Raw genomic sequence first — 56,209 nt, 5'->3', positions numbered from 1 at the left:
CCCGACGAGCATCGAGCCGAACGGGCCGACCTCCATCGGGTCCATGGCGATCGTGCCACCGCTCGCCTTGACCTTGTCGGCGGTGGCCTCCAGATCGGGCGAGGCGAGGTAGAGGCTCCACATCGGCGGCTGGCCCTCCATGCCCGGCATGACCGGGACGACGGCGGCCACGGCCTTGCCGTCGACGAGTGCCTGGGTGTAGCCGCCGTACTCCTCGGACCCCTCGGCGAAGCTCCAGCCGAGGAGCTCGCCGTAGAAGGACTTGGCGGCATCGAGATCGGGGAACATCGCGTCGGCCCAGCACGGCGCGCCCAGCGGATAAGCGGGCATGGTCAAGCCTCCTGCTCGGGGATCTGCTCGGTGGGGGTGCGGCCCCGCCTCGCGGCCGGGGACCGCACTTGCCACGTTATGCGCCGGTACGGGGGATGGCGCGGCGAACCCGCAGGGGCGGGCGAACGCGCGGTGGCCCGGTCCTGAACGGTCAGGACCGGGCCACTTCACGTCATCACCGGATCAGACTCCGGCAGGATCCGACGCTCGCGGGATCACACGCCCGCGGGCTCGGGCTCGCGCTGCTCCTGGGCGGGCGCCTGGGTGTCGCCGAGCTGCTTGTGCAGCTTCTCGCCCTCGACGTCGACGTTGGGCAGGACGCGGTCCAGCCACTTGGGCAGCCACCAGGCCTTCTTGCCGAGCAGGGCGAGGACCGCGGGCACGATCGCCATACGGACCACGAACGCGTCGAACAGGACGGCGACGGCCAGGCCGAAGCCCATCATCTTGACCATGTCGTCGTTCTCCAGGATGAAGCCGGAGAAGACGCTGATCATGATCACCGCGGCCGCGGCGACCACCCGGCCGCCCAGCGTGAAGCCCTTGGTGATGGCCTCGGCGGGCGACGAGCCGTGCACGTACGCCTCCCGCATCCGGGTCACGAGGAACACCTCGTAGTCCATGGCGAGACCGAAGACCACACCGATCATGAAGATCGGCATCATCGACATGATCGGGCCCGGCTGCTCGACGCCGAAGATGTCGGCGAGCCAGCCCCACTGGAAGACCGCGACCACGGCGCCGAGCGCGGCCATGACCGACAGCAGGAAGCCGAGGGCCGCCTTCAGCGGGACAAGGACCGAGCGGAACACCAGCATCAGGAGGATGAACGCCAGGCCGACGATGATGCCGAGATACGGCAGCAGCGCGTCGTTGAGCGTCTGCGAGAAGTCGATCGTCATCGCGGTCATGCCGGTGACGAGGACGGTGGCGCCGGTCTCGGCCTTGAGGTCACCGGCCAGGTCGCGCAGGTCGTGGACCAGCGTCTCGGTGGCCGGGTCGCTCGGACCGGTCTTGGGCACGACGGTCATCGTGGCGGTGTCGCCGGCCTTGTTGAACACGGCCGGGGTGACGGCCGCGGCATCGCCCTGGTCGGTGATCCTCTTTCCGACCTCGTCCGCGGCGGCCTGCGGGTTGTCGATGCCCTTGGCGTCCACGACGACGTTCAGCGGACCGTTGAATCCGGCACCGAAGGAGTCCGACAGGATGTCGTACGCCTTGCGCTGCGTGGAGTCGGGCGCGGCGGTGCCTTCGTCAGGCAGACCGAGTTCGAGGCTGGAGGCCGGCAGGGCGATGACGCCCAGGCCGAGCACCGCGGTGATCAGCACGGCGACCGGGCGCTTCAGTACGAAGTGGGCCCAGCGGGTGCCGAGCTTGGGCTTGCCGGCGTTGTTCGGCTCGGTGCCGGCCTTCAGGGCCTTGCGGTCCTTGCGGCTCAATGCGCGCTTGCCGGCGAAGGCGAGCAGCGCCGGGGTGAGCGTGAGCGCGATGAGGACGGCGATGGCAACGGTGCCGGCGGCGGCCAGACCCATCTTGGTGAGGATCGGGATGTTGACGATCGAGAGGCCGGCGAGGGCGACGATCACGGTGAGACCGGCGAACACCACGGCGGAACCGGCGGTGCCGACGGAACGTCCGGCGGCTTCCTCGTAGGACCGCCCCTCGGCGACCTCGGCCCGGTAGCGGGCGATGATGAACAGCGCGTAGTCGATGGCGACGGCGAGGCCGATCATCGTCGCGAGCATGCCGGTGGTGGCGGACAGGCCGAGCGCGGCACCGAGCGCGCCGATCGCGGAGACGCCGATGCCGACGCCGACGATGGCGGAGAGCAGCGGCATTCCGGCCGCGACCAGCGAACCGAAGGTCAGGACCAGGACGACGAGCGCGACACCCATGCCGATCAGCTCGGCGGTACCGCCCATCTCGGGCTCGGCCATCACGGCGTCGCCGCCGGTCTCGATGGTGTAGCCGTCGCTGCGGGCGTCGTCGGTGGCCTTGGTGAGCGCGTCACGGGCCTTGTCGGTCAGCTCCTGGGCGTTGACCTTGTACGACACGGAGGCGTACGCGGTCGAACCGTCCTTGCTGACGGCCTGCGCCTCGAAGGGGTTCGCAACCTGCTTGACCTGCGGGTTGTCCGCGAGGTCGGCGATGAGCTTGTCGACGTGCGCCTTGCCTGCGGGGTCGGTGAGCTTCTCGCCCTCGGGTGCCTTGATCACCACTCGGGCCGTGGCACCGTCGGAGGCCTGGCCCGGGAAACGCTCGCCGAGAAGGTCGAAGGCCTTCTGGGACTCGGTGCCGGGCATGGAGAAGGAGTCTTCGGGCGCGGCCGGCGCGACCGATGAGGCGCCGCCGATGCCCACGAGTATGGCCACCCAGAGAAGGGCGACCAGACCGCGGCGTCGGAACGCGCCTCGGCCGAGTCGATAAAGGAACGTAGCCACCTGAGACCAAGCTTCCGTCGGATACGGGCAGGACGAAGACCGGGCAGACGGGAGAAAGCGGGAACTTCTGTCCGGTGTACCCATCCATCGTCAACGGCGGAATCCGTGATTCGCTCAGACCCTGGGGCTGGACCGGTGTACTGCGTTGGGTGTAGAGAACGATCCCGTTCCCTCCACCTGGTGTAGATCCCCAGGCGATAGATGTACGCCGCACATGCCTGCGGAAGCATGCCCGTGACCGGGGACACAGGCCTCGAGGGACAATGGCGGGCATGTCACGACGCCCTAAGCGCCGCGCTCAGGCGGCTCCTGCCCAGCGCACTCCCGCCGCCGCGGCCACCTCCGGATCACCCTGCCCCTGCGGGCGTGGCAACCCTTACGGGGCGTGCTGCGAGCGCCTGCACACGGGCGCGGTGCGGGCCGCGACGCCCGAGGACCTGATGCGGTCACGGTACGCGGCTTTTGTCGTACGGGACGAGGCGTACCTCCTCAGGACCTGGCACCCGGACACCCGGCCGCCGGCCGTCGAGTTCGACCCGGGGACGCGGTGGGCGGGGCTGTCGGTCGAGGGCACGAGCGAGGGCACGGCCTTCCACTCCGCGGGGACCGTGACCTTCCGCGCGCGCTACTCCGACGACGGTGTGCCGGGCGAACTGCATGAGCGCAGCAGGTTCGTGCGGATCGACGGGGCGTGGGTGTACGTGGACGGGGACTTCCTCGGCGCCGGGGAGGGCTGAGCCCTGCCCCGGGCGGCCCGCGCCGCGCGGTGATCGCTAAGGTGTGCGGCTGCGTGCCGGTCCGCTCCGGGTCGGCCGGGCAAGGGGGGATGTCCGATGGGGCGGCGTGCGTCGCGTCTCGTCCTGTGCACAGCCGTGGCCGTCGCCGCGTACGCCGGTCCGACCCAGGGAGACCGCAACCCACAACAGGTGGAGCAGCGGACGGCCGCGCAGTGCGCCGAGCAGATCGAGGTCCTGAACGAGGCCCGGTTCGAGGCCTCGGCGGACGCGGTCGCTGCCCGGCGCGCAGGCAGGATGGTCGATACGACGTTCGCCGTGGACGCCTCGTGCTCCGACGCGATCGACGCGGACACCGAACGGTGCCGGCGCGAGGCTGACGAGGTGATGGCCGGGCTGCCGCCCGACAAGCGCCCCAGGAATCCCGGAACCTACCCGCCGCCGGGCGACGAACCGGCGGACGACTTCGATGCCTACGAACTGCTCTCGACCGTGGACGGCTTCCCGGCCGAGTGCGACTGGGCGGTCCTCGACGCGCTCACCGGCCGGTGGGTGACCGGCATGGCACGTCCGTGACGCACCGCCCGTGACGCACCGCCCGTGACGCACCGCCCGTGACGCACCGCCCGTGACTCACGGCCTCCACAAAGGGTGCTCGCGCTGCGCCCACACGCGGTCCACCGAGCCGGTGCGCAGGCCGCGCCGCGACTCGGGATCCGCGACCGCCTTCGCGATGTGCCCGGCCAGCACGATGCCGATGGCGAGCGCCAGCCAGTCGTGGACGAAGGTCGCGCCCGTGCGCCAGGTCAGGGGTGCCAGGCCGGTGAACCACATCAGCAGGCCCGTGCCGAGCATCACCAGCGTCGCCCCCGCGATCCACGCCGCGTAGGACTTCTGCCCGGCGTTGAACTTCCCGGCCGGACGCGGGCCCTTGTCCCGGCGCAGCGCCAGCCGCCACCACTCCCTGTCGTGGGCGGCGAAGCGGTTGAGGCGGCGCAGGTCGGCGCGGAAGGCGCGCGAGGCCAGCCCCGCGAGGAAGGGAGCGGGCAGCAGGAGCCCCGACCACTCGTGGACGGTCACCACCAGGTAGCGGCGGCCGACCAGTTGGGCAAGGGACGGCAGATAGAGGCAGGCCGCGGAGAACACGCAGACGGCCATCAGGGCCGCTGTCGTGCGGTGGATCCAGCGCTCGGCGCCGTTGAACCGGCGTACGCGGGCGGATGGTTCAGACCGTGGGGCTGTCGTCGCGGCCGTTGGACCGGCCGACCCAGGCGTCGACGGCATAACCTCGCTCCTCCCAGTAGCCGGGGATGACCTTGTCGGTGACGGTGATCCGGGAGAGCCACTTCGCGGACTTGTAGAAGTACATCGGCGCGACGTAGAGCCGCACCGGTCCGCCGTGGGCGTGCGAGAGGTCCTTGTCCTGCATCCGGTGGGCGACCAGGACGTCCGGGCGGCGGGCCTGGCGCAGCGTGAGGCTCTCGCTGTACGCACCGTCGAAGCACTCGAAGCGGACGGCCCGGCCCTCGGGGCGCACCCCGGCGGCGTCCAGGAGCGCGGAGAGCACGACGCCTTGGAAGGGCGTGTCCGGTACGCGCCAGCCGGTGACGCACTGGACGTCCCGCACGATCCGCTTCTGCGGGAGTTCACGCAGTTCGTCGAGGGTGTACGTCGCCTTGTGGTCGACGAGACCGTCGACGGTGAGCCGGTAGGTGTCCTCGTTCTTGCGCGGTACGGAGGAGACCACCGAGTAGTAGCGGAAGCCGCCGCCCGCGGGCAGTACGTCCGTGAGCCCGGTGGGGTCCTTGGCGGCCACCGCCTCGACGCCGCGCTGCAGCACGGGCGCGGCCGCGACCCCGGCGACGCCGAGGCCGAGCATGCCGAGGACGACACGGCGCCCGACGGGGCTGCCGCGGCCGTCGGCCGGATCGTCATGAGGTGCTGGGGAGTTCACGCTTCGATTCGAGCACTCGGGATGCGCGGAGTGAAGGGGCCGCGGCCCGGCGTCAGCGTTTCGTCATCTTCTGCGGCCGGGTCCCCCGTTTCCGCTCCGCCTTACGCTGCCTTCATGCCTGACGCCGAGAACGTGCCGTACTCCCTGGACCTGAAGACCTTCGAGTTCGCCTTCCCCGGGCCGCTGCGCGACCAGCTGGTCGCCGCGGTGCTGGACGGTGCGAAGACCTCGACGACCGGACTCGTCGTGGACTACGAGCACTGGGGCGACCCGCTGCCCCGGGTCGGGGAGCTGGGCGCGGTGCTCGACTCGGACGAACGCGTCGTCGCCGTCATCGAGATGACCGAGGTACGGGTGCTGCCGCTGGCCGACGTCGATCTGCGGCACGCGCTCGACGAGGGTGAGGGGTATACGACCGTCGCCGCCTGGCGGGAGGTGCACGAGAGGTTTTGGCACAGCGACGAGATGCGCGAGGCGCTGGAGGATCCCGCGTTCACGGTCGATGACGCGACACCGGTGGTGGCGCAGCGTTTCCGCGTCGTGGAACGGGTCGACCCGCCCGGGCCGAAGCCGACGGGCGGGTCGCTGTGACGCGCGTGCTTTGACCGGCGGCTAGCTCACGGCCTTCGCGGCCGCGCGTCCCGCCGCGCGGCCCGAGAAGATGCAGCCGCCCAGGAACGTCCCCTCCAGGGACCGGTAGCCGTGGACGCCGCCGCCGCCGAAGCCGGCCGCCTCGCCCGCCGCGTACACGCCGGGCAGCGGTGCGCCGTCCTCGGTGAGGACCTGCGAGGACAGGTCGGTCTCCAGACCGCCGAGCGACTTGCGGGTCAGGATGTTGAGCCGGACGGCGACCAGCGGGCCCGCCTTCGGGTCGAGGATGCGGTGCGGGGCGACCGTGCGGATCAGCTTGTCGCCCAGGAAGTTGCGGGAGCCGCGGATCGCGGTGATCTGCAGGTCCTTGGTGAACGGATTGACGATCTCGCGGTCGCGCGCGGTGATCTCGCGGCGCAGTTCCGCCTCGTCGATGAGGTCGTCCTTCGTGAGGGCGTTCATGCCGCGTACGAGGGCGGAGAGATCGTCCTCGATGATGAAGTCGACGCCGTGGTCCATGAAGGCCTTGACCGGTCCCGGCACGTCCGCGCGCGCCCGGTCGATGACGCCGCGCACCGACTTGCCGGTGAGGTCCGGGTTCTGCTCGGAGCCGGAGAGCGTGAACTCCTTGCCGATGATGCGCTGGTTGAGCACGAACCAGGTGTAGTCGTGGCCGCTGTGCATGATGTGCTCGAGCGTGCCGAGGGTGTCGAAGCCCGGGAAGAGCGGTACGGGCAGCCGCTTGCCGCGGGCGTCGAGCCAGAGCGAGGACGGGCCCGGCAGGATCCGGATACCGTGCTTGCGCCAGATCGGGTTCCAGTTCTCGATGCCCTCGGTGTAGTGCCACATGCGGTCGCCGTTGATGAGGCGGCCGCCCGCCTGTTCCGTGATGCCGAGCATCAGGCCGTCCACGTGGGCGGGGACTCCGGAGAGCAGCTTCTCGGGGGCCTTGCCGAGGCGGGCGGGCCAGGCCTTGCGGACGAGGTCGTGATTGCCGCCGATGCCGCCCGAAGTGACGATCACCGCCTGGGCCTTGAGCTCGAACGCGCCGGTGACGTCGCGGCTCGACTCCTGGCCGCGCTCGATCGTGGACGGCGCGAGGACCTCGCCTGTGACGGTGTCGACCGCCCCGGCGCTGCGGGACAGGCCGGTGACCCGGTGACGGAACCGGAACTCGACAAGCCCCCGCGCCACACCCTCGCGCACCCGCCGCTCGAAGGGCTCGACAAGCCCAGGACCCGTACCCCAGGTGATGTGGAAGCGCGGCACCGAGTTGCCGTGACCGGTGGCGTCGTAGCCGCCGCGCTCGGCCCAGCCGACCACCGGGAAGAAGCGGACGCCCTGGGCGTGCAGCCAGGAGCGCTTCTCACCGGCCGCGAAGTCCACGTACGCCTCGGCCCACTTGCGCGGCCAGTGGTCCTCCTCGCGGTCGAAGCCCGCGGTGCCCATCCAGTCCTGCAGTGCGAGATCGCGGTTGTCCTTGATCCTCAGACGGCGCTGCTCGGGCGAGTCCACGAAGAAGAGACCGCCGAACGACCAGTGCGCCTGACCGCCGATCGACTGCTCCGGCTCCTGGTCGAGCAGGATCACCTTGCGGCCGGCGTCGACGAGCTCGGCGGTGGCCACCAGACCGGCCAGGCCCGCTCCGATCACGATCACATCTGCGTCGTACGCCATCGTCGCCGTCCGTTTCTGTCAGGTCCGGTGCTGCCAGGGCCGCAAAACTACTGGTCGGTCAGATCCTCGGTTCGCGGCGGGCGTCCGTCAACCGTGTGCGACGTCCCACAGACGGCCCGCACGGGAGGCGATCAAGGGACGGGTCCCGCTATGGTCGCCCAAGTCCCCCACGTACGACCGCTCTTGAGGTCCCTTTCGTGACGCTCCCCGTCCTGCTTCTCGCGCTCGGTGCCGCCTGCTGTCTGGGTTTCGGCTTCGTCCTGCAGCAGAGTGCCGCGCGGAGCGCACCGCTCGGCGACTTCCTCTCGCCGCGGCTGCTGCTCGATCTCGTCCGGATGCCCCGCTGGCTCGCCGGGATCGCCCTGATGTCCGGCGGCACCGCACTCGGCGCCGTGGCCCTCGCGCAGGGCGAGATGTCGCTGGTCGAACCGCTGCTCGCCACGCATCTGCTGTTCGCGATGGCGCTGGTGCGGATCCTCACCGGGCACCGCCTCGGACGCCAGGGCTGGAGCGGTCTGCTGCTGCTCGCGGGCGGCGTGGGCGCCTTCCTGACCGCGGGCCACCCGCAGGGCTCCGGCGCCACCGTCAGCCCGCTGCGGCACTGGCTGGTGGTGGGCGGGGTGCTCGGCGCGGCCCTGGTCCTCACCCTGGTCGCCCGGCGCTTCCGGCTGGGCGTCGGTCCGGCGCTGCTCGGCGCGGCGGGCGGTCTCCTGTACGGGCTGCAGGACGCGCTCACCCGGATCAGCGGTCAGCTGGTCTCCGCCGAGCAAGGCGTGCTCGGACTGCTCACGGCCTGGCAGCCGTACGGCGTCCTGGTACTCGGGCTCGCGGGGCTGCTCCTGGTGCAGAGCGCGTTCGAGATGGCACCGCTGCGCAGCTCCCTGCCCGCGCTGACCGCCGCACAGCCGCTCGCCGGGATCGTCTGCGGGATCGGTTTCCTCGGCGACCGGCTGCGGACCGACGCGGCGGCCCTGGTGTGGCAGGCGGCGGGGCTGACCGCGATCGTGGCCGGGATCGTGCTCCTGTGCCGCCACCCGTCGATGCCGAAGGGCGCGGGCGCGACCACACGGGAGCGGGTGCCGGCGGGGGCGGCGAACGTCCCGTAGCCGTGCTGCGGTTGGATGTCGGGTATGAGCGGCGACGAGATCATCGACATCGTGGACGACCAGGACCGGGTCGTCGGGCAGTCCCCGCGCTCGGTCGCGTATCGCGAGCGCCTCTGGCACCGCTGTGTGTTCATCCTCGCCCGCGACGCCGAGGACCGGATTTTCGTGCACCGCAGGACCGAGAAGCAGCTCTACCCCTCGCTGTACGACGTGTTCGTCGGCGGTGTCGTCGGCGCCGGCGAGTCCTACGACGAGGCGGCGCTGCGCGAGGCCGAGGAGGAGCTGGGCGTCACGGGCCTGCCGCAGCCGTCCCCGCTGTTCAAGTTCCTGTTCATGGAGGACGGCCAGGGCTGGTGGTCCTCCGTCTACGAGGTCCGCTGCGAACTGCCCGTAGCGCCGCAGGAGTCCGAGATCGCCTGGCACGCCTTCCTCACGGAGGACGAGCTCCGGCCGCGCCTCACCGAGTGGGAGTGGACGCCGGACGGCCTGGAGGCGTACCGGCGCCTGCAGGAGTTGCGGGCATAGCGGCGCCGGCCAGGTGATCGTCCGGGGATAGGGTGCGGGGCGTGAACGGGTTCCTTTCGTCTGTGCGTCTGTGGCTCGCGCCCGCCCGGGTACGGGACGAGGGCGAGACCCCCGACTACCGCTTCTCGCTCGCCAACGAGCGCACGTTCCTCGCCTGGGTGCGGACCGCGCTCGCCCTGATCGGCGGCGGATTCGCGGTCGATCAGTTCCTGCCGGACCTGCGCTGGGCCTGGCGGATCGGCCTCTCCCTGACCCTGCTCGCGGTGGGCGCGCTGTGCTCCCTGCGGGCCGTGAACCACTGGGTGCGCTGCGAGCTGGCGATGCGGCGCGGCGAGGATCTGCCGGCGAGCCGCTTCCCGGCGCTGCTCAGTCTCGCGGTCGGCGTCGTCGCGCTGATCATGGTCGTGGTGGTGCTGTTCGGCTGGGCGGATCAGTGACGTCCGCGGCCTCGGAAGCACGGGACCCCGGGCTGCAGCCCGAGCGGACCCGCCTCGCGTGGCGCCGTACCACCCTGTCGTGCACGGTCGCCGCGGTCCTCGCGGGCAAGCAGGCGCTGCAGGGCGGGCCCACCGCGCTCGGCCTGCTGGCGGTCGCGGCCTCGCTCTGCGTCTGGCTGGCGTTCCTGACGGTGGCGCACCGGCGGATGCAGGAGCTCAGCGTGCCGCGTCCCGCGCTGATGACCTCGCGGACCGCGTGGGGCGCGGTGGTCTGCGCGCTGGTGTTCACGGCGTTCGCGGTGACCATCGTCCGCTGACTCAGTTCGTGCTCAGGCCGCCGGCCGGGCCTCTCAGCCCCTCAACGCCGTCGCGACCGCCCGCACCTCCCGCTGGGCGAAGCCCGGATCGCGGGCCATCAGGCGGACCAGGCGGGCGCGGGTCTCGCGGGTGCGGCCGGCGGCGACGAGCGCCTGGGCGCGGGTGAGGGCGGGGGCCAGGTTCTTGTGCCGGGCGACGCCTGTCAGTCCCTCCTCCTCCAGCCAGCGCCAGGGCGGGAACCAACGGGTCACTTTCGGTTCGTGGTCCGCGAGCTCGTGCCACAGCCTGCCGTCGAGCGAGACGTTCACGACGTGGCCCGACGGCAGGGTGGTCACCCAGTCCCGGTGCTGTTGCCAGCTCTCGTGCTTGGGGCTCGACTTGCCGCGCGGTGTGACCCCCACGTACCGGAGCTTGCGGCGGATCACCGGCCACGGCTCACGGCTCTCCTCGATCCAGGCGGCGAGCTGCCCGTGCACGACGCTGAAGCTGCTGCCGCCGGACACCACGTCCACCAGGGCGAGCGGCCGCTTGCGTCGTGCCAGGTCGTACGGGGCGTAGCCGGCGGCCCCCAGATGCGCGCGGAAGCGGCGCTGCTGGGCCGGGGTCCAGGACGCGTCGCTGCCGCAGGACAGCGGGAGGCGCCCCAGCGTCCCCTCCCATCCGCCGCCCTCGAACGCCCCCGTCAGCAGGTCGTACATCCCGTCGAGCGACCGTCCGAGGAAGACGAGATCCGCACCGCCCGCCCGGGCCAGCACCTTCGCGGTGCACGCGACGAGCGCGTCGAGGTACCAGGCGGCGACCGTCCCGTCGCCCGCGTGGCGCGGTGGTGCGGGCAGCTCGCCGATCCGGTCCGGGTGCCCGCCCGCGTACGACGAGAGGGCCCAGCGGTACGGCTGGGGCGGCGCGGGCTCGGGAGGGGTCGGCATGGCGACAAGGAGACCATCCGCGCCACGCCCGGGGCATCCGGTTTTCGGCCCGCGGGCGCCTGCCGGACCTCCTCGGCCGGACTCCCAACTGGCAGGATCACACTGACCAGTTGAGACCACAGCAGACCGCTCGTGACAGAACCGGACCAGCGAAGACCGGCCACCGAAGACCGGCCACCGAAGACCAGCCACCGAAGACCGTACGACCGCACCGACCCACCACGGGGGACCCACCATGTCCGCACAGCAGCCCTACGCCGAACACCTCGCACCCGGCGTCAGCGCCTACATCCAGCCCGACGGCGGCTGGTGCCTCAACAACGCGGGGTGGGTGACCGACGGCGAGTCCACGCTGCTCGTGGACACCGCGGCCACCGAGCGGCGGGCGCGCGACCTGCGCGAGGCCCTGCTCGCCGACGGGGCGCCGCCGCCGTCGCATGTCGTCAACACCCACCACCACGGCGACCACACCTACGGCAACGCGGTGTTCACCCCCGAGGCCGAGATCGTGGCGCACGAGCGGTGCCGCGCCGAGGTGCTCGCGAACGGCCACCAGCTCCATCTGCTGTGGCCGCAGACGGACTTCGGCCGGATCGCGATCACCCCGGCCTCGCTCACGTACAGCCGGCGCATGACGCTGCACACGGCCGGCTGCGAGGTGGAGCTGATCCATCCCGGGGTCGCGCACACGACGGGAGACTCGATCGTGTGGCTGCCGCGGCAGCGGATCGTCTTCACCGGGGACCTGATCTTCGAGGGCGGCACGCCGTTCCTGCCGATGGGCTCCCTCAGCGGTTCGCTGCGCTCCCTGGACGTGCTGCGGAAGCTGGGCGCCGAGACGGTGGTGCCGGGCCACGGCCCGGTCACGGACCCGTCCGCGTACGACCGCGCCGAGCGCTACTTCCGCTTCCTTGCCGAGACGGCCCAGGACGCGTACGCCGCCGGCCGGACGCCCCTCGAAGCCGCGCGGTCCGTGGATCTCGGCGAGTTCGGCGCGTGGCCGGAGAGCGAGCGGTTCGTGGCGAACCTGCACCGGGCGTACGACGAGCTGGCCGGGCGGCCCGAGGGCTCGCCCCTGGACGCGGCCACCGTGTTCGGTGACATGGCGATCATGAACGGCGGGCAGATGGTGACCTGTCACGCGTGAACCGCCACCGACCCCGCACCAAACGGGGCACTTCGGGCGCGTGACCAGGAGAAACCGATCACTTCCACGCTACGCACTGGACGACATACCGACTGGTCGGCATCATTCATTCCAGTCCATCACGAGGAGCGACGCATGAGCTCAGACCAGCTGCCGGGTCTCGATCTGGACCGGCTGCGCGGCCGACTCGACCAGGAGGTCCCCGGTCTCGTCACAGGTCCGCTGCGAGGGCGGCATATCGAGGGCGGCCGGTCGAACCTCACGTACGACGTCACCGACGGCACGTCGCGCTGGGTCGTACGGCGGCCGCCGCTCGGCCATGTGCTCGCCACCGCGCACGACATGAAGCGCGAGCACCGCGTGATCGACGCACTCCACCCGACGACCGTGCCCGTGCCCAGGCCGGTCCTCCTGTGCGAGGACGACGACGTCATCGGGGCGCCGTTCTACGTGATGGAGTTCGTGGCCGGCACCCCGTACCGCACCGCCGAGCAGCTCGCCCCGCTCGGGGTCGAGCGGACCCGCGCCGCACTGTTCTCGCTGGTCGACACGCTCGTCGAGCTGCACGGCGTGGATCCCGCGGCCGTCGGCCTCGACGACTTCGGGCGGCCCGACGGCTTCCTCGACCGCCAGCTGCGCCGCTGGGGCAAGCAGCTCGACGCCTCCCGCAACCGCGATCTCGCCGGGATCGACGAACTGCACGCCGCGCTCGGACGGGCCATGCCGCAGTCCCCCGCACCGACCGTGGTGCACGGCGACTACCGGCTCGACAACGTGCTGCTCGGGCCCGACGACAAGATCAACGCGGTGCTCGATTGGGAGATGTCGACCCTCGGCGACCCCCTCACCGACCTCGGGCTCCTGGCCATGTACAGCGTGCCGCTGGAGCTGGAGAACTCCGTCATCAGCACGACCGCCACCGCCGTCGGCCACCCCTCACCGCAGGAACTGATCGAGCGGTACGCCGCGCGCTCGGGCCGCGATGTGGGCTCGGTGGCGTGGTACACCGCGTTCGCCTGGTTCAAGCTCGCGGTGATCCTCGAGGGCATCCACTACCGGTACACCCTCGGCCAGACCGTCGGCTCCGGCTTCGACCGGATCGGCGACCTCGTCCCCGTCTTCATCGAGCACGGCCTGACCACCCTTCAGGAAGGCTGATTCCGCATGGACTTCGCATTCGACGCCCGCACCGAGGAACTGCGCGCCAAGCTGCTCGCCTTCATGGACGAGCATGTGTACCCGGCGCAGCAGGTGATGCACGAGCAGACCGCACAGCAGGCCTCGCCCTGGGACGTGCCGCCGGTGGTCGAGGAGGTCAAGGCCGAGGCGAAGCGCCAGGGCCTGTGGAACCTCTTCCTTCCGGACGCGGAGTACGGGGCCGGGCTGACCAACCTGCAGTACGCGCCGCTCGCCGAGATCACCGGCCGCGCCCCGCATCTGGCGCCCACCGCGCTGAACTGCGCGGCTCCGGACACCGGCAACATGGAGGTGCTCTACCAGTTCGGCAGCGAGGCGCAGAAGAAGCAGTGGCTGGAGCCGCTGCTCGCCGGTGAGATCCGCTCGGCGTTCGCGATGACCGAGCCCGAGGTGGCCTCCTCGGACGCGACCAACATCGAGACGCGGATCGAGCGTGCCTCCGACGGCACGGGCGACTACGTCATCAACGGCCGCAAGTGGTACATCTCCGGTGCGATGAACCCCAATTGCCAGATCTTCATCGTGATGGGCAAGACCGACCCGGACGGCGAGGACATCCGCCGCCAGCAGTCGATGATCCTTGTCCCGCGCGACACCCCGGGACTCACCGTCAAGCGCGCCATGCAGGTGTTCGGCTACGAGGACCACTGGCACGGCGGGCACGCCGAGGTCGTCTTCGACAACGTGCGGGTGCCCGCGGGCAACCTCATCGGCGAGGAGGGCAGCGGCTTCGCCATCGCCCAGGCACGGCTCGGCCCGGGCCGTATCCACCACTGCATGCGTCTGATCGGCATGGCGGAGACCGCGATCGAGCTGATGTGCAAGCGGGCCGTGAGCCGTGAGGCCTTCGGCAAGCCGCTCGCGCAGCAGGGCGTGATCCACGAGTGGATCGCGGACGCGCGGGTCGCCGTCGAGCAGCTGCGGCTGCTCGTCCTGAAGACCGCCTGGCTGATGGACACCGTCGGCAACAGGGGCGCGCACACCGAGATCCAGGCCATCAAGATCGCGACGCCGCGTACGGTCGTGGGCATTCTCGACAAGGCGATCCAGCTGCACGGCGCCGGCGGCGTCAGCCAGGACTTCGCGGTCGCCGAGCTGTACGCGGGAGCACGGACGCTGATGATCGCGGACGGGCCCGACGAGGTGCACCAGCGGTCGCTGGCCCGGCGGGAGCTGAAGAAGTACCTCTGACGTCCGGCTCGCACAGGGACCGGCGGTTCGCAGGACGTTCGCCCCGTCTCCCCGGGACCCATGCCCGGGGAGGCGGGGTCCTTTGCGTGCGGGGCGCCGCGGGCGGCGTACGTAGCGTGGGAAGGCCGCCCAGAGAAAGTGTCCCCACGCCATGCCCAGCGCTCTGCTCGAAGCTCCCGTATCCGCCGAAGCCTCAGCCGCAGCCGCACCCCGGCTCGCGAACCCCGGTCCGCTGGGTCTTGCCGCGTTCGCGCTGACCACCTTCGTGCTCAGCATGTTCAACTCGGGGCTCATCGCGAACGCCGCGCTGAGCGCCGTCGTCCTGCCGCTCGCCCTGTTCTACGGCGGGCTCGCGCAGTTCGTCGCCGGGCTCTTCGAGTTCCGCCGCGGCAACACCTTCGCGACCACGGCGTTCCTGTCGTACGGCGCGTTCTGGATGTCGTTCGCGGCGTACGTGAAGTTCGTCGTGCCGGGCCTGCCGGCCGCCGACGCGCACCTGGCGACGGGGCTCTACCTGATCGCCTGGTTCGTCTTCACCCTGTACATGACCGTGGCCGCGCTGAAGCTGGACCTCGCGCACCGCGTCGTCTTCGTGACGCTCAGCCTGACGTTCCTGTTCCTGGCGCTCGGCGATCTGACCGAGTCCACCGGTCTCGCGCACACCGGCGGCTTCCTCGGTCTGATCTGTGCGGCGGCCGCCTGGTACACCTCGTTCGGTGTGCTGACGAACGAGACGTGGGGCCGCAAGGTCATCCCGCTGGGCTGAGCCCCGCACACCGCCTGGGGCCTTTCCGGCCCTAAGGCCGCAGCGCCCGCAGCAGCAGGTCCGCGAGGTGGTCGGCGACCTGCTGCGGGGTGAGCGGGCCGTTCGGCCGGTACCAGGTCGACAGGTGGTGCACGGATCCGAAGTGGTAGTCGACCACCAGGTCCGCGGGCGTCGCCGAGGAGAAGACCCCGGCGCTCTGGCCCTCCTCGACCAGCGCGCGGAAGCCCTCGTGGTAGCGGCGGCGCTCGGCCCGTACCTGCTTGTTCTTCTCGGGGCTCAGGTGGTGCATGGAGCGGAAGAAGATCTGCGCGTCGTCGAGGTTCTCGATCGTGGTGACCACGACGTCGGCCGCCGCGTCCCGCAGCCGCCGCTCGATCGGCTCGTCGGCCTGCGCGAACGCGTCGAGCCGCTCCTGCTGGAGGCGGAGCACGCGGGCGTAGATCTCGTGCAGCAGATCGTCCTTGGACCCGAAGTAGTGGTACAGCGCGCCCTTGGTGACGCCCGCCGCCTCCACGATCTCCTGCACCGACGTGCGGTCGTACCCCTGCTCCGCGAAGAGCCTGGTGGCGGCGGCGAGCAGCCGCTGCGGGACGGGTGTGGTGCTCTGCTCCGTCGCGCTCTGCCCCGTGGTCCTCGGCACTGTCGCCACCTGCCTTCCGCTCCTTCTCCTGACGTCACTGCGCACGGTCGCGCAGCTCCCTTCGGAGGATCTTCCCACTGGTCGTCTTGGGCAGCTCCGGCAGGATCTCCACCGCGCGCGGATACTTGTACGCCGCCAGTCTCTCCTTGCTGTACGCGACGAGGTCGGCCGGGTCCGTCGCGGCCCCCGGACGCAGGCTGACGTACGCCTTGACGCTCTCGCCGCGGTAGCTGTCGGGGACGCCGACGACGGCGGCCTCCCGGACGGCGGGGTGGGTGTAGAGCACGTCCTCGACCTCACGCGGCCAGACCTTGAACCCGGAGGCGTTGATCATGTCCTTCTTGCGGTCGACGACGTAGAGCCAGCCGTCGGCGTCCATGAACCCGATGTCCCCGGTGCGCAGTTCGCCGTCCGGGAAGGACTCGGCGGTGGCGTCGGGCCGGCCCCAGTATCCGGGCACGACCTGCGGCCCGGACACCACGATCTCGCCCTGCTCGCCGAACGGCACTTCGGCGCCCTCCTCGTCGACGATCCGTACGACGGTGTCGGGGCCGGGTACGCCGACGGACAGGGTGCCCGATGCGGGGTCGACCGGTGCTTCGTGCTGCGGCGGTACGGAGGCGCAGGGCGCGGTGCACTCGGTGAGGCCGTAGCCGTTGCGGATGTAGGGCCCGAAGTCCGTACGGAACTTCTCGACGAGTGCGGGCGGGACGGGCGCCCCGCCCGAGGAGATGACCTGGAAGGACGCGAAGTGCTCGCGGGTGGCGCCGGGTTGGGCGCCGAGCGCCATGAACGCGGTGGACGGGCCGACCGTGTACGCGGGCGCGTGCTCGGCGAACGCGTCGAGGACGACGCCCGGGTGGAAGCGGTAGGCGAGCACGAGGGTGCCCGCGTTGGCGGCGCAGGCCGCGAGCTGGCAGACCATGCCGGTGATGTGGAACAGCGGGGCGAGCGCGAAGTACGCGGAACCTTCGGCGATCCCCTGGCCGGTGCGCTGGCGCTCGGCGTTGTAGGTGATGTTGCCGTGCAGGTTCATGGCGCCCTTGGGCCGCCCGCTGGTGCCGGAGGTGTAGCTGATCAACGCGAGGTCGGTGGCGGTGCGTTCCGGAACGTCGGGTGCCTTGAGACCGCGGCCGGCGACCTCGAGCAGGTCCTCGGCGTCGTCGGCCCGCGGGGCGCGCTCGAAGTTCAGGACGCGCTCGTCGCCGCGCGACTGCAGATCCAGCTCGCAGGCGGTGAGCACGGCCCGTACGCCCGAACCGGCGGCGGTCTCGCGCAGATACGCCGCCCAGGCACGGTCCGCGCAGATCAGGGCCGTGACTCCGGCGTCGTCGAGGACGTGGCGCACCTCGGCGGACTTGTACATGGGGTTGACGGGCACGACGGTCGCGCCGGCCTTCCAGGCGCCGAGCAGCGCGAGCACGAAGTGCGGGGAGTTCTGCAGCATCAGCGCGACACGGTCCCCGTCGGCTATCCCCTGCGCCGCGAGGTACCCGGCCACGGAGTCGGAGAGCGCGTCCGCCTCCGCATAACTGAGGCGCCCGTCGAAGTACGCGAATGCCGTACGGTCCGGGGCCTTCGCCGCGGCGGCGCGGAAGCTGTGGACGACTGAAGGCGCCGGGGACACGGGGGCACGCTGGGCGTCGCTGAGCCGGGCCAGCCACGGCTTGTCGGCATAGGTCACTTGGTGTGCGCCTCCCATTTCTGCTGCAGGTGGTTCATCCCGTCCAGCCAGCGGTCGGGCTGGGCGGCCCGGACACGGTAATACTCGGCGACCTCCGGGTGCGGCAGGATCAGGAAGCGGTCCTCCTCGATCCCGGTGATCAGGGCGTCGGCGACGTCCTCGGGCTCGATCGCGGTCGGCGCGAGCACAACCTCACCGGCGGACCCGGCGGCCGTGAGCATGTCGGTGCGCACACCCTGCGGGCAGATCGCGTGCACCTTCAGACCCCGGTGGCGGTACGTGAGGGAGAGCCACTCCGCGAAGGCGTACGCGCCGTGTTTGGTCACGCTGTACGGGGCGGCGCCGACCATGGTGAGCAGTCCGGCGGCGGAGACGGTGGAGACGAAGCGGCCCTCGCCGCGCTCCAGCCAGGCGGGCAGGAGAGCGTGGGCGGCGCGGACGTGTGCCATCACGTTGACGTCCCAGGCGCGGGCCCAGACCTGTTCGTCGGCGGCCTCGGTGCCGCCGCTCGCCAGGCCCGCGTTCGCGCAGTAGAGGTCGACGGTGCCACCGAGGGCGTCCCGCGCCTCCTCGACGATCGCGGAGGCGTCACCGGGGACGGCGATCCCGCCGATCTCGTCGGCGACCGCCTTGGCCTTGGCCTCGTCGATGTCGTTGACGACAACCTGTGCCCCCTCGGCGGCGAACCTGCGCGCGAGAGCGGCACCGATACCGCCGCCCGCGCCGGTGACGATTGCCTTTTGGTGCGCGAAGGTCATGGGGTCTCCGTCCGGGAGCGTTGTCCGACGCTTGCAGACTAACCAGTCGGTATGTGGTGGGGAAGGGGTTGATCTCCCCTGGTCGGCCCGGCCGCCACCTCAAGCCATTCAGCCCGGCCGGCGTTTGAGGCCATCCGGACGAAGTCCGGATTCCGGGTCCGGGGCGAAGCCCCGGTTTCGGGAAGGGGCGGGGCGGGGAAGGAGGCCCGCCGCAGGCGCAACTCACCTCAGCCACAGCGAACCCAAGGAGAGCACATGCCGCACCCCTCCAGACGGGCGCTGCTCGCCGCAGCCACCACCACCGCCACGGCCACCGCACTGGGCATCACGCCGGCCGCCGCCGAGGACCACCCGAGGCCGGGCGGAAAGTTCCGCACCGGCTTCGAGCGGCTCCATGACGACGGCTACGCCCTGCTCGACGGAGAGCGCGTCGGCGTCGTCACCAACCCGACCGGCATCACCCGCGATGTCCGCCACATCGTCGACGTGATGCACTCCGACGACCGCGTCGACCTCGTCGCCGTGTTCGGCCCGGAGCACGGCTTCCGCGGCACCGCACAGGCCGGCGGCTCCGAGGGGTACTACGACGACCCCGCGACCGGTCTGCCCGTCTACGACACGTATCTCAAGAGCGGTCAGCCGCTCGCCGACATCTTCACGGCCTCGGGCGTGGACACGGTCGTCTTCGACATCCAGGACGCGGGCGCCCGCTTCTACACGTACATCTGGACGCTCTACGACTGCATGGTCGCCGCACAGCTCGCGGGCAAGCGCTTCGTCGTGCTCGACCGTCCGAACCCCGTGACCGGGCGGGCCGCGCTCGGCCCGATCCTGCACAAGGAGTTCGCGACGTTCGTCGGGCGCGAGCCGATCGCGCAGGCGCACGGCATGACGGTCGCCGAGCTGGCGCGGCTCTACAACGGGGAGTTCCTCACGACCCCCGTACCGCTGGAGACCGTCCTGATGGCGGGCTGGCGGCGGAACGAGTTCTATGACGAGAGCGGTCTGCCGTGGGTGCCGCCGAGCCCGAACATGCCGACGCCCGAGACGGCGCTTGTCTACTCCGGCACCTGCCTCTTCGAGGGCACGAACCTGTCCGAGGGACGCGGCACGACGCGCCCGTTCGAACTGCTGGGCGCCGAGGGGATCGACCGCAAGTGGGCTGAGGCGGCCAATGAACTCGGCCTGGCCGGGGTGGACTTCCGCGAGGCGTACTTCGCGCCCACCTTCTCGAAGTTCCAGGGCAAGACCGTGGGCGGGGTGCAGCTCCACGTGCACGACCGGGAGTCCTTCGATCCGGTCCGTACGGGCATCGGCCTGCTGATCACGGCCAAGCGGTCGTGGAGCGGATTCGCCTGGCGGCCCGACAACTGGATCGACAAGCTCACGGGCTCCACCCAGGTCCGCACGATGATCAACGCGGGCGCCGGGGTGGACGAGGTGGTCGGCGGCTGGCGGGACGAGCTGGGCGCCTTCCGTGCCGTACGACGGAAGTACCTGGCGTATCGCTGAGCGAGGCGCACAGCCTGACGGCGGGCCGCATGCTGGGATGCGGCCCGCCGTCGCGTGTCCTAGCGGTGGGCGGGGAACTCGACCACCTGCTGATACGTCGGCCGGTTCTGCCACTGCACCGGCTGATGCGTGATCCCGCCGACCGCGCGGTGGATGATCGCGTCGGCGCACCACTGGTCGCCCGCGGCGCAGTGCTCGTCGCCGGGGTACACCTGGGCCGCCGGCTCGGCGGCGGCCTGGGCGAGGGTGGCGAGCAAGGTGTCGCGGCAGGCGGCGAGTTCACCGTCGCCGCAGTACGTACGGGCGAGCGGGCCCTTCACGTCCTGGCCGAGCACCTGCCGCAGATCCTTGTCGGCATAGCCCCACCAGCCGCGCTGGAAGGCCGAACCGGCGTGCGCTCCGGTCGGTCCGTGGGCGGCGGAAGGTGATTCGTCGACCCCCATCTGGCCGGTCAGCGCCGCGTAGAGCCCGTCACCGAGCCCCGGCTTGAACTCGGCCTCCACCAGGAGCGGCCACCAGGCGTCCATGATCCGGATGGCGTCCGGGTGCGCATACGTCTTCGAGCCCGCGGCGGTCCGGTTGCGCTGCGTTCCCGCCTTCCGCCATGCCTCCAACTGCTGGATGGCCGTGGCAAGTCGAGGGTCGGTCACGGGCTGCGAGCGCAGCACAGCGAGCAGCTCCGGCAGCACCTGTTCGCCCCGCAGGTCCGTGACCGCCGCCTCGGCCATCGCCCGGGTCAGCGAGGCCCGCGTGACACCGCCGTCGCCGATCAGCTCATTGACCCTGTCGTCGAGCAGATCACCGCGGTGCACCGCGCCGAAGCTGAAGTCGGCGGCGCTGTAGTCGTTCGCCTGCTTGTTGTTCCACGAGATGTAGTAGTCCTGGTTGACGGACTGCGGATGCTCGCTCATCGGGGTGTACGCGGCGTTGTTGCCCTCGGGTTCGAAGTCCTTCCAGGCGTAGGCGTCCTCGGCGCGCACCGGGAAGGAGGCGTCGACGCCTTCTGCGCGCACGGGGTTCGAGCCGCTGTTGTAGTACGCGATGTCGCGGGAGTCCGCGTAGAACCAGTTGAAGGCGTAGCCGATGTGGTCGGCCGCCTTCTGGAAGGACCTGGCGTCCTTCACGTAGCCCGGGTCGTTGAACATCTGGAAGCCGATGATCGAGTCGGCCTCGTGGCGGTACGTGGAGCGCAGCGAGGTGTACGCGACCGGTGCGCCGTCGACCGTGGCGCGGTGCGTGACGATGCCGTAGTGCGTGCGGAAGATCTGCATGCGGTACGAGCCGGCGGCCGTGGAGTCCGCAAGGCTCGGCTTCCACGCGTTGGTCTTCTCCATCCTCTCCATGGGGAGGCAGGCGCCCTTGTAGCGGTAGTGCGTCGACTGCTTGGTGGGCGGCGCACCGCCCGGTTCGCAGAGTTCGACCGCGTACGTGTCGGTGATGTCCTGGCCCGCGGAGGTCGCCGACCAGGAGTAGTCGACGCCGCGGCCGAGCTGGATGTACATGCCGACGCCCGCGAAGGAGACACCGCGGGCCTTGATGCCGGGCCCGTCGAGCTCCTGCATCATCAGGAGCTGCGGGGCGAAGTAGCCGGTCTGCGGGCCGAAGACGGCGACCGGGTTGCCGCTCGCGGTGTGCTTGCCGGAGACGAGCAGCGCGTTGGACATGCCCTTCTTCGCGGAGAACAGGTCCTCGGGCAGCACCCCGTCGTTGTGCAGGCCCTGCAGCTTGCGCAGTTTCGCGGGTGCCTCGACCGGGGTCTTAGCCGGTGTCCGCTGGGCGGCCGCGCCCTTGCGGTCGAAGATCAGCGGCTCGCGCTCGACGCTGCCCGCGTCGGGCATGGCCTTGCCGCGCGGCTTCGCGGGCTTCTCCGCGTACGGGAAGCTGCTGCCGTCGTGCACGGTCTGCACGGTCTCCGGGTCGTTGCGCTGCCGGAAGGACTCCCAGACCTTTGTGCCCTCCGCGACGCCGTACTTCTGCTGCGCGGCGAGCAGGGAGAGGGCCTGCTCGACCTCTCCCCCGCCGCCCCCGCCGAAGAGCCCGCCGACGACGGAGGCCAGCGCGATGAGGTCGGTCACCTTGAACGGCTGGATTTCGCCGATGTTCGTGATCGCGTCGATTTTTCCGGTGAGGACGTACTCCCCGGGGAAATACCGCCCCTTCTTGGCCTGTTCACGATAGGCGTTGAGGCCGTCGACATACGCCTGCGCGTCCTCCATGGCCTGCTTTCCGCGCTCGCCCTGCTCGTTGAGGATGTAGTCGACCTGCGCCTGCAGATCCCTCTCGGTGTACGGGGCCTGCGGCCAGAAGCTCTGCTCCAGGCCCTGGTTGGCGGGTGCGCCGCCCGCGAACGGGGTGAGTTCGCCGCGGCCGATGTGCCGGAACAGGTCGATCAGCCAGAGCCGGTCCTGGCCCGCGGCGTACCCGGCACCGAACTCGGTGCCGTAGCGGGTGGTGCCCTTGATGTGCGGGACGCCGTTCTGCTTGTCGCGGGTGATCGTCACATCGTTGCGCGGCCGCGTGACGGAGGCGACCCGGCCCGCGGGGACGCCGAAGGACGCGTCGCGGAAGTAGCTGTTCAGGGTCGCGTCGGTGAGGTTGCCGTAGCCGGAGGACAGGGCGTCGTACGGGGGCAACTGGTCGTCGCTGTGCGGTGGTTTGGTGCCGAGGAGGCGGTGGGCGAGGATCTCCGCGAGGGTCGCGGAGCCGTTGGCGCCGGGCGGCAGGATGTCGTCGCACTGGCTGCCGCAGTAGTCGGCGACGGGTTCCTCGGCGGCGGCCTGCGGTAGCGGCGCGAGGAGTCCGGCGGCGAGGGCGGCCGTCGCGGCCAGGACGGCCGCGACACGGGTGGGCTTGGAGGTTCTCCGGCTCGGTGCGCGCCGGGCGATGCGCTGTCGCATGTCTGCTCCTCCTGGGCGGAAGTGAAGCACCTGCGCGTGCGGTCACCGGAGGTTACTGGCGGTAGGAGCCCGGCAGAAGGTGAACGTGCGTCACCTTCGCCGATTCACCACACCCGGCGCTCACTTCGGTCGCCCGCCGCCCCGCGAACAGCAGTGATGGCTGCCATCGGAAATCCGATGGAGCCGAATCGGATCCCGTTACGTCCAAGCCGCGACGTCCGAGTACCAAATACGGAGGTGCATGGCGATGGCCGGATTCCGCAGCCTCGCGAGACAGGTGCGTGACCCCCACAACGACCTGGCGCTGCGCCGCTATTCGCTGCGCAAGTGTCTCGAACGGTTCGCCCCGTACGGCCACCGTGCGACCTGGGACCATCTGTGCGGCCGGGCCGGTTTCGGCCCCGAGGACCGCTCCCCCGACCCGGCGCGGCTGGTGGCCGCGCTCGACGAACTCGAGGAGGCGCGCGCCGTCTGGCTCGCCTACGAGGCCGACTTCGCCGCGCGCCGCAGGCGCGAGAAGCAGGACGGGCTGCGCCGGCCCGGTGTCATCGACGACTGGCACCGCCTCACCTGGGGCGGCCACGGCATCGCGTGGTGCGACGACCCGGCCGTCCACCCCCGTACCTCCCTCGGCGCGGCCCTGCGGCGGCTGATCACCGCCCTGGAGCGCGCCCCCGGGACGGTCTGCCCGGTCTGCGAATCCGCGGACATCTCCTGGACGCAGGAACTGAACCACGAGCCCTTCGCGGGCCCGCTCTGCGGGCGCTGCGGCATCCTGGTGCCGCGCCCGGTCCTCACACCCGAGGCGCTGGTGCGGATCCGGGCGCGGGGCGAACGGCCCGTGGCGCTGGCCGTGCCCGCCTGAGGGGCACGGCGCCCCACCGGACCTCCGCGCCTCAGGGCGTGAGCACCTCCGTGTGGATGGCCAGCTTGAACTGTGCGTGCATCAGCGGCACGGTGAGCCGGCTGTCCCCCGACCCGCGCGCGGAGATCTTCAGGCCGACAGGTGTTCCCTTGTGCACGAACATCTGCCACATGTACGAGCGGTACTGACCGCCCCCGGTGGCCGCGGAGTCGGTGGTCGCCGTCGAGTCGTACGCGCCGGTGAGCGGGTTGCGGACGAAGCGGGCCCGGTACTCCTTCGCCCCGGACCGCGGCTCCCAGAACACCAGCGCCGACAGCACGCCCCAGCCCTCGTGGCTGGGGTGGATCAGCCCGGATCCCGCGTCGGGGAACCGGCCGCCCTTGGCCGGACTGTGCATGCCCCAGGGGTCGTACGACTCCTGATCCTCGCCGTACGGGAAGCGCACGAGGTGGTATCCGTCCCGGTCGTAGGTGATCTTCTGCGCCCCGTCCTGCGCGGCGTCCCATTTCAGTGAACAGACGACGACCCCCATGGGCGCGCCCTCCTCTCCGCTGCCAGGGCGTTGTCGGATGCGCCTGGCACCATCGACGGCATGGTGTGGCTTCAGATCTGTCCCAACGGCTCGCGCGGCCCGGCCGACGGCGCCGCCGTGCCCATGTCCCCCGAGGACATGGCCCGTTCGGCGGCCCGCGCGGTGTCCGCGGGGGCTCGCGATGTGCATGTACACCCCAAGTCGCCCTGTGGACAGGACACACTGTCGCCGCGAGCGGTCGCAGCGACGATTCAAGCCATACGTTCCCTGGTGACCGTTCCGGTAGGCGTCACCACGGGCGCCTGGGCCGAGCCGGACCCGGGCCGTCGTATCGAGCAGATCCGCTCGTGGACGGTGCTGCCCGACCACGCCTCGGTCAACTGGCACGAGGAGGGGGCGGAGGAGGTGGCCGCCGTCCTCCTGGAGCGAGGTGTGGCCGTGGAGGCGGGGCTGTGGTCGGGCACCGACGGCACCGCGCGCTTCCTCACGTCACCGCTCGCCGCCCGGGTGGTGCGGGTGCTCGCCGAGGTGACGGACACCTCGGCGGCCTCCGCGGCGGCGACCGCGGACGCGCTCCTGGCCGGGATCGGCAGCGCGCACGGCCGCCCGGTGCTGCTCCACGGCGAGGAGGGCGGGGCATGGCCGGTGCTCAGGCTGGCGCTGGAGCGCGGGCTCGCCGCGCGGATCGGCCTGGAGGACACGCTGCTGCTGCCGGACGGCCGACGGGCCCGGGACAACGCGGAGTTGGTGACCCACGCGCTCCGCCTGGCCGGCGGACACCCTCTACCAGAAAGAAATCCGTTCGATCCAGCCGATTCGGCTGCGGAGAGTGGGAGCTGATGAAACCGAACTGACTGCACAAGGAGTCCTTGCCATGTCGACGCTGCGCGTCACCGCCGAAGAGCTGACCGTCCATGAGCATCCCGGGGCCGACGCCCTCGAACTGGCCCAGGTGGGCCTGTACCGAGCGGTCGTCGCCAAGGGCGCGTACCGCAGCGGTGATTACGCGCTCTACATCCCCGAGCAGGCGGTCCTGCCCGTCGAGTTGGTCGAGGAGCTGGGGCTCACGGGGCGCCTCGCGGGGGCCAGGTCGAACCGGGTGAAGGCGATCCGGCTGCGCGGCGAGCTCTCGCAGGGACTTGTCTGCCGGCCGGCCGCACTCGCCGGGGTCGACCTCGCCGCCGCGGCGGCCGAAGGCACGGACTTCGCGGAGCAGTTGGGCATCACGAAGTGGGTGCCCGAAGTGCCGACCACGATGAGCGGTCTCGTCGAGCCCGCGCCGGAGCTGCTCCCCTGGGTCGACATCGAGAACCTGCAGCGCTATCCGGGCATCTTCGAGCCCGGCGAGCCGGTCGTCCTGACCGAGAAGCTGCACGGCACCGCCTGTCTCGTCACGTACTACGCGGAGAGCGGCCGGGTGCAGGTCACCTCGAAGGGGTTCGGCGGCAAGTACCTCGCGCTGCAGGAGGACCCGCGGAATCTGTACTGGCGGGCCGTGCGCGGCCACGACGCCCCCGCGGTCGCGGCCGTCCTCGCCGAGAAGCTCGGCGCGCGCAGGGTCGGCCTGTTCGGTGAGGTGTACGGGGCCGGTGTGCAGGACCTGACGTACGGCGCGGACGGACGGCGGGACACGCTCGGGTACGCGGTGTTCGACGCCTCCGTCGAGGTGGACGGGCAGGTGCGCTGGCTGGAGCCGGCGGAGCTGGCCGAACTGCTCACCGAGCGGCTGCCGTTGGTGCCGACCCTCTACGAGGGGCCGTACGACGAGGAGCTCGTGTTCGCGTACGCCTCCGGGCGCGAGACGGTCTCCGGCCGGGAGCTGCATCTGCGGGAGGGTGTCGTGGTGCGGCCCGCGAAGGAGCGGCGCAGCGAGCTGCTCGGGTCGAGGGCCATCGCGAAGGCGGTCAGCCCCGCGTATCTGACGCGTAAGGGCGGCACCGAGTACGAGTGAGTGCGCGAAAGGGGGCGAGCCGGTCGGCTCGCCCCCTTTCCCGTCATGCCGGCTTCTTCTCCTTCGGCACCTTCTTCTCCGCAAGGAGGCGCGAGCCCGTGAGGCGGTCGCCGAAGACGTCGTCCGGGTTGGACAGGACGCACGTCTCCAGGGAGAGACAGCCGCAGCCGATGCAGTCGGCGAGGTGGTCGCGGAGCCGGCCCAGCTGCTTGATGCGCTCGTCCAGCTCGCTGCGCCACGTCTGCGAGAGGCGGGCCCAGTCCTCGCGGGTGGGGGTGCGCTCCTCGGGGAGCTCGGCGAGGGCGTCGCGGATCGTGGCGAGCGGGATGCCCACGCGCTGGGCCGCGCGCACGAAGGCCACACGGCGCAGCGCGTCACGGCTGTAGCGGCGTTGGTTGCCGCTGGTGCGACGGCTGGTGATCAGGCCCTTCGCCTCGTAGAAGTGCAGGGCCGAGACCGCGGCGCCGCTGCGCGCGGACAGCTGGCCGACGGTCAGTTCGTGGATCTTCTCCGGAATCTGCGGCACGTCAGGGACCCTACCCGCACCGGTCACAGCGGTTCCGTTGACAGGGGCTGGAGCGAGCAGCATGCTGAGCAGTCGCTTAGGAACTCATGGGAGGCAGGGACACGATGGCAGAGCCCAGGATTTTCACGTCGGCCGACGAACTGCGTGCGGCGATCGGCGAGCAGCTCGTCGGCGATGAGTGGCTCGAGGTCGACCAGAAGCGGATCGACCTCTTCGCGGAGGCCACCGGCGACCACCAGTGGATCCATGTCGACCCCGAGAAGGCGGCCGCGGGCCCCTTCGGCACGACGATCGCGCACGGCTATCTCACGCTGTCGCTGCTGCCGGCGCTCGTGCCGATGGTGATGCGGATCGAGAACGTGAAGATGGGCGTCAACTACGGCACCAACAAGGTGCGGTTCATCTCGCCCGTGCCGGTGGGCTCCCGGGTGCGCGCCTCCGTCGTGGTCAAGGAGGTCGCCGACACCGCCGACGGCGCCGTGCAGCTGACCTCGCAGGTCACGGTCGAGCGCGAGGGCGGCGACAAGCCGGCGTGCGTCGCGGAGTCCGTCTCGCGCTTCTACTTCTAGGCCGTCACAGCCGGGGGCCCGCACCCACCATCCGCAGGACGAGGTCGGCGTACGAGGCGCCGACCTCGTCGGGCGTACGGCGGCCCGCAACGTTGAACCAGCGGGCCACGTCGATGCAGAGCGAGAGCACGGCGAGGGTGGCGCCGGGAATGTCCGGGACCTCGAAGTCGCCGGCCTTCACGCCGTCGGTCAGGATCCGCCGCACCGCCGCGTCGCACTGACGGCGCAGCTGGACGACCTCGGCGCGGTGCTCGGCGTCGAGCGCGTCGAGCTCGTACTGGACGACGCGTGCGGTGGTGTGGTGCCCGGCGTGCCAGACCACGAAGTGCCGCACCGCCTGCGCGAGGCGCTCGGCGGGGGTGCCCTCCGCGTCGGCGGCCGTCTGCAGGATCGCCACAGCCTTCGTGTGACCGATGGTGCTGATCTTGTGGAGCAGCTCTTCCTTGGTCTTGTAGTGGATGTAGAGCGCGGCGGGGCTCATGCCCGCGCGGCCCGCGATGTCGCGGGTCGTCGTGGCGTGATAGCCGCGCTCGGCGAAGGCCTCGACCGCCGCGACCATCAGCCGCCGCGCGGCGTCCGGCGTGACGTCGCCCCAGGGCACGTCCTGGGTCTCCTCGGTCGCGCTCATCCTTCGCCCCTTCCAGTCACGGGCGAACACCATACCCCGACTGGTGAGCAAGCGCTTAGGCTGCCGGATTACGGAACGGGTCGTGCTCCGCGAGGATCTTCTCCATACGGGCCTGGTCGACCCGGCTGACAATGCTGCCCGCCTCCTGACGGTCCCGTACGACCTTCGAGAGGGTGATCGCGGAGGTCGTCAGGTACAGGATCGCGATGGCCATGAACGCGCGGATCCAGACATCGACGTCCATATAGAGGAGCGCGATGCCCACGGAACCGAGGGCGATGCCGAACGAGGCCACCGCCATCCCGTAGAAGCCGGTGCTGGTCTGCTGCTTGATGGGTGCGTCAGTCATGCGCGACAGGATGTGACGCGGGAGCGCCGGGTCACATCCGTCGCCGTACTCATGCCGTACTCAGAACGCCGAGATCCCGGTGAGCGCCCGCCCGATGAGCAGCTTCTGGATCTGCGAGGTGCCCTCGTACAGCGTCATGACGCGGGCGTCGCGCAGGAGTTTGCCCGCCGGGTACTCGTCGATGTAGCCGTAGCCGCCGAAGACCTGGAGGCAGTTGTTGGCCGCGCGGACGGCGGCCTCCGAGGCGAAGAGCTTGGCCTTGGAGGACTCGGTCGCGAAGGGCTGTCCGCGGTCGATGAGGTCGGCGACGCGCCAGGTCAGCAGGCGGGCGGCGTCCACGTCGACGGCGATGTCGCTGATCAGCTCCTGGACCAGCTGGTGGCGCGCGATCGGACCGCCGAACTGCTCGCGCTCTCCCGCATACCTGACGGCCGCGTCGAGGGCGGCCTGGGCGATGCCCACACAGCCGGCCGCCACGGACATCCGGCCCTTGGCCAGCGCGGACATCGCGACGGAGAAGCCCTTGCCGTCCGGGCCGAGCATCGCGCCGGCCGGGACGCGGACGTCTTCCAGGACCAGCTCGGCGGTGGCCTGGCCGCGCAGGCCGAGCTTGCCGTGGATCGCGCGGCGGGTGAGGCCGGGGGTGTCGGTGGGGACCAGGAAGGCGGAGACGCCCTTGTGCCCGGGTTCGTCTCCGGTGCGTGCGAAGAGCAGGACGACATCGGCCCAGGTGCCGTTGGTGATGAACATCTTGGTGCCGCTGACGACATAGGTGTCGCCGTCGCGTACGGCCTTGGTGGTGAGGTTGCCCGCGTCCGAGCCGGTGCCGGGCTCGGTGAGGCCGAAGCAGCCGACCATCGCGCCGGAGGTGAGGCCGGGCAGCCACCGCTGCTTCTGCTCCTCGCTCCCCCACGCGGCGATCGTCTTGGCGACGAGGCCGAGCGAGACGGAGACGATGCCGCGCACCGAGGAGTCGCCGCGCCCGAGCTCCTCGGTGACAAGGCAGTACGCGAGGTGGTCGCCGCCGCTTCCGCCGTACTCCTCGCCGATGGTGAGCCCGAGGAAGCCGACCTCGCCGAGCTTCTTCACAATGCCGCGGTCGACGTTCTCCGCACGGTCCCACTCCGTGACGTGCGGGGCGATCTCGCGGGCCGTGAAGTCACGGGCCAGTTCGCGTACGGCCGTCTGCTCGTCACTGAGTTCCAGGTTCACCGGCGCCCGCCCCACTCCATAAATTAACAGTGCTAGTTTTACGCGTCAGGGCCCTACTATGTGCCGCATGGCCCGACCGCGCAAGCCCCTCCTCAGCACCGACCGCATCGTCGACACCGCGCGTGCGCTGGTGGACGCCGAGGGGCTCGCGGCCGTCTCCACACGGCGGCTCGCGGCGGAGCTCGGGGTGAGCGGGCCCTCGCTGTACAACCACTTCCGTACGAAGGACCAGATCCTGGAGGCGGTCGCCGACTCGGTGAGTGCCCAGGTCGACCTGTCGATGTTCGAGGACGGGCGGCCCTGGCGGGACGCGCTGCACGACTGGGCGGTGTCGTACCGGTCCGCGCTGCGCGACCATCCGCACATCGTCCCGGTGCTCGCCCGGGGACCGGGGCGCAGGCCGTCGGGGCTCAAGGTCGCCGACGCGGTCTTCGGCGCGATGACGGCGGCGGGCTGGCCGGCCGCACAGGCGACCTCGATCGGGGCCCTGATGCGGTACTTCATCATGGGCTCGGCGCTCGGTTCGTTCGCCGGCGGCTTCGTGGACGACGAGACCGCGTACGACCCCGCGGACTATCCGCATCTGGGGCAGGCGCATCTGCTCGCGGAGCGGCAGGAGAAGGTGGACGAGCGGGCCTTCGAGACGGGTCTGACGGCGCTGCTGGACGGTCTGGAGCAGCAGTTCAGGGCGCTGTGAGGGCGCGGGGCGCGCTGTGAGGATGGCACTGATTCGGTGCTGCGCGACGGTAATTCGATGGGGCCACGTGCCACCGCCGACCTAAGGTCGGGCCCATGCTCCCCGCACCGGCGACGAACCGCCGCCCCGAAGTCCTCGCCCTCGCCGCCGCCGGTGTCACCGTCGTTCTCTGGGCCTCCGCCTTCGTCTCCATCCGCAGCGCGGGCGAGGCGTATTCGCCGGGCGCGCTGGCGCTCGGACGGCTGCTCGCCGGGGCGGTGACGCTCGGCCTCTTCCTGCTGGTACGGCGCGAGGGGCTGCCGCCGCGGGCCGCGTGGCCGGGGATCGTGATCTCCGGGCTGCTCTGGTTCGGGCTGTACATGGTGGTGCTCAACTGGGGTGAGCAGAAGGTCGACGCGGGGACGGCCGCCCTGGTCGTCAACGTCGGGCCGCTCGTGATGGCCCTGCTGGCCGGATGGCTGCTCAAGGAAGGGCTGCCGAAGCGGCTGCTCGCCGGGATGGCCGTGTCGTTCGCGGGCGCCGCGGTGGTCGGCCTGTCGATGTCCGGCGAGGGGCACGCGTCCGTCCTCGGCGTGCTGCTCTGTCTGCTGGCCGCCGTCTCGTACGCGGGCGGTGTGGTGGCGCAGAAGCCCGCGCTGCGGCACGCGAGCCCGCTGCAGGTGACGACCTTCGGCTGTCTGATCGGCGCGGCGGCCTGTCTGCCGTTCGCGGGCGTGCTGGTGTCCGAGGTGGGCGACGCCCCGGTGTCCGCGACGCTCAACATGCTCTACCTGGGCGTGTTCCCGACCGCGCTCGCCTTCACGACCTGGGCGTACGCCCTGGCCCGTACGACCGCGGGAAAGATGGGCGCGACCACGTATGCCGTGCCCGCGATCGTGGTGCTCATGTCGTGGCTTGCGCTCGACGAGGTGCCGGGGTGGCTGACGCTGCTCGGCGGTGCGATCTGCCTTGCGGGTGTGGGTGTTTCACGGTCGAAGGGGCGGCCGCGGGCCGCGGAGCTGCCGGATCCCGTGAGCGAGACGGACGGCTCCGCGGACACGCAGAACGTCGGTGCACAGGACCGCTAGAAGACCACCAGCGCCCGGCCGCCCTTGCCCGCCAGCATGTTGTCGAAGGCCGCCGGGATCCCGTCGAGCCCGATCCGCTCCGTGACGAGGGACGACAGATCGAGGCGGCCCGCCCGGATGTGCTCGGCGAGCACCGGCAGATCCGCGGCCGGGTCACAGTTGCCGTAGACGCAGCCCGCGAGGGTGCGGCCCCAGTGGAACAACTCCAGGGCGTTGAACGTCACTTCCTGGTCCTTGCCGCCGATCCCGACGACCGTGGTGCGGCCGCCGCGGCGCGTGGAGTCCCAGGCCGTACGGATGGTGCTCGCGCGGCCGACGCACTCGATCGCGACGTCCGCGCCCCGGCCGCCGGTCAGCTTGCGGATCTCCTTGGCCGTGGTGTCGGAGGCGATCACGAACTCGGTGGCTCCGGCGGCGCGCGCCAGTTCCTCCTTCGCCGGGGAGACATCGACCGCGACGATCGGTCCGGCCCCGGCGATCCGGGCCGCCTGGAGCGTGGCGAGCCCGACGCCGCCGACGCCGAGGACGGCCACGGACTCGCCCTCGCGGACACGGGCCGAGTGGTGCACCGCCCCGTATCCCGTGAGGACCGCGCAGCCGAGCAGCGCCGCGTCCGTGAGCGGGACGCCGTCCGGTACGGGCAGGACGCAGTTCGCGGCGACGACCGTCTCCTCGGCGAACGCCGCGACATTGAGGCCCGGGTGCAGGTCCCGGCCGTCCGCCGCGCGGGCGTACACGTCGGCCGCGCCGCTCAGCGCGGAGGCGCAGAGCCAGACCTCGCCGATCGTGCAGTGGTGGCAGCTGCCGCAGGACGGTGCCCAGTTGAGGACGACGGCGTCCCCGACCGCCACATGGTCCACACCGTCGCCCACCGCGAGCACCGTGCCCGCGCCCTCGTGGCCGAGGACGCAGGGCGTGGGCACCCGCATGGTGCCGTTGGACAGCGAGAGGTCCGAGTGGCAGACCCCGGCCGCGGCGAGCTTCACGCGCACCTGCCCGGGGCCCGGCTCGGGCAGTTCGATCTCGACGAGCTCCAGCGGGGAGCCCACGGCGGGCAGGACGGCGGCGCGGACCACGTACGTACTCCTCGTGCGGCGAAGGGACTTGGGAGTGCTCGGATCGGATGGGAAGAGCCCGGGTCAGAACTGCAGGGACTTCGTCTGCAGGTACTCGGTCAGGCCGTGCGGACCGAGCTCGCGCCCGACACCCGACTGCTTGTACCCGCCGAACGGGGCCAGCGGGTTGAACCGGCCGCCGTTGATGTCGACCTGTCCGGTGTCCATCCGGCGCGCGAAGGCCGCGGCCTCGTCGTTGTCCGCGGCCCAGACGGCGCCCGCGAGCCCGTAGACGGTGCCGTTGGCGATGCGGAGCGCGTCGTCCTCGTCCTCGTAGCGGATCAGCGAGATGACCGGGCCGAAGATCTCCTCCTGGGCGATCGTCATCTCCGGGCGGACGTCGGCGAAGATCGTGGGGCTGACGTAGTAGCCGGTGGGGTGCGGGGAGTCCGGGCCGCCGGCGACGATGCGGGCGCCCTCCTCCACTCCGCGGTTGATGTAACCGCGTACGCGTGCCTGCTGCTTGGCGTTGACGACCGGGCCGAGGCGGCTCGCCTCGTCGTGCGGGTCGCCCGCCACGTACTTGGCGGCGGCCGCGGCGGCGAGCTGAACGGCCTCGTCGTACTGGTCGGTGTGGACCAGCATCCGGGTCCAGGCGCTGCAGGTCTGGCCCGAGTTGGACATCACGTTGGCCACACCGACGTTGACCGCCTTGGCCAGATCGGCGCTCGGCAGGATGACGTTGGCGGACTTGCCGCCGAGTTCCAGGGCCACGCGCTTGACGGCAGAGCCCGCGGTGGCGCCGATCTGCTTGCCGACGGCGGTCGAGCCGGTGAAGGAGACGAGGTCGACGTCCGGGTGCTCGGCGAGCGCCTGTCCGGCGACCGGGCCGAGGCCCGTCACCAGGTTGAAGACACCGGCGGGCAGGCCCGCCTCGTGCACCGCGTCGGTGAAGAGCTGTGCGACGAGCGGGGTGTCCTCGGCGGGCTTGAGGACGATCGTGCAGCCGGCGGCGAGCGCGGGGGCCACCTTGGCGACGATCTGGTGCAGCGGGTAGTTCCAGGGCGTGATCGCGCCCACGACGCCGACCGGCTCGTGCAGCACGGTCGAGTTCCCGATCTTCTCCTCGAAGGCGTACGTGCCCGCCAGTTCGGCGTACGTACCGGCCACCGCGATCGGCAGGCCCGCGTGCACGGCCTTGGCGAAGCCGAGCGGCGCGCCCAGTTCGGCGGTGACGGTCTCGGCGATCTCCTCGTGCCGTGCCGCGAGCGCGTCGCGCAGCGCGGTGAGCTTCGCCGCGCGCTCGGCGGGCGGGGTCGCGGCCCAGGCGGGGAGCGCGGCGCGGGCGGCGCGTACCGCCGTGTCCACGTCCGCGGGTCCGGCCGCCGCCACGTGGCCGATCACCTGCTCGTCCGCGGGGTTGACCACCTCGATGGTGTCGGCGGACGCGGCGGGCGTCCACGCGCCGTTGATGTAGAGCCCCTCGTGCGGCTTCATGTCTCGACCTCCCTGACGTGCGCCGGCGTACGCACCCCGCGTACGGGTCGCGTCCGGACCATCCGTATCGCTGTGTCGGACAGCGCTGCGCAGGCCCTCAAACTAGCGCTGTTAGTTTTCTCGCGCCAGGGGGGTCCGGACGTCCCGGTCCGTGACGTTAGTTGAAGCGGCCCGCGAAGGGGATGGCGCCGGGCGGCGGAGGCCGAGAGCCGCCGCACCGAGCAGAAGCCCGCCAAGCATGACAAAGGGTGCACCGATCCCGGCCGCTCCGGCGATCAGTCCGGCCGAGGCCGGGGTGGCGACCTGCCCGAGACGGTTGCCGGTGAGCCGCAGCGCGAGGGCGGTGGAGCGGGCCTCGGCGGGGGCGGCCTGGACGACCGTCGTCATCGAGAGCGGCTGGCCCACCCCGAGGCAGAAGCCGAGGACCGCCAGCATCACGGCCAGCGCCCGGACGGGCACCGGCAGGGCGATGCCCGCACAGAGCAGCCCGGCGAGCAGACAGGTCGACACGAGCAGCGCGGTGCGGCCGACCAGCCGGATCATCGGGGTCATCACCAGCCGGCACGCGATGGTGGCGGCCGCACGCAGGCTGAGCAGCAGTCCGACCACGGACGGCGCGATGCCGCGGTGTTCGCCGATCACCGGCAGGTACGCGGTGAGGATGTCCGTGGCCGAGAGCACGGCCAGGCTGATGAGGATGCCCGCCGGGACCCCGCGGGTGCGCAGGATGCGGTGGACGGGGACCTTGGCGTCCCGTACGGCCGTCTTCGTCCCCTCGCGGCGGTGCTCGATCCGCCAGAGCGCGGTGAACGAGACCGCGGCCACGCCCGCCGAGACGATCAGCGCGAGCGCGCTCGTACGGGCCATGGCGCCGCTGTGCGCACCGCCGGAGACGAGGGCTCCCGCGGCGATCGGGCCGATCAGCTGGCCGAGGGAGGCGCCGATGGTGAAGTGGCCGAAATTACGGTCCTGTTCGGCCGGCGCGGACTGCCGGGCCACGATCGACTGGGCGCCGATGACGAACGCGAGATGCCCGAGGCCCATCACCCCGGACCAGGCGGCCATCGCGGCGAGCGAGTCCGCCAGGCCGCTCAGCGCGCAGCCGCCCGCGATCAGGACGACTCCGGCCGGCAGCAGGGGCGCGCAGCGGCCGTGGTCGGTGCGGCGGCCGAGCGGGACGGCCGCGAACAGCGGCAGCAGGGCGTAGACGGCGGCTATCACACCGATCGCACGCTCGTCCGCGCCCAGGCCGAGGGCCCGGTAGGAGACGGCCGGTCGCGCCATCGACACGGCCGCCTGCGCGAAACCGAAGGCGATGACGAGACGGAGCAGCCAGCCCCTGCCGGGCCGTAGCGGGTGGGCGGACGACACCATCGGGTCAGATGATCCCGAAGAGGATGCCGGAGGCGAGCACCACCAGGGAGGTGAGCGCCGCCCATTTCACGGTGAAGCGGGTGTGGTCGCCGAACTCCACCTTGGCCATGCCGACGAGCACGTACACCGCGGGCACCAGGGGGCTCGACATGTGCAGGGCCTGGCCGGCGAGCGAGGCACGGGCGATCTCCAGCGGCGAGACGCCGTGGGCGGCGCCTGCCTCGGCGAGGACGGGCAGGACGCCGAAGTAGAAGCCGTCGTTGGACATGAAGTACGTCAGCGGGAGGCTGAGCAGTCCGGTGACAAGGCCCATCTGCGGGCCCATCGCGTCCGGGATGGTGTCGACCAGCCACTTGGCCATGGAGTCGACCATGCCGGTGCCCTGCAGGACGCCGGTGAAGACGGCTGCGGCGAAGACCATGCCGGAGACGTTGAGCACGTTGTCCGCGTGGGCGGCGATCCGGGCCTTCTGGTCGGGCATGTGCGGGAAGTTGACCGTGAGGGCCAGGGCCGCGCCGAGCAGGAACAGGACCGGGATCGGCAGCAGCTCCATGATCATGGCGGTGAGGAGGGCGAGAGTCAGGCCCGCGTTGAACCAGTACAGCTTGGGGCGCAGGGTCGGACGGTTGGGGTCCAGGCCCTGGAAGGCCACGTCCTCGGTCTCGTCCGCTTCCTTGCCCTCGCCCGGCTCGGCGTCCGTGCCCGAACCGGCGCCGCCCGTCGGCTTCTTGAGGGCGGCCTTGCCGCCCTTGCCACCGCCGGCACCGGCACCGACCAGCACCGTCTCGGATTCCTGCTCCTTCTCGATGGCCTCGTCCAGCGTCAGGACGCCGAGCCGCTTGCGCTCGCGCAGACCGAGCACGTACGAGAGCAGGAAGACGGCGAGCAGACCGACCGCGAGCGCCGGGATCATCGGCACGAAGATCTCGGAGGCGTCCAGCTTGAGCGCGGTGGCCGCACGGGCCGTCGGACCGCCCCAGGGCAGCGTGTTCATCACGCCGTTGGCGGTGGCGGCGACGCCGGTCATCACGACCAGGCTCATGCCGAGGCGCTTGTACAGCGGGTACATCGCCGAGACGGTGATCATGAATGTGGTGGAGCCGTCACCGTCGAGCGAGACGATCGCGGCGAGCACCGCCGTACCGACGACGATGCGCATCGGGTCGGCCTTGCAGAAGCGCAGAATGCCCCGGACGATCGGGTCGAACAGGCCGACGTCGATCATGACGCCGAAGTAGACGATCGCGAACATCAGCATCGCCGCGGTGGGCGCGAGGCTGGTGACGCCTTCGAGGACGTAGTCCCCGAGATGGGCTCCCTTTCCTACGAAGACGCAGAAGAGCGCGGGGATCAGGACCAGTGCCGCGATCGGCGACATCTTCTTCAGCATGATCAGGACCAGGAAGGTCGCGATCATGGCGAAGCCGAGGATGGTCAGCATGGGGGACACCTAACGTTCGCCTGAACCGTCAGCGGTGACGGTGAGAACTCCCACCAGAGGCGGCGGTCCGGACGACGTTAGGTGCCGTGAAGTTGCGTTAACAAGACGTTGACGTGCGAGCAATAAGCGCAAAACTCCAGGTCACAGGGTTGTGTCAGCTCGTTGTGCTCAGCGCGGAGGTCACCGGTGCGACCTGGACGGGCACACCGTTCTGCACGGCCGTCCCCGAGAGCCGGTCGAGGCGGGTGCCGTCGAGGAGCTGGTTGTAGTTGGCGCCCGGTGCCTCGTGCGCGACGGACATCCGGGTGCCGGGCCGGTCGTGGCCCCAGCCGTGCGGCAGGCTCACCACTCCCCTGCGGACGGCGTCCGTGATCTCCACGGGCACCTCGATCTCCCCGCCGTCCCCCTTCACGCGCGCGGGCGTGCCGTCGCTCAGGCCGAGGCGGAGGGCGTCGTCGGGGTGGATCTGGAGGGTGCAGCGGTTGGAACCGCCGGACAGGGTGCGGACGTTGTGCATCCAGCTGTTGTTGGAGCGCAGATGGCGGCGGCCGATCAGGACGAGACCGTCGCGCGCCCGGTCCTTGCTCGCCGCGAGCGCGCCGAGCTCGGCCGCGATCGGCTCGGGCAGCAGTTCGGCCTTGCCGCTGCGGGTCTTCAGAAGCTGCGGGATGCGCGGCTGCAGCGGGCCCAGGTCGATGCCGTGCGGGTGCGCGAGCAGCCGGGCGAGGCCGAGGCCCTCGGGGTGCGCGCCGAAGCCGTCGCCGTACGGGCCGAGGCGCAGCATCAGGTCGAGCCGCTGCTCGACGGTGCTCTCCCCGGTGAGCTCGTCGGCGAGTTCCTTGGGGTCGCGGCCGTGGACGGGGCTGTGCGGATCGGCGACCGCCTTGCCGAGGGAGCGCTCGATGACCATGTGGTCGACGGCCTCGGGCGGCATCCCGTGCATCCCGGTCGCGGCCAGGATCAGCCGGGCGAGGATCTCGCTCTCCTGCAGCCGCCCGTCCTCCAGGGGAACGGCGGCGCGGGTGTAGCGGACCTGGTTGCGGACGGCGAGTGCGTTGAACGCGAAGTCGAAGTGCGCGCTCTGCGCGGGCGGCGGCGGAGGCAGAATCACATCCGCGTGGCGTGAGGTCTCGTTGAGATACGGGTCGACGCTGACCATGAAGTCCAGACCGCCGAGCGCCCGGTCGAGACGGTGGCCGTCCGGTGCGGAGAGCACGGGGTTGCCCGCGATGGTGATCATGGCCCGGATGCGGCCCTCGCCCGGGGTGTCGATCTCCTCGGCGAGCGCGGCCGCCGGCAGCTCCCCCTTCGCCTCCGGGTGTCCGGACACGCGGCTCGTCCAGCGGCCGAGCGCGAAGCCCTTGCCGGGGGCGGCGGGCCGGGGTGCCTTGTCGGTGGCGGAGAGCGGGAAGAGGGCGCCGCCCGGGCGGTCGAGGTTGCCGGTCAGGATGTTGAGCACGTCGACAAGCCAGCTGGTGACGGTGCCGAACTCGACGGTGCTCGCCCCGATCCGCCCGTACACGGCTGCGGTACGCGCCCCGGCGAGCTCGCGCGCGACGGTACGGATCTCCTCGGCGGGCACATCGCAGGCCTCCGCCACGGACTCGGGGCTGAACTCCCCGAGCGCAGCGCGGACTTGCTCCTCCCCGTCCACGTATGCCCACAGCTCGCCGAGGTCGACGAGCCCTTCCTCGAAGAGGGTGTACGCGAGGGCCGCGAGCAGCAGGCCGTCGCCGCCGGGGCGCACCGCGAGGTGGCGGGTGGCGAGACGGGCGGTCCGGGTGCGGCGCGGGTCGACGACGGTGAGGGTGCCGCCGCGCCGCTTGAGCTCCTTGAGCTTGCCGGGGAAGTCGGCGGCGGTGCACAGACTGCCGTTGGATTCGAGCGGGTTGGCGCCGATCAGGAGCAGATGGTCGGTGTGGTCGAGATCCGGTACGGGGATCGCGAACGGGTCGCCGAAGAGCAGTCCGCTGGAGACGTGCTTAGGCATCTGGTCGAGCGTGCTGGCCGTGAACAGCTTGCGGATCTTCAGCGTGGTCAGCAGCACGGGCGGATACAGGGCTCCCGCCATGGTGTGCACGTTCGGGTTGCCGAGCATCACGCCCAGCGCGTCGGGTCCGTGCTCCTCGACGAGCGGCCGCAGCTTCCGGGCGATCAGGTCGAACGCCTCGTCCCAGCCCGCCTCCCTGAGCTCGCCGCCCTCGCGGACGAGCGGGGTGCGCAGCCGGTCGGGGTCGGCGTCGAGCTCGCCGAAGGAGGCGCCCTTGGGGCAGATGAACCCCTTGCTGAACACGTCGTCCCGGTCGCCCCGGGCGCCGGTGACACGGGTGCCTTCGATCGTGAGCGTCAGGCCGCAGGTGGCCTCGCAGAGGGGGCAGATGCGCAGGGCGGTGCGGGTGGGCCGGGCTGCGGGCGCTTCGGCCGGCGCCCCGATGGGCTCGGCGGCGGGGCGGGCGGGCTCAGGGCTGGCGGACACGGGCCCTCCTGGGGCTGCGGTCGACGGGGCTCGGTGGCGGTGCGCCGGGTGTCGCGTAGACCTGAGCATACCGACCGGTATGCACGGTGGGGAGGGGGATCGGGGAGCGGGTCTCCGGTGAGGTCGAACTCGTCCGGTCAGTCGAAGTGCTGCGCCAGATACGCGTGCAGGAGGGAGCGGGTCTCCACGATGAGGTCGGGGTCGCCCGACGGGTCGGTGCGGAACGCGAGTTGGAGCAGGGCGTCGGTGGCCTCGACGGCGACGAGGAGGGCGCGCCGGACCTGGGCGTCGACCGGCCTGCCGAGGTGGCCCGCGAGCGCCTCGCCGAGCCGGTCGGCGACCTGGTGGTTGGCGTCCGTACCGCCCGAGGGGACGCCGAAGTCGATCAGGCCGAACCCGGGCACCGTCCGCTTCATCGCCAGGTACTCGTCGAGCGCCCCGTCCACGGCGGCGCGCCAGTCGGGGGCGCCGAGCGTCTGCATCCGGGCCGCGGTGCGCTCCGCGTAATGGTCGAGGTTGCGCAGGGCCAGGGCGTCGGCGAGCTCGCGCTTGTTGCCGAAGAAGCGGTAGACGGAGCCGATCGGCACCCCTGCGCGGTCCGCAACGGCGCGGGTCGTCAGGGCGTCGTACCCGACCTCGTCGAGCAGCTCGGCGCAGGCGTCGAGTATCCGTCCGAGCCGCTCCGCGCTGCGCTCCTGCACGGGGACGCGGCGCAGGGCGGCGGCGGACTGATCGCTGAGTGAAGGCGTCGTGGTCACGGAGTCCATCATGCAGGTGCGGCCTTTCCGGTACGGATCCGGGCGGCGTGCGGGCCTCGGACACGGCCCGTGGGCCGGACCGTCGACGGGGCCCGCCCGCCGCGTGGTTCAGGCGATGAGCAGCCCCAGGCCGCCGAGGGTGTACGCGATCATCAGCGCGAACAGGGGCAGCTGGCCGGCGACCGCCTTCGCCGGGGGCAGCAGGCGTACGGCCCGGTCGTGCGCGGCGACCACGCCGAGCACATGGCCCACGATGATCGCGATCACCTGGAGGGCGGCGACACCGCCGGGGCCCAGGAGCGGATCGGGCGGGGCGGCGTTGTCAGTGCCGGATGCCAGGATGACGGTGCGTGGTCCTTCCGTCACGAAGAGCGTGAAGTAGTGGGCGATCAGATAGCCGAGGGCGATCGGGACGAGGGAGTGGGCGAAGGCCGCGCGGGGGTGGGGCAGTTCGGCGGTCTGCGGGGTGCGGCGGGCGAAGGCGCGGGTGGCGCCCGCGCAGAGGGAGTAGAGGACGGCCACGAGGGCCACGGCGCCGAGCAGCCCGAGCGTGCCCACGCCGGTGCGGCCGAGCGAGGAGGTCTGCAGGGTGGTGATCCAGGAAGGGGAGTCCGAGTAGCCGTCGTAGGCGGTGGAGCCGAGCATGACGCAGACGGTGGCGACGAGACCGGGGACGGCGGGGGTGGCGTCGAGCCCATGGAAGGGGTTGCGCAGGACGAGCCGGCCGTCGCGGCGGCGGCCGAGCGGTGAGAGGCGGGCGAAGAGGCCGGAGTAGACCTCGAAGGCGTCGCCCTGGCCGAACCAGCGGGCGCCGAACCAGGCGGCGGCGGCGAGTTGGAGCACGCCGTACGTCAGCAGGAAGGCGAGCAGGGCCGTACGGGAGGCCGGATCGGGGGAGGCGAGTTCGAGCCAGGTGTACGCGAAGAGGCCGGCCGCGGCGGGCCAGAGCCCCAGCCACGGCGGGAGCGGACGCCCGGCAGCGGGCTCGCGCCGCAGCAGACGGCAGCCCGCGGCGTGCAGGGTGCGCAGGGGGCTGAGCAGCCGCCAGACGGGACCGAACAGCAGGGATACGGGGACGAGTCCGACCCAGAAGAGCACGTGGACCGCGCCGGGAGCGGGGTTGCGCTCCGCGTCGTCGGGACCGAACAGGAGGTGGGCGAGGACGAACAGCGCGGCGGCCAGCCCGAGCCCACGCAGGACGAGCCGCGTGGGCCGGGCATCGGCGAACCGTTGGACCGCGAAGGGAAGCGGCAGCCCGGACCTGTCACCGCGGAACCGCGAGGTGGACCAGAGCAGCCCGAGCGCGAGAAAGGAGATCAGGAGCGCGGCGAACGCACCGGCGTACGCGTAGAAGGGGGACAACGGCAGGTCGTGCTGGGAGCCGATGCCGTGGGCGAGTTCGGTGAGGGGGGAGGTGGGGGTGCCCGGGGTCGGGGCGCCCGGGGTGGGGGTGCCCGGGGTCGGGGTGGCCGTGGCGGCGTCGTAGGCCGCTTGGGCGGCGTACAGGTTCAACGCCCCTCACCGCACCACGAGTTGGGTCAGGAGCAGGCCGGATACGTGGGTCTCGACCTCGAAGAGGCCGGTGCGGTCGGCGGTGAAGGTCAGCGTGCCCGCGCGGCCCGCGGGAAGGTCGGCCTCCTTGTCGTAGCCGTGGACGTGCAGGGTGTCGGCACGGTCGCTCGTGACCGAGAGCCGGACGCGCTCGCCCTTCTTCACCTCCACACGCCCCGGCGCGGGCGAGACCTCGGTGCCGTCGACGGTGATCGTCACGGTGCGGTCGGCGCTGCCCTCGCCGTCCGAGCCGGAACCGGACGAACCGCCGTCGCGCTCCTCCCCGTCACCTGAACCGCCCTTGCCGCCCCCACCCTCGTCACCTTCGTGCCCACCACCCTCGTGCTCGTGGCCGCCCTTCGCGCCCGTCCCCGTCAAGTCCACGGAGGACTCGACCGGCTTGCCGTCGACCGCCCAGAGCGTGTGGTCGTCCGCGTAGAGGCGGACGGTCAGCTCGTGGGCGCCCTTCGGGACGGCCGCCGCGGGCAGGTGGTACCACTCGCCGTACACCCGCGCGATCTTCTTGTCGTCCAGGTACAGATGGGCGTGGCCGCGACCGGGCAGCGCTCCCCCGCCCACGCTGTCCGGGGTGAACCGGAAGGCGCGGACGGAGAGCTGGAGGTTCCAGCCGTCGACCGAGTCCCGCCGCACCGACAGGTCGACGGAGGGTGCGTCCGCCGCGCCGACCTGCCGGTAGCGGTGGCCCGCCTCGTCCTTCTTGTCGAGCAGCTTCCCCGCGGACCCGCTCGCCTCCTGATGCCCGGTGCCGGGCTTGTGGTGCGTGGTCGGCCGGTCGCTGCACCCGGCCGCCACGGCGGCCAGGAGCAGCGTCGCGGAGAGCGCGCGCACGGTCCGCCGGGCCCGCCCCGACCGCCGCGCCCCCGGGCGCGCGCCCGCCTCGTACGGGAGGTGCACGTCGCTCACGCCGGGACCTCCGCATCGGAATCGGCGGACGGCGGCTGCTCCTCGTCCTCCTCCGACGACGGTGACGGCTCGGGCTCCGCGCCCTCGCGGACGGCCGCCACGACCACGGCCCAGATCACCCAGACCACGCCGAGCAGACCGCGGATCCAGGCCGGTCCGAGCGGGAGCCAGGGCAGCATCACGACGGCCTTGTCGAAGGCGTCGAGCAGCGTGAGGACGCCGAGCGCCACGGTCACCCAGCCGAACCAGGGCCGCTCGCGCCGCAGCACCACGCCGGCGCCGACCCACCAGGCACCCACCAACAGGAGCGCCACCGCGGGCAGATACCCGGACTGCAGCCCCTGTGTCGCCCCGGCCACGTCGAGCACCAGGCCCACGAGCCCGGCCGCGCAGGCCACGGTCGCCCACCGGTGCGTCCGCAGACGCCGCCACCACAGGACCCCGCCGACCAGCGTCAGGACGACGGCGATCCCGAGCGCGATCTGCAGCTCGATGCGCTCGATGCCCGTGGCCCCGTACCAGTCGCAGCCCGCGGGCAGCCGCGCGGCGCGTGCGTCGTAGTCCGCGCAGACCAGCAGCGCGGCCAGCTTGGACGGCTCACCCGCGAGCCGCGCCGAGCCACCCGAGACGTCACCGCGCTCCGCCCCGCACTCGGGCAGCGCGCGCGGGGTGGACGCGCCCGCCGAGCCCTGCCAGCAGTTGGACTTGCCCTGCCCGTCCCACCACACGTCGGTGGCGTTGGGCCGCGCCTTGCCCTGCTTGTCGACACCGAGCTTGTTGCCCGCGTACCGGTTGTGGTGCGAGGTGTCCGCCTGCTTCGACCAGGCCGACTCACCGCGGATGAACGCGGGCACGGCGCTCAGGAAGAAGGCGGCGCGGTCGTGTCCGTACACCCAGTTGTTCTCGTAGAGGTTCCAGTTGCCGCCGGCCGTGATGATGCCGGTGCCGGGCGGCATGGAGATCTGCGGGCAGACCACGCCGTCCTCGTAGCCGCGGTCGACGGGGTCCTTCTTGCAGGTGCCGTCGGCGATGTACTTGTAGTAGTCCGCGTTGTTGTCGTGGATGTCGTTGCGCTCGAACTTCGCGTGGTTCTGAGGCAGTCCGGGGTGGCCGGGGAAGGCGGAGTCCATGGAGGCGCCGCCCATGTTGTGGTCGAATTCGCTGTCGTGCACCCAGACCGAGTCGCCCGCGGTGCCGCTGTAGCCGACCATGTTGTGGTGGCTGCGGCAGCCGGTGATCTCGATGGAGTGGCGCGGGACGTCGTAGCCGCGGCCGTCGTTGATGTTGGAGGCGCTGCCCGGGTAGATGCCGGAGTCGCCGTTGCCGTACGACTCGCAGTTCTTGTAGAGCCCGTGGTCGGAGGCGAAGGTGAGGAAGCCGTACTCGTCGTTCCAGCGGGTCAGCACGTCGTCGATGACGAAGCCGTCGCCCGCGAGGACGTACAGCGAGTTGAAGGTGGTGCGCTGCGCGGTGAAGTTCTTGAAGTAGATTCCGTCGCTTTCATCGGCGCGGATCGCGTTGAGCTTGGAGTACTTGGCGTCGATCACCACGTCGAGCCGTGACTGGCCCGTGCCCTCGATCTGCAGGTCCTTCTTGCCGAGGATCGCCACGAGGTTCTGGTTGTGCGGGCACTGCTTCTGCTGCGCGAACGACAGGATCTGGTACCCCAGCGCGGAGTCCTTCGCCTTGAGCTTGGTGCAGGCACCGGTGGGCTTGGGCCGTGAGGGCTCCTCCTCGTACAGGCCGGGCAGGATCGCTATGTTCATCCCGGGCTTGTCGACCGCGTCGACGGCAGCCTGCAGATGCCGGAAACCCTTGTCCTGGCAGCGCTCGAAGAGATCCAGGTTCTCCTTGCGCAGATCCGCGGGGAAGCCGGATATCCGGCGTTCGAAGTCCGCCTTGTCGTCCTTGCAGACGACGAGGTCGGGCGGCCCGTCACGGTAGGTGGGCACGCTGCCCGAACCGTCCGGGAACGTCACCGGCCGCTCCTCGTGTGCCTGGGCGGGCGGGGCGATCAGGAGCGCGGCACACAGCGCGACGAGGACGGCGAGAAGCCTTCGGGTCCATGGCATGCGCGTGAGAGTAGAGGATTGTTCACCTTTCCGGATCCCCTCCCGCAGGACTTTCTCTCAGTCGTACGGAACGGCCCTCCCGAGCCCGCCCCGGACCCACTTCACCGCCCCGTACGGGCCCCCACCCGTTGACGCGACCCGGCACCAAATCCTACGGTGGTCCATAGGATTCCTTCAGGCACCGGGAGCGCCACCATGAACGGCATCGAGCAGGCGAGGAAGACGGCCCAGGAGCTCACGTATCTCACCGGCTTCGGCAACGAGCACAGCTCCGAGGCGGTGCCGGGTGCGCTGCCCGTCGGCCGCAACTCCCCGCAGCGCGCACCGCTCGGTCTGTACGCGGAGCAGCTCAGCGGCAGCGCGTTCACCGAGCCGCGGGCGCACAACCGCCGCTCGTGGCTCTACCGCATCCACCCCTCGGCGATGCACCCGGCGTTCACGCGCACGGACAACGGCGGGATCCGCACCGCGCCTTTCACGGAGACGGTGCCCGACCCCAACCGGCTGCGCTGGAACCCGCTGCCGGACCCGGCCCCCGGCACGGACTTCGTCGCCGGCCTGTGGACCGTCGGCGGCAACGGGGACGCGGCGCAGCGCACCGGCATGGCCGTGCACCTCTACCACGCCGACTCCCCCATGGAACGGCGTGTGTTCAGCAGCGCCGACGGTGAGCTCCTGATCGTCCCCGAGCACGGCGGCCTCCTGATCCGCACGGAGTTCGGTCTGCTGCACGCCGAGCCCGGCCATGTGGCGCTGATCCCGCGCGGGGTGCGTTTCCGCGTGGAGCCGCTCGCCGAGGCCGTACGAGGCTATGTCTGCGAGAACTACGGGGCGCCGTTCCAGCTCCCCGACCTCGGCCCGATCGGGGCGAACGGTCTGGCCAACGCGCGCGACTTCCAGGCGCCGACGGCCGCGTACGAGGATGTCGAGGGTCCGGTCGAGGTGCTCAACAAGTACTGCGGCAACCTCTGGACGGCCACGTACGACCACTCGCCGCTCGATGTGGTGGCCTGGCACGGCAATCACGTCCCGTACGTCTACGACCTGCGGCGCTTCAACGTCATGGGCACCATCTCGTACGACCACCCGGATCCGTCGATCTTCACGGTGCTCACCTCGCCGACCGACACCCCGGGACTCGCGGGCGTCGACTTCGTGGTGTTCGCGCCGCGCTGGCTGGTGGGCGAGGACACCTTCCGGCCGCCGTACTTCCACCGCAACGTGATGAGCGAGTACATGGGCCTCATCGAGGGCGCGTACGACGCGAAGGCCGAGGGGTTCGTGCCGGGCGGCGGCTCGCTGCACAACATGATGTCCGCGCACGGACCGGACCGCGAGACCTTCGAGAAGGCCTCGGCGGCCGAGCTGAAGCCGCAGAAGATCGACGACGGCCTCGCGTTCATGTTCGAGACGCGCTGGCCGGTGACGCTCACCGGGCAGGCCCGGGACGCCGGTCATCTGCAGACGTCGTACGACGATGTGTGGCAGGGTCTCGAACGGCACTTCAGGCCGTAAGCCTCTGCCGTGCAGTATGGAGCCGCGACCGGATCGGAGTAGCCAGTGACCGCTTTCGCACCGGACTCGATCGTCCTGAACCGCAAGCTGCCGCTCTGGTATCAGGTTTCGCAGTCCCTGCGTGCCTCGATACTGGGCCGCTCCCCCGAGGCGCCGCTGCGCCTGCCCACCGAGGAAAAGCTGGCGCTGCACTACGGCGTGAGCGTGCTGACGATGCGGCAGGCGCTCAAGGAGCTGGAGGACGAGGGGCTGATCAGCCGGCACCGGCGGCGCGGCACGTTCATCGAGCCGAGCGCGCAGCGCAGTGCGCCGGTGCGGCTGCTCGGTTCGGTCGACGCGATCGTGGCGCAGCAGTCGGGCATGGCGACCCGGCTGCTCGACCACGGCCGGGCACCGGTGGACTCGGAACTGGCCGAGTTCTTCCCGGAGTTCACCGAGGTGGCCACGTACCACCGGCTGCGCAGCGACGAGGCGACGGGTGAGCCGACCAATCACGCGCGCAACTTCGTCCGCCCCGATCTCGCCGAGCGGATCGACCCGGAGGACCTGCTGCGCTGGCCGATGACGAAGGTCCTGCGCGACGGGGTGGGCATCCGGATCAGCCGCATCACGGACACGGTCGAGGCCCGCCTCGCGGACCCGGAGACCGCCCGGCTCCTCCAGGTCCCGCTGCTCAGCCCGATCCTGCACTACACGGGCGTGACCTTCGACGAGGAGGGTCTCGCGCTGGACGTGGCCCGCATTCTGTACCGGGGGGACCGGTTCTCGTTCACGGTGACGCTGGACGCGCACTGAGTTCGCTGTCCGGGGTGGTGGGTTGCGTCCCCGAACCCCCGTTCCCACCTGGTGAGTACGATGCTGGGCGTGACGCAAGACGAAGCGCCGCTGCTGGGTGAGCTCATGCCGTGGGTTGTCGCGCCGTTGCGGATCGGGCGGGGGTGGCCGGTCGCGCCCGAGGCCGCGTCGCTGAAAGCGCGGTGGGATGCGCTGGTGCGGTCCGAAGGCGGTGAGCGCGCGGCGCTGTTGCAGGTGAGCCGGTCGCGCGGTCTGCGGACGAGCGTCGCCCAACTGCCCGGGCAGCAGGCCCGTACCGAGCCGCTCGCTCACGACTCCGGCCCGTGCGCGGGCCTCGTCAAGGTGCTGCACGGACCCTTCGACGAGCAGTGGCTGATAGCGGACCACCGGCTGATCGACGTCGCCCGGCCCGAGGTGTGGCGCGTGGCCGGGCCCCAGCAGTTGTTCCTCGTCGAGCAGGGGTACGTGCCCGACGCCGGCGGTCCCCCGCTGCTCGCCACGTCCCTGCTGCCCGAGGGGCGTTCGCCCGCCGGGCGCCCGGGCCGCATCCTGCCGCTGTACCGCAGGCCCGGCGGCATCGAGCCGAACCTCGCTCCCGGGCTGCTGGAGGTCCTGTCGGAGCGGTACGGCCGGGACGTACCGCCCGAGCACCTGCTGACCTGGGCGCTCGCGGCCGGGCGTGCGGGCGCCGACGGGACACGGGTCCCGCTTCCCGCCGACCCGGACATGTGGGCCCATGGCGTCGAGCTCGGCCACCGGCTGCTCTGGCTCCACCTGCGCACCGGCGAGCGCCCCAAACTCCCCGGCGGCCGCCGCCCGTACGTCCGCGCCGCCCTCCCGCCCCGTCCCACCGAACTGCTCTACGACCGCGACGAGGAGACCCTGTCCGTGGGCGAAGGGCGGATCGCTCCCGTGCCCGCCGAGGCCTGGGACTTCCACGTCAGCGGCGTACGGGTCCTCGAGCTGTGGTTCGCGCGGCGCACGGCGGCGGCCGAGGCGGGCGGGCTCGCCGGGATCGGTCCGCGGGCCTGGCCGCAGGAGCGCACCTCGGAGCTGCTCGAACTGATCACGGTGCTCGCGCTGCTGGCCGAGCTCGGGCCGCGCCGGAGCGAGCTGTCGGCGGCGGCCGAGGCGGACCGGATCGGGACGAAGGCACTGCGCAAGGCAGGCGTCCTGCCGCCGCCGGACACCGCGCGCCGGCCCGCATCCGTGCTCGACCACCACGAGGAGGGCCCTGGCGGCCAGTTCGCGCTCCTCTGAGCCCGGCATTCCGGCACGTCTCCGGGTCCGGCGCGGCGGCACGCCTCGGACCCGGCTTCAGCGGCCCTCCTCCCGATGCACCCGCCCACGCGCCACAAGTTCGAGCACCACCGCCACCGCCACCGCCTGCACCGCGAGCAGCGCCACCAGGACGAACAGCTGCACCGCCCCAGCCTGCACCGGTGACGCCCCGCCGAGCAGCATGCCGACGAACGCGCCGGGCAACGTGACGAGGCCGACCGTGCGGGTCTGGTCGAGGCCGGGCAGCAGCGCGTCGGAGGCGGCGGGGCGGGCGACTTCGAGGCGGGCGTCGGCTTCGGGCAGACCGAGCGCGAGCCCTGCCTCGACCTCACCGTGCCGTGTGTGCAGCTCGTCGAGCGCGCGCCGCCCACCGAGCACTGTGGCGGTCAGGGCGCCGCCGATGAGGATGCCCGTGACCGGGATGAGCGTGATGCCCTTGAGCGGGACGAGTCCGGTGAGCAGCAGGGCGAGGACCACCGGCAGGACCCCGGCGGCGATGGGCACGGCGGCCCACCACCACGTGGCGTTCGTCGTGATACGGCGCCCGGCGGTGCGTACCGCCACCGCGTACATCAGGAGCAGGAACCCGAGCAGCAGCCGGACGTCCTCGACCACCCAGCCGATGAGCAGCGAGACGGCGGCCAGTTGGACGGTCGCACGCACCCCTGCGACGGCGATCTCCCGCCCGCGCCCGTGCCCGCCGTCCCCGGTGAGCCGGGCGTACGCGGCGACGGCGACGGCCACGACGAGGAGGACGGCGAGCACCACGCCGAGGGTGGCGTTGACGGGCAGCAAGGTGGTGGTCTCGGCAGCAGTCGAAGGCACGGGGCAACCCTAGGACGGACCGGTCCGGACCCCTGGGTGACAAAGCCGTGGCCAGGGGTTGAGGATCAGGCGCATGATCTCCGCACCGCTCCCCCTGGACGGCATCACGGTCGTCGCCGTGGAACAGGCCGTCGCCGCCCCCTTCGCCACCCGGCAGCTCGCCGACCTGGGCGCCCGTGTCATCAAGATCGAGCGTCCTGACGGCGGTGACTTCGCGCGCGGCTACGACACCGCCGCCGCCGGGCTCGCCTCGCATTTCGTCTGGGCGAACCGCGGCAAGGAGTCCCTCGCGGTCGATCTCAAGGATCCGCGCGGTCTCGCGGTGGTGCGCCGACTCGTCGCGGAGGCCGATGTGTTCGTGCAGAACCTGGCCCAGGGCGCGGCGGCCCGCCTCGGCCTCGACGCGGCCACGTTGTGCGCGGCGCACCCGCGCCTCGTCGCGGTGGACATCTCGGGATACGGGGCCGGGGGCCCGTACGCCGACAAGCGGGCGTACGACATGCTCGTGCAGTGCGAGGCCGGTCTTGTCTCGGTGACGGGGACGCCCGAGCAGCCGGTGAAGGCGGGGATGCCCGCGGCCGATATCGCCGCGGCGATGTACGCGTTCTCCGGTGTCCTCGCGGCACTGCTGCGGCGCGCGACGACGGGGCGCGGCGGACCGGTGGAGATCTCGATGCTGGAGGCGCTCGTCGAGTGGATGGGCCACCCCCTGCACCACACGATGCACGGAGGCACTCCCCCGGCGCGCACGGGCCTGGCGCACGCCGTCATCTCCCCGTACGACGCCTATCCGACGGCGGACGGGGCCCGGGTCCTGCTGTCGGTGCAGAACGACCGGGAGTGGCGCCGGCTCGCCGAATTCGTGCTGGAAAGGCCGGAGTTGGGATCGGATCCCGCGTACGCGACGAATGCCGAGCGGACCGCGCGGCGCACCGCGACCGATGCACTGGTCGCCGAGGCGCTCGGGAAACTGACGGCGGACGAGGCGCTCGACCGGCTCGAAAGGGCCGGGATCGCCTGTGCGCGACTGCGGGACGTGGCAGAGGTGGCGGAGCATCCGCAGCTCGCGGCGCGGGCGCGCTGGCGGGAGGCGGACACGCCGGTGGGGCCGCTGAGGACCCTCTTGCCGCCCATCACCATGCCGGGGACGGAGCCGGTGCTCGGGCCGGTGCCCGCGCTCGGGGAGCACACCGAGGCGCTGCTGCGTGCCGTGGGGAAGTCGGACGCCGAGATCGCAGCGCTGCGCCGGGACGGTGTGGTGGCCTGAGTGCGGGAACGGCCCGCGGGGGGTTGCTGCCTGAGCGCGGGTCAGTCCGCGCTCAGGCGGCTCAGTGACCGCCGAACAGCGAGCGGGTCAGCCGACGCAGCGGCGCGAACAGCGAGACCCGGCGCACCCGGGCACCACGGCCCGTGCGCTCGCGCGGCACATCGCGTGAGGTGAGCTCGCGCATCAGCAAGGTCGCCTCGGCCGCCTCGCGCTGCGGCACGGCGGGACCGCCGAGCACTGCGAGGTGGCGGTCGAGACGCGAGCTGGTCGCGCTGCTCCCACACGTGATGGCAGGGACTCGCGCCCTGCTGCGCACTGTTATCTGTTCCATGTCACTCCCCACCCAAACGAGGGCTCCCGGCCCGGGCAGGTTAACCCTATCGCCCCGTGATGACACTCGTGTATCCCGGTCGCATGATTCACCTGCACGATAAGGAGGTTGACGACTACTCCTCGAATATGTCTGATTCCAGGGCGAGTTGGAAGATCGCGTGACGGTTGACAACGGGCCGTCCACAGCCCGGTCCGGGGCCTTTGAGCGGGGCGTTCGCACCCCCGTACGCCCCAGTTGGTGATCCTCGCCACTCGGCTCCCTCGCGCACCGTCTGCTCTCTTTGTCACGGATTCGTGGCCGGCTCGTCACGGAACCGCACGGGGGCAATCCGTCCCGCCTCACGTCCCGAATGGCCACCGACGGAATGCCCCGCACTTCAGGGCGCGGGGCCGGACCAAGAGGACGGACGCGATGACAGCACTCACCGGGAGCATGCGGGGACGCAGGTCCCTGGCCGCTCTGTTATGTGGTGCGTTGGCGGCCGGGGGACTCGCGGCCGCCGGCGTGAACCTGCTCGAACCCGGGCAGGCGAGCGCCTCCAGCCACCGGGAAGCCCCGCTGATCTCGGGGCAGCCGCAGTACGACAACACGGACGTGTACGCGTTCGTGAGCCCCGACAAGCCGGACACCACCACGCTCGTGGCGAACTGGGTGCCGTTCGAGGAGCCCGCGGGCGGCCCGAACTTCTACCCGTTCCCCGAGGACGGACGCTACGACCTCCACATCGACAGCGACGGCGACGCACAGGGCGATCTGCTCTACCGCTGGACCTTCGACACCAGGACCAGGAACGGCAATACGTTCCTCTACAACACGGGACCGGTGACCTCGCTCGACGATCCCGACCTGAACGTGACGCAGACGTACGACATCGACGTACTGAAGCTGAAGAAGCAGCGGATCGTCTCGACGACGAAGCTCGCCGACGATCTGCCCGTCGCGCCCTCGCATGTCGGCAAGGCGTCGATGCCGGACTACCGGAAGCTGCGCGACCAGGCGACGCGGCAGCTCTCCGACGGGTCCACGTCGTACGTGGGGCAGGCGGACGACCCGTTCTTCCTGGACCTGAGGGTCTTCGACCTGCTGTACGGCGGCGATCTGTCGGAGGTCGGCCGGGACACGCTCAAGGGCTACAACGTCAATACGGTCGCGCTGCAGGTGCCGACCGCGAAGCTCACGCAGTCCAGGAAGCAGCCGGTGATATCGGTCTGGTCGACGACGCACCGCAAGAACGCGGGCGGCAAGTGGACGCAGGTGTCGCGGCTCGGGATGCCGCTGGTCAACGAGGTCGTCGTGCCGATGAAGGACAAGGACAGGTTCAACGCGTCCTCGCCCTGGAACGACGCGGACTTCCTGCCGTACGTCACCAAGCCGGAGCTGCCGAAGCTCATCGAGGCGATCTACAAGATCAAGGCGCCCGCCGAGCCCCGCAACGACCTGGTGTCGGTCTTCCTGACCGGCGTGAAGGACCTCAACCAGCCGCCGAACGTGCGGCCCGCCGAGGCCCTGCGCCTCAACACGTCGATCCCGCCGGCCGCCGATCCGAAGCGGCTCGGGGTGCTCGACGGGGACACCGCGGGCTATCCCAACGGGCGCCGGCTCGCCGATGACGTCGTGGACATCTCGCTGCAGGTCGTCGAGGGCGAACTGGTCGGCCAGAAGAACGATCTGGGCGACGCCGTCGACGCCAACGACGTGAAGTTCGGCGACACGTTCCCGTACGTGGCGCTGCCCACCTCGGGCTCCCGCGGTCCGACCGCCTCGCAGGACGGCGGCGGTACGTCGCGCAACGCCCTCAACGGCGGTACGGCACCGACCGCTTCGTCCTCGGACGACTCGACGCTCCTCATCGCGTCGGGCGCGGCGGCGGCCGCGGGTGTGCTGCTCGTCGGGCTCGGGCTCGCCTGGTGGCGGATGCGCCGCCGGTCCGTCTGAGGCTGCCGAACCGGCGCGGAGCTCGTGCTCCCTCCGAACCGGCGCGGCCCGCTCGTGCTCCCTCCGAGCGGGCCGCGCCCCCACCCTCTTCTTCTGCTGCGTGAAAGGACGGGCCATGGCGCCCAACAGGCTCGGTACGTCGGTGGGCGCGGTGGTCGTGCTCGCCGGAGCGCTCACGCTCGGCTCGCTCACCCTCGACGCGCCCGACTCCCCCGCGCCCGCACGGGTCGCGGTGGCGGATCCGGCGCGGCTCGGCGGGGCGGATCTCGACCGTGCGGTGGGGGCGCTCCAGGCTCAACTCCGCGCTCAGCCGAAAGACTTCACGGGCTGGGCGGCGCTCGGTACGGCGTACGTGGAGCAGGCCCGGGTCAAGGGCGACCCGTCCCGCTACCCGCTCGCCCAGCGCGCGCTCGCCCGCTCGCTCGACCTGCGGCCCCGCCATGACGCGGCGCTCGCGGGGCGCGCCGCGCTGGCCGCGGCGCGGCACGACTTCACGGGCGCGCTGTCCCTCGCCCGGTCCGCGCTCGCGGAAAACCCGTACAACGAACGGGCGTTGGCCCTGCGGGTCGATGCGCTCGTCGAGCTCGGGCGCTACGGCCGGGCGTGGTCGGCGGTGCGGGAGGCGGACGGGCGGCGGCCCGGTGTCCCCGTCTTCACGCGGTACGCGTACGTGCTGGAGCTGCGCGGGGAGGTGGCGCAGGCCCGCTCGGTGCTCACCCGGGCGCTGGCCTCTGCTTCCTCCCCCGCGGACCGGGCGTATGTGGCCACTGAGCTGGGCCACTTGGCCCGCCGGCACGGCGACTACAAGACCGCCCTCCGCCACTACGAACTCGCGCTGCGGGAGTCCCCGTCCGCACTCCCGGCCCTGGAGGGCCGAGGGCGCGCCCGGGCCGCGACCGGCCGGACGGATGCGGCGCTGCGCGACCTCCGCGAGGTCGTACGCCGCGCACCGCTTCCGGGGTCCCTGGTGGCGCTCGGGGAGTTGTACGAGGCGAGCGGGCGGTCGGGAGCGGCGCGCGAGCAGTACGCGCTGGTCGACGCCTGGGTCGCGCTCGCCCGCGCCAACGGGGTCAACACGGACCTGGAGACGGCGCTCGCGTCCGCCGACCACGGCGACCCCAAGGCTGCGCTCAGGGCGGCGCGTGCGGAGTACGCGCGCCGCGCGACGGTCCACACGGCGGACGCACTGGCCTGGGCCCTCCACGCCAACGGCCGCTCCGACGAGGCCCTCCCGTACACGCGCGAAGCCACGGCAACGGGCTACCGCGACGCGGCGTTCCTCCACCACCGCGGCACGATCGAGGCGGCCACCGGCCGGGACACCGCGGCCCGCCGCTCCCTGTCGGCGGCCCTGGAGTTGGATCCGGGCTTCTCACCGACAGGGGCACGGGCGGCGAAGGCGCTTCTCGGGCGGCTTGGGGGTGCGTTGTGAGGGGGTACGCCGCGCGGGGGTACGGCGCCTGGCGCCGACGCGTCGCCACTGCGGGCGGTCTCCTTCTCGTCGCGCTCGTTCTCGCGCTCCTGCCCGCCCGGAGCGCGTCCGCGCACCCCTTGGGCAACTTCACCGTCTCCGCGTACGACGGAATCGTCATCGCCCCCGGCGAGGTGCGTGTCGAGCATCTGCAGGATCTCGCCGAGATTCCCGCCACCCAGGAGAAGAAGCGCATCGAGCGGATGGGACGGGCGAGTTGGGCGCGGGAGCGGTGTGCGGCGGCGCTGGAGCGGCGGCGGCTGCAGGCCGGCGGGCGGGCCGTGGCGCTCACCCTCGTCGGCAGTGCCGCCCAGGTGCGGCCCGGGCAGGCCGGGCTCGACACGTTGCGGGTGGAGTGCCGGTTCCGGGCGCCCCTGCCCGAGGACCGTGTGCTCGCGCTGACCTTCCGTACCGGCGAGGGCGACACGCCCGCCTGGCGGGAGATCACCGCACGGGGCGACCGTATGACGCTCAAGTCCGCGAACGTACCGGCCACTTCGGCGTCCCGGCGGCTCACCACGTATCCGCAGCGTCTGCTCGACTCCCCGCCCGAGCAGACCGAGGCCGTCCTCGAAGCGGTGCCGGGCGGCCCTGCCCTGGCCGGGGCGGACGAGCAGGAGCCGCCCGCCGCCTCGGTCCTGCCACGCGGCGTCGACCGTTGGACGCAGGCGCTCACCGGCCTCGTCGCACGTCACGACCTGACCGCGGGGTTCGCCGCGCTCGCCCTGGCCATCGCGCTGGGCCTCGGCGCCCTGCACGCGCTCGCGCCCGGGCACGGCAAGACGCTCATGGCCGCCACCGCGGCGGCGGGCGGGCACCGTTCCGCGCGCGACGTGCTCGCCCTCGGCGCCTCCGTGACGGTCACGCACACGCTCGGGGTGTTCGCGCTCGGCGCCCTGATCGCCACCGGCTCGGCGGCCGGCCCCTCGGTCGTCACATGGCTCGGCATCGCCAGCGGCGTCCTCGTCACCCTCGCGGGCACCCTCCTGCTGCGACGCGCCTGGCGCCACCGCACCGCGCACGGTCACCACCATGGGCACGGCCATCACCACGGGCACGACCATGGACACAGCCACGACCACGGGCACGGACACAGCCACGACCACACCCACCCCCCATCCCTCCGCCTGCGCACCACCCTCTTCCTCGGCTTCGCCGGCGGGCTCGTGCCCAGTCCGTCCGCCGTCGTGGTGCTCGTCGGTGCCGCCGCCCTGGGCCAGGCCTGGTTCGGGCTGCTGCTCGTCGTCGCGTACGGGGCGGGACTCGCGCTGACGTTGAGCGCGGCGGGCTTCCTTGTCGTACGTATGGGCATACGGATCAATGAACGGGTCGAATCCGGGCGGAACCGCCGCCCCGCGGCCATGCGTCTCACAGCCGTCGCGCGTCGCACGGCCCCCTTCACGAGCGCCTTCGTGGTCTTCGCCCTCGGGTGCGGATTGGCGCTCAAGGGGGCGGCAAACGCGCTTGGTTGAGATAGTTTGGCAGGGATTGGCTCGGCTGCGGATGGGGGGATTCGCCCATGAGTGAAGTGCCGGGCGCCACTGGGGAACAGCCGCTGATCGCGGGCCGCTACCGACTGCTCGGCCGCCTCGGTGAAGGCGGGATGGGCACGGTGTGGCGGGCACGCGACGAAGTGCTGCACCGCGAGGTGGCCGTCAAGGAGGTCCGCGCACCGGCCGGTCTTCCGGCGAGCGACGTCGAGCGGATGTACGCGCGTCTGGAGCGCGAGGCCTGGGCCGCGGCCCGGATCTCGCACCGAGGTGTCGTCACCGTCTACGACGTGGCGACGCAGGACGGCCGCCCCTGGATCGTGATGGAACTGGTCCGCGGTCTCTCGCTCTCCGATGTGCTCGACGCCGAGGGCCCGATGCCGCCGCAGCGCGCCGCCCGGATCGGCGCCGACATCCTCGCCGCGCTGCGCGCCGCGCACGAGGCGGGCGTGCTGCACCGCGATGTGAAGCCGGGCAACGTACTGCTCGCCAACGACGGGCGCGTGGTGCTCACCGACTTCGGGATCGCGATGGTGGAGGGCAGTTCCGCGCTCACCATCACGGGCGAGGTGATCGGCTCCCCCGAATTCCTGGCGCCCGAGCGGGCGCTGGGCCGCACCCCGGGCCCGGAGTCGGATCTGTGGTCGCTGGGCGTGCTGCTCTACGCGGCCGTCGAGGGCTACTCGCCGTTCCGGCAGGACACCCCTCTCTCCACGCTCCGCGCCGTCGTGGACGAGGAGTTGCCGCCGCCCCGGCGGGCCGGTGCGCTCGCCCCGGTCATCGAGGGGCTGCTCCGCAAGGAACCGTCCGAGCGGCTCACCGCGGCGGATGCGGAACGCGATCTGCGGCTCGTGGGCGCGGGCGGCTCTCCCACGACGAGCTCCTCGCAGATCCCGTACATGCCGACGATCGCGGCGACCT

The 56,209-nt window shown here is 71.6% G+C and carries 52 protein-coding genes (2 of these 52 only partly in view); 26 read left to right on the top strand and 26 right to left on the bottom strand.

What is annotated here, in order from left to right; all coding sequences use genetic code 11:
• Both ACIBI4_RS11005 and ACIBI4_RS11000 read right to left on the bottom strand, forming a co-directional pair.
• Window positions 1–330 carry the start of a VOC family protein gene (locus ACIBI4_RS11005; protein ID WP_399203399.1) on the bottom strand. The gene continues 462 nt to the left of window position 1, outside the view, so only the first 330 of its 792 coding nucleotides appear in the window; its start codon is at window positions 328–330; its stop codon lies beyond the left edge, outside the window.
• A 215-nt stretch (window positions 331–545) separates the two neighbouring features.
• Window positions 546–2,771 carry an MMPL family transporter gene (locus tag ACIBI4_RS11000; RefSeq protein ID WP_399203398.1) on the bottom strand — a complete coding sequence of 742 codons (2,226 nt, stop codon included), beginning with the start codon at window positions 2,769–2,771 and terminating at the stop codon, window positions 546–548.
• Window positions 2,772–3,043: 272 nt separating this feature from the next.
• Between ACIBI4_RS11000 and ACIBI4_RS10995 the strand changes: the two genes are divergently transcribed.
• Together ACIBI4_RS10995 and ACIBI4_RS10990 are read left to right on the top strand one after the other, a co-directional pair.
• On the top strand, window positions 3,044–3,508 hold the full coding sequence (locus tag ACIBI4_RS10995) for a YchJ family protein (protein ID WP_399203397.1): 465 nt from the start codon (window positions 3,044–3,046) through the stop codon (window positions 3,506–3,508).
• A gap of 96 nt (window positions 3,509–3,604) precedes the next feature.
• Entirely contained in the window at window positions 3,605–4,081 is a 477-nt protein-coding gene (locus tag ACIBI4_RS10990) for a hypothetical protein (RefSeq protein WP_399203396.1), read from the top strand.
• Between the two features lie 57 nt (window positions 4,082–4,138).
• On the opposite strand, the gene ACIBI4_RS10985 is transcribed toward ACIBI4_RS10990, so the two are convergent.
• Together ACIBI4_RS10985 and ACIBI4_RS10980 are read right to left on the bottom strand one after the other, a co-directional pair.
• Window positions 4,139–4,789: a cytochrome b/b6 domain-containing protein gene (locus tag ACIBI4_RS10985; RefSeq protein WP_399203395.1), complete on the bottom strand. Its 651-nt coding sequence runs from the start codon at window positions 4,787–4,789 to the stop codon at window positions 4,139–4,141.
• Window positions 4,731–5,384, bottom strand: a complete 654-nt coding sequence (locus ACIBI4_RS10980; RefSeq protein WP_399203773.1) for a molybdopterin-dependent oxidoreductase — start codon at window positions 5,382–5,384, stop codon at window positions 4,731–4,733. Before ACIBI4_RS10980 ends, ACIBI4_RS10985 begins: the two co-directional genes overlap by 59 nt.
• 189 nt (window positions 5,385–5,573) lie before the next feature.
• Between ACIBI4_RS10980 and ACIBI4_RS10975 the strand changes: the two genes are divergently transcribed.
• On the top strand, window positions 5,574–6,050 hold the full coding sequence (locus ACIBI4_RS10975; RefSeq protein WP_399203394.1) for an ASCH domain-containing protein: 477 nt from the start codon (window positions 5,574–5,576) through the stop codon (window positions 6,048–6,050).
• A gap of 21 nt (window positions 6,051–6,071) precedes the next feature.
• Here ACIBI4_RS10975 and ACIBI4_RS10970 read toward each other — a convergent pair whose 3' ends face one another.
• Entirely contained in the window at window positions 6,072–7,727 is a 1,656-nt protein-coding gene (locus ACIBI4_RS10970) for an FAD-binding dehydrogenase (RefSeq protein WP_399203393.1), read from the bottom strand.
• 197 nt (window positions 7,728–7,924) lie between these two features.
• On the opposite strand from ACIBI4_RS10970, the gene ACIBI4_RS10965 reads away from it, so the two are divergent.
• From ACIBI4_RS10965 to ACIBI4_RS10950, 4 genes are read left to right on the top strand one after another with little or no spacing between them, the layout of a single operon-like run.
• A complete protein-coding gene (locus ACIBI4_RS10965; protein WP_399203392.1) occupies window positions 7,925–8,833 on the top strand; it encodes a DMT family transporter in 909 nt (302 codons plus the stop codon).
• A gap of 24 nt (window positions 8,834–8,857) precedes the next feature.
• Window positions 8,858–9,358 (top strand): NUDIX domain-containing protein, encoded by a 501-nt coding sequence (locus ACIBI4_RS10960; RefSeq protein WP_399203391.1) that lies wholly within the window; start codon window positions 8,858–8,860, stop codon window positions 9,356–9,358.
• Window positions 9,359–9,399: 41 nt separating this feature from the next.
• The gene (locus ACIBI4_RS10955) at window positions 9,400–9,795 is read left to right on the top strand and encodes a YidH family protein (RefSeq protein WP_399203390.1); all 396 of its coding nucleotides are present in this window, start codon (window positions 9,400–9,402) and stop codon (window positions 9,793–9,795) included.
• On the top strand, window positions 9,792–10,112 hold the full coding sequence (locus tag ACIBI4_RS10950; protein WP_399203389.1) for a DUF202 domain-containing protein: 321 nt from the start codon (window positions 9,792–9,794) through the stop codon (window positions 10,110–10,112). The genes ACIBI4_RS10955 and ACIBI4_RS10950 overlap by 4 nt, the downstream gene beginning before the upstream one ends.
• Before the next feature lie 33 nt (window positions 10,113–10,145).
• On the opposite strand, the gene ACIBI4_RS10945 is transcribed toward ACIBI4_RS10950, so the two are convergent.
• Window positions 10,146–11,039 carry a hypothetical protein gene (locus ACIBI4_RS10945; RefSeq protein ID WP_399203388.1) on the bottom strand — a complete coding sequence of 298 codons (894 nt, stop codon included), beginning with the start codon at window positions 11,037–11,039 and terminating at the stop codon, window positions 10,146–10,148.
• Window positions 11,040–11,274: 235 nt separating this feature from the next.
• Between ACIBI4_RS10945 and ACIBI4_RS10940 the strand changes: the two genes are divergently transcribed.
• From ACIBI4_RS10940 to ACIBI4_RS10925, 4 genes are all read left to right on the top strand, one after another.
• Window positions 11,275–12,186, top strand: coding sequence for an MBL fold metallo-hydrolase (locus tag ACIBI4_RS10940; RefSeq protein WP_399203387.1), 912 nt, complete (start codon window positions 11,275–11,277; stop codon window positions 12,184–12,186).
• Window positions 12,187–12,321: 135 nt separating this feature from the next.
• Window positions 12,322–13,344 carry a phosphotransferase family protein gene (locus ACIBI4_RS10935; protein WP_399203386.1) on the top strand — a complete coding sequence of 341 codons (1,023 nt, stop codon included), beginning with the start codon at window positions 12,322–12,324 and terminating at the stop codon, window positions 13,342–13,344.
• A gap of 6 nt (window positions 13,345–13,350) precedes the next feature.
• Window positions 13,351–14,574, top strand: coding sequence for an acyl-CoA dehydrogenase family protein (locus tag ACIBI4_RS10930; protein WP_399203385.1), 1,224 nt, complete (start codon window positions 13,351–13,353; stop codon window positions 14,572–14,574).
• A gap of 151 nt (window positions 14,575–14,725) precedes the next feature.
• Window positions 14,726–15,340: an acetate uptake transporter gene (locus tag ACIBI4_RS10925; RefSeq protein ID WP_399203384.1), complete on the top strand. Its 615-nt coding sequence runs from the start codon at window positions 14,726–14,728 to the stop codon at window positions 15,338–15,340.
• Between the two features lie 31 nt (window positions 15,341–15,371).
• Here the strand turns inward: ACIBI4_RS10925 and ACIBI4_RS10920 are convergent, their stop codons facing one another.
• Genes ACIBI4_RS10920 through ACIBI4_RS10910 form a run of 3 tightly spaced genes read right to left on the bottom strand, consistent with a single transcriptional unit; the run spans window position 15,372 to window position 18,422 of the window.
• Complete coding sequence (locus ACIBI4_RS10920) at window positions 15,372–15,989, bottom strand: TetR/AcrR family transcriptional regulator (protein ID WP_399203383.1); 618 nt, start codon at window positions 15,987–15,989, stop codon at window positions 15,372–15,374.
• Between the two features lie 25 nt (window positions 15,990–16,014).
• Window positions 16,015–17,682, bottom strand: a complete 1,668-nt coding sequence (locus ACIBI4_RS10915; protein WP_399203382.1) for a class I adenylate-forming enzyme family protein — start codon at window positions 17,680–17,682, stop codon at window positions 16,015–16,017.
• On the bottom strand, window positions 17,661–18,422 hold the full coding sequence (locus ACIBI4_RS10910; RefSeq protein WP_399203381.1) for an SDR family oxidoreductase: 762 nt from the start codon (window positions 18,420–18,422) through the stop codon (window positions 17,661–17,663). Before ACIBI4_RS10910 ends, ACIBI4_RS10915 begins: the two co-directional genes overlap by 22 nt.
• Before the next feature lie 255 nt (window positions 18,423–18,677).
• On the opposite strand from ACIBI4_RS10910, the gene ACIBI4_RS10905 reads away from it, so the two are divergent.
• A complete protein-coding gene (locus tag ACIBI4_RS10905) occupies window positions 18,678–19,934 on the top strand; it encodes an exo-beta-N-acetylmuramidase NamZ domain-containing protein (protein ID WP_399203378.1) in 1,257 nt (418 codons plus the stop codon).
• A gap of 59 nt (window positions 19,935–19,993) precedes the next feature.
• On the opposite strand, the gene ACIBI4_RS10900 is transcribed toward ACIBI4_RS10905, so the two are convergent.
• Window positions 19,994–22,831, bottom strand: coding sequence for a penicillin acylase family protein (locus ACIBI4_RS10900; RefSeq protein ID WP_399203377.1), 2,838 nt, complete (start codon window positions 22,829–22,831; stop codon window positions 19,994–19,996).
• A 247-nt stretch (window positions 22,832–23,078) separates the two neighbouring features.
• Between ACIBI4_RS10900 and ACIBI4_RS10895 the strand changes: the two genes are divergently transcribed.
• On the top strand, window positions 23,079–23,696 hold the full coding sequence (locus ACIBI4_RS10895) for a hypothetical protein (protein WP_399203376.1): 618 nt from the start codon (window positions 23,079–23,081) through the stop codon (window positions 23,694–23,696).
• 31 nt (window positions 23,697–23,727) lie between these two features.
• Here ACIBI4_RS10895 and ACIBI4_RS10890 read toward each other — a convergent pair whose 3' ends face one another.
• Window positions 23,728–24,228 (bottom strand): hypothetical protein, encoded by a 501-nt coding sequence (locus ACIBI4_RS10890; protein WP_399203375.1) that lies wholly within the window; start codon window positions 24,226–24,228, stop codon window positions 23,728–23,730.
• A gap of 60 nt (window positions 24,229–24,288) precedes the next feature.
• Here ACIBI4_RS10890 and ACIBI4_RS10885 point away from each other — a divergent pair, with 60 nt between their 5' ends.
• Together ACIBI4_RS10885 and ACIBI4_RS10880 are read left to right on the top strand one after the other, a co-directional pair.
• A complete protein-coding gene (locus ACIBI4_RS10885; protein ID WP_399203374.1) occupies window positions 24,289–25,068 on the top strand; it encodes a 3-keto-5-aminohexanoate cleavage protein in 780 nt (259 codons plus the stop codon).
• A gap of 34 nt (window positions 25,069–25,102) precedes the next feature.
• Complete coding sequence (locus tag ACIBI4_RS10880; RefSeq protein ID WP_399203373.1) at window positions 25,103–26,179, top strand: RNA ligase (ATP); 1,077 nt, start codon at window positions 25,103–25,105, stop codon at window positions 26,177–26,179.
• Between the two features lie 43 nt (window positions 26,180–26,222).
• Here the strand turns inward: ACIBI4_RS10880 and soxR are convergent, their stop codons facing one another.
• Window positions 26,223–26,705 (bottom strand): redox-sensitive transcriptional activator SoxR, encoded by a 483-nt coding sequence (gene soxR / locus ACIBI4_RS10875; protein ID WP_399203372.1) that lies wholly within the window; start codon window positions 26,703–26,705, stop codon window positions 26,223–26,225.
• Between the two features lie 104 nt (window positions 26,706–26,809).
• On the opposite strand from soxR, the gene ACIBI4_RS10870 reads away from it, so the two are divergent.
• On the top strand, window positions 26,810–27,274 hold the full coding sequence (locus ACIBI4_RS10870) for a MaoC family dehydratase (RefSeq protein ID WP_399203371.1): 465 nt from the start codon (window positions 26,810–26,812) through the stop codon (window positions 27,272–27,274).
• A 4-nt stretch (window positions 27,275–27,278) separates the two neighbouring features.
• Here ACIBI4_RS10870 and ACIBI4_RS10865 read toward each other — a convergent pair whose 3' ends face one another.
• The 3 genes from ACIBI4_RS10865 to ACIBI4_RS10855 are packed head-to-tail and all read right to left on the bottom strand — an operon-like array spanning window position 27,279 to window position 29,463.
• On the bottom strand, window positions 27,279–27,902 hold the full coding sequence (locus ACIBI4_RS10865) for a TetR/AcrR family transcriptional regulator (protein ID WP_399203370.1): 624 nt from the start codon (window positions 27,900–27,902) through the stop codon (window positions 27,279–27,281).
• Window positions 27,903–27,957: 55 nt separating this feature from the next.
• Window positions 27,958–28,251, bottom strand: coding sequence for a YiaA/YiaB family inner membrane protein (locus ACIBI4_RS10860; RefSeq protein WP_399203369.1), 294 nt, complete (start codon window positions 28,249–28,251; stop codon window positions 27,958–27,960).
• Window positions 28,252–28,311: 60 nt separating this feature from the next.
• A complete protein-coding gene (locus tag ACIBI4_RS10855) occupies window positions 28,312–29,463 on the bottom strand; it encodes an acyl-CoA dehydrogenase family protein (protein WP_399203368.1) in 1,152 nt (383 codons plus the stop codon).
• 67 nt (window positions 29,464–29,530) lie between these two features.
• Between ACIBI4_RS10855 and ACIBI4_RS10850 the strand changes: the two genes are divergently transcribed.
• Together ACIBI4_RS10850 and ACIBI4_RS10845 are read left to right on the top strand one after the other, a co-directional pair.
• Complete coding sequence (locus ACIBI4_RS10850; RefSeq protein ID WP_399203366.1) at window positions 29,531–30,160, top strand: TetR/AcrR family transcriptional regulator; 630 nt, start codon at window positions 29,531–29,533, stop codon at window positions 30,158–30,160.
• Window positions 30,161–30,255: 95 nt separating this feature from the next.
• On the top strand, window positions 30,256–31,227 hold the full coding sequence (locus ACIBI4_RS10845; RefSeq protein ID WP_399203365.1) for a DMT family transporter: 972 nt from the start codon (window positions 30,256–30,258) through the stop codon (window positions 31,225–31,227).
• Here ACIBI4_RS10845 and ACIBI4_RS10840 read toward each other — a convergent pair.
• The 9 genes from ACIBI4_RS10840 to ACIBI4_RS10800 form a co-directional block, all read right to left on the bottom strand.
• Entirely contained in the window at window positions 31,224–32,303 is a 1,080-nt protein-coding gene (locus ACIBI4_RS10840) for a Zn-dependent alcohol dehydrogenase (RefSeq protein WP_399203364.1), read from the bottom strand. The two genes, ACIBI4_RS10845 and ACIBI4_RS10840, sit on opposite strands and share 4 nt — an antisense overlap.
• Window positions 32,304–32,366: 63 nt before the next feature.
• Window positions 32,367–33,779 (bottom strand): aldehyde dehydrogenase family protein, encoded by a 1,413-nt coding sequence (locus ACIBI4_RS10835; protein ID WP_399203362.1) that lies wholly within the window; start codon window positions 33,777–33,779, stop codon window positions 32,367–32,369.
• Between the two features lie 111 nt (window positions 33,780–33,890).
• Window positions 33,891–35,153 carry an MFS transporter gene (locus tag ACIBI4_RS10830; protein ID WP_399203361.1) on the bottom strand — a complete coding sequence of 421 codons (1,263 nt, stop codon included), beginning with the start codon at window positions 35,151–35,153 and terminating at the stop codon, window positions 33,891–33,893.
• A gap of 4 nt (window positions 35,154–35,157) precedes the next feature.
• Window positions 35,158–36,594, bottom strand: a complete 1,437-nt coding sequence (locus ACIBI4_RS10825) for a CitMHS family transporter (RefSeq protein WP_399203360.1) — start codon at window positions 36,592–36,594, stop codon at window positions 35,158–35,160.
• 154 nt (window positions 36,595–36,748) lie between these two features.
• A complete protein-coding gene (locus ACIBI4_RS10820) occupies window positions 36,749–39,070 on the bottom strand; it encodes a molybdopterin oxidoreductase family protein (protein WP_399203359.1) in 2,322 nt (773 codons plus the stop codon).
• A 137-nt stretch (window positions 39,071–39,207) separates the two neighbouring features.
• A complete protein-coding gene (locus ACIBI4_RS10815; RefSeq protein WP_399203358.1) occupies window positions 39,208–39,828 on the bottom strand; it encodes a TetR family transcriptional regulator in 621 nt (206 codons plus the stop codon).
• A 108-nt stretch (window positions 39,829–39,936) separates the two neighbouring features.
• The gene (locus tag ACIBI4_RS10810; protein ID WP_399203772.1) at window positions 39,937–41,214 is read right to left on the bottom strand and encodes a hypothetical protein; all 1,278 of its coding nucleotides are present in this window, start codon (window positions 41,212–41,214) and stop codon (window positions 39,937–39,939) included.
• A 132-nt stretch (window positions 41,215–41,346) separates the two neighbouring features.
• Window positions 41,347–42,294 (bottom strand): hypothetical protein, encoded by a 948-nt coding sequence (locus ACIBI4_RS10805; protein WP_399203771.1) that lies wholly within the window; start codon window positions 42,292–42,294, stop codon window positions 41,347–41,349.
• Window positions 42,295–42,299: 5 nt separating this feature from the next.
• Window positions 42,300–44,375, bottom strand: coding sequence for a right-handed parallel beta-helix repeat-containing protein (locus ACIBI4_RS10800; RefSeq protein ID WP_399203357.1), 2,076 nt, complete (start codon window positions 44,373–44,375; stop codon window positions 42,300–42,302).
• 195 nt (window positions 44,376–44,570) lie between these two features.
• Here ACIBI4_RS10800 and hmgA point away from each other — a divergent pair, with 195 nt between their 5' ends.
• Genes hmgA through ACIBI4_RS10785 form a run of 3 tightly spaced genes read left to right on the top strand, consistent with a single transcriptional unit; the run spans window position 44,571 to window position 47,945 of the window.
• Window positions 44,571–45,890 (top strand): homogentisate 1,2-dioxygenase, encoded by a 1,320-nt coding sequence (gene hmgA, locus ACIBI4_RS10795; protein WP_399203356.1) that lies wholly within the window; start codon window positions 44,571–44,573, stop codon window positions 45,888–45,890.
• A 45-nt stretch (window positions 45,891–45,935) separates the two neighbouring features.
• A complete protein-coding gene (locus tag ACIBI4_RS10790; protein WP_399203355.1) occupies window positions 45,936–46,685 on the top strand; it encodes a GntR family transcriptional regulator in 750 nt (249 codons plus the stop codon).
• Window positions 46,686–46,745: 60 nt separating this feature from the next.
• Window positions 46,746–47,945: a type ISP restriction/modification enzyme gene (locus ACIBI4_RS10785; RefSeq protein WP_399203353.1), complete on the top strand. Its 1,200-nt coding sequence runs from the start codon at window positions 46,746–46,748 to the stop codon at window positions 47,943–47,945.
• 57 nt (window positions 47,946–48,002) lie between these two features.
• On the opposite strand, the gene ACIBI4_RS10780 is transcribed toward ACIBI4_RS10785, so the two are convergent.
• Window positions 48,003–48,791, bottom strand: coding sequence for an ABC transporter permease (locus tag ACIBI4_RS10780; RefSeq protein WP_399203352.1), 789 nt, complete (start codon window positions 48,789–48,791; stop codon window positions 48,003–48,005).
• A 73-nt stretch (window positions 48,792–48,864) separates the two neighbouring features.
• Here ACIBI4_RS10780 and ACIBI4_RS10775 point away from each other — a divergent pair, with 73 nt between their 5' ends.
• Window positions 48,865–50,058, top strand: coding sequence for a CaiB/BaiF CoA transferase family protein (locus tag ACIBI4_RS10775; protein WP_399203350.1), 1,194 nt, complete (start codon window positions 48,865–48,867; stop codon window positions 50,056–50,058).
• 61 nt (window positions 50,059–50,119) lie between these two features.
• On the opposite strand, the gene ACIBI4_RS10770 is transcribed toward ACIBI4_RS10775, so the two are convergent.
• On the bottom strand, window positions 50,120–50,389 hold the full coding sequence (locus ACIBI4_RS10770) for a hypothetical protein (protein WP_399203349.1): 270 nt from the start codon (window positions 50,387–50,389) through the stop codon (window positions 50,120–50,122).
• 414 nt (window positions 50,390–50,803) lie between these two features.
• On the opposite strand from ACIBI4_RS10770, the gene ACIBI4_RS10765 reads away from it, so the two are divergent.
• The 4 genes from ACIBI4_RS10765 to ACIBI4_RS10750 all read left to right on the top strand — a co-directional run.
• Window positions 50,804–52,327 (top strand): DUF4331 domain-containing protein, encoded by a 1,524-nt coding sequence (locus tag ACIBI4_RS10765; RefSeq protein WP_399203348.1) that lies wholly within the window; start codon window positions 50,804–50,806, stop codon window positions 52,325–52,327.
• Window positions 52,328–52,442: 115 nt separating this feature from the next.
• Entirely contained in the window at window positions 52,443–53,759 is a 1,317-nt protein-coding gene (locus ACIBI4_RS10760) for a tetratricopeptide repeat protein (RefSeq protein WP_399203347.1), read from the top strand.
• Window positions 53,756–55,270, top strand: a complete 1,515-nt coding sequence (locus tag ACIBI4_RS10755; protein ID WP_399203346.1) for a nickel transporter — start codon at window positions 53,756–53,758, stop codon at window positions 55,268–55,270. Before ACIBI4_RS10760 ends, ACIBI4_RS10755 begins: the two co-directional genes overlap by 4 nt.
• 47 nt (window positions 55,271–55,317) lie before the next feature.
• Window positions 55,318–56,209: the 5' portion of a serine/threonine-protein kinase gene (locus ACIBI4_RS10750; RefSeq protein ID WP_399203345.1), read on the top strand. 806 nt of this gene lie beyond the right edge of the window; 892 of the gene's 1,698 nt are visible here — the first part of the coding sequence; it begins with the start codon at window positions 55,318–55,320; its stop codon lies beyond the right edge, outside the window.

The organism is Streptomyces sp. NPDC050418, from assembly GCF_044458745.1.
Classification (GTDB): Bacteria; Actinomycetota; Actinomycetes; order Streptomycetales; family Streptomycetaceae; genus Streptomyces.
Note: the sequence above shows the minus strand (reverse complement) of the source record. Positions and strands in the feature narration are given on the sequence as shown.

Coding starts and splice junctions, on each gene's coding strand:
- ACIBI4_RS10985 (WP_399203395.1), bottom strand. CDS start 4,789: ATGCCGTCGACGCCTGGGTCGGCCGGTCCAACGGCCGCGACGACAGCC.
- ACIBI4_RS10930 (WP_399203385.1), top strand. CDS start 13,351: ATGGACTTCGCATTCGACGCCCGCACCGAGGAACTGCGCGCCAAGCTG.
- ACIBI4_RS10900 (WP_399203377.1), bottom strand. CDS start 22,831: ATGCGACAGCGCATCGCCCGGCGCGCACCGAGCCGGAGAACCTCCAAG.
- ACIBI4_RS10775 (WP_399203350.1), top strand. CDS start 48,865: ATGATCTCCGCACCGCTCCCCCTGGACGGCATCACGGTCGTCGCCGTG.
- ACIBI4_RS10945 (WP_399203388.1), bottom strand. CDS start 11,039: ATGCCGACCCCTCCCGAGCCCGCGCCGCCCCAGCCGTACCGCTGGGCC.
- ACIBI4_RS10960 (WP_399203391.1), top strand. CDS start 8,858: ATGAGCGGCGACGAGATCATCGACATCGTGGACGACCAGGACCGGGTC.
- ACIBI4_RS10885 (WP_399203374.1), top strand. CDS start 24,289: ATGGTGTGGCTTCAGATCTGTCCCAACGGCTCGCGCGGCCCGGCCGAC.
- ACIBI4_RS10915 (WP_399203382.1), bottom strand. CDS start 17,682: ATGGGAGGCGCACACCAAGTGACCTATGCCGACAAGCCGTGGCTGGCC.
- ACIBI4_RS10760 (WP_399203347.1), top strand. CDS start 52,443: ATGGCGCCCAACAGGCTCGGTACGTCGGTGGGCGCGGTGGTCGTGCTC.
- ACIBI4_RS10800 (WP_399203357.1), bottom strand. CDS start 44,375: ATGCCATGGACCCGAAGGCTTCTCGCCGTCCTCGTCGCGCTGTGTGCC.
- ACIBI4_RS10765 (WP_399203348.1), top strand. CDS start 50,804: ATGACAGCACTCACCGGGAGCATGCGGGGACGCAGGTCCCTGGCCGCT.
- ACIBI4_RS10910 (WP_399203381.1), bottom strand. CDS start 18,422: ATGACCTTCGCGCACCAAAAGGCAATCGTCACCGGCGCGGGCGGCGGT.
- ACIBI4_RS10935 (WP_399203386.1), top strand. CDS start 12,322: ATGAGCTCAGACCAGCTGCCGGGTCTCGATCTGGACCGGCTGCGCGGC.
- ACIBI4_RS10850 (WP_399203366.1), top strand. CDS start 29,531: ATGGCCCGACCGCGCAAGCCCCTCCTCAGCACCGACCGCATCGTCGAC.
- hmgA (WP_399203356.1), top strand. CDS start 44,571: ATGAACGGCATCGAGCAGGCGAGGAAGACGGCCCAGGAGCTCACGTAT.
- ACIBI4_RS10865 (WP_399203370.1), bottom strand. CDS start 27,902: ATGAGCGCGACCGAGGAGACCCAGGACGTGCCCTGGGGCGACGTCACG.
- ACIBI4_RS10980 (WP_399203773.1), bottom strand. CDS start 5,384: ATGCTCGGCCTCGGCGTCGCCGGGGTCGCGGCCGCGCCCGTGCTGCAG.
- ACIBI4_RS10905 (WP_399203378.1), top strand. CDS start 18,678: ATGCCGCACCCCTCCAGACGGGCGCTGCTCGCCGCAGCCACCACCACC.
- ACIBI4_RS10895 (WP_399203376.1), top strand. CDS start 23,079: ATGGCCGGATTCCGCAGCCTCGCGAGACAGGTGCGTGACCCCCACAAC.
- ACIBI4_RS10890 (WP_399203375.1), bottom strand. CDS start 24,228: ATGGGGGTCGTCGTCTGTTCACTGAAATGGGACGCCGCGCAGGACGGG.
- ACIBI4_RS10925 (WP_399203384.1), top strand. CDS start 14,726: ATGCCCAGCGCTCTGCTCGAAGCTCCCGTATCCGCCGAAGCCTCAGCC.
- ACIBI4_RS10970 (WP_399203393.1), bottom strand. CDS start 7,727: ATGGCGTACGACGCAGATGTGATCGTGATCGGAGCGGGCCTGGCCGGT.
- ACIBI4_RS10880 (WP_399203373.1), top strand. CDS start 25,103: ATGTCGACGCTGCGCGTCACCGCCGAAGAGCTGACCGTCCATGAGCAT.
- ACIBI4_RS10835 (WP_399203362.1), bottom strand. CDS start 33,779: ATGAAGCCGCACGAGGGGCTCTACATCAACGGCGCGTGGACGCCCGCC.
- ACIBI4_RS10845 (WP_399203365.1), top strand. CDS start 30,256: ATGCTCCCCGCACCGGCGACGAACCGCCGCCCCGAAGTCCTCGCCCTC.
- ACIBI4_RS10830 (WP_399203361.1), bottom strand. CDS start 35,153: ATGGTGTCGTCCGCCCACCCGCTACGGCCCGGCAGGGGCTGGCTGCTC.
- ACIBI4_RS10975 (WP_399203394.1), top strand. CDS start 5,574: ATGCCTGACGCCGAGAACGTGCCGTACTCCCTGGACCTGAAGACCTTC.
- ACIBI4_RS10860 (WP_399203369.1), bottom strand. CDS start 28,251: ATGACTGACGCACCCATCAAGCAGCAGACCAGCACCGGCTTCTACGGG.
- ACIBI4_RS10995 (WP_399203397.1), top strand. CDS start 3,044: ATGTCACGACGCCCTAAGCGCCGCGCTCAGGCGGCTCCTGCCCAGCGC.
- ACIBI4_RS10785 (WP_399203353.1), top strand. CDS start 46,746: ATGCTGGGCGTGACGCAAGACGAAGCGCCGCTGCTGGGTGAGCTCATG.
- ACIBI4_RS10870 (WP_399203371.1), top strand. CDS start 26,810: ATGGCAGAGCCCAGGATTTTCACGTCGGCCGACGAACTGCGTGCGGCG.
- ACIBI4_RS10990 (WP_399203396.1), top strand. CDS start 3,605: ATGGGGCGGCGTGCGTCGCGTCTCGTCCTGTGCACAGCCGTGGCCGTC.
- ACIBI4_RS10825 (WP_399203360.1), bottom strand. CDS start 36,594: ATGCTGACCATCCTCGGCTTCGCCATGATCGCGACCTTCCTGGTCCTG.
- ACIBI4_RS10770 (WP_399203349.1), bottom strand. CDS start 50,389: ATGGAACAGATAACAGTGCGCAGCAGGGCGCGAGTCCCTGCCATCACG.
- ACIBI4_RS10940 (WP_399203387.1), top strand. CDS start 11,275: ATGTCCGCACAGCAGCCCTACGCCGAACACCTCGCACCCGGCGTCAGC.